The 55699-nt window shown below is 67.6% G+C and carries 56 protein-coding genes, 1 pseudogene and 1 riboswitch (1 of these 58 cut by a window edge); of the genes and pseudogenes, 23 read left to right on the top strand and 34 right to left on the bottom strand.

Features of this window, described 5'->3' with window-relative positions; genetic code table 11:
* Both BW991_RS17925 and BW991_RS17920 read right to left on the bottom strand, forming a co-directional pair.
* On the bottom strand, nucleotides 1–821 hold the 5' portion of the coding sequence (locus tag BW991_RS17925; RefSeq protein WP_076603488.1) for a lysophospholipid acyltransferase family protein. 64 nt of this gene lie to the left of the window's left edge; only the first 821 of its 885 coding nucleotides appear in the window; it begins with the start codon at nucleotides 819–821; the stop codon falls past the left edge of the window.
* Nucleotides 821–1681 carry a lysophospholipid acyltransferase family protein gene (locus BW991_RS17920; protein ID WP_076603577.1) on the bottom strand — a complete coding sequence of 287 codons (861 nt, stop codon included), beginning with the start codon at nucleotides 1679–1681 and terminating at the stop codon, nucleotides 821–823. The genes BW991_RS17925 and BW991_RS17920 overlap by 1 nt, the downstream gene beginning before the upstream one ends.
* 228 nt (nucleotides 1682–1909) lie before the next feature.
* Between BW991_RS17920 and metK the strand changes: the two genes are divergently transcribed.
* A complete protein-coding gene (metK, locus tag BW991_RS17915) occupies nucleotides 1910–3076 on the top strand; it encodes a methionine adenosyltransferase (RefSeq protein ID WP_076603487.1) in 1167 nt (388 codons plus the stop codon).
* Nucleotides 3077–3158: 82 nt separating this feature from the next.
* Here the strand turns inward: metK and BW991_RS17910 are convergent, their stop codons facing one another.
* The 3 genes from BW991_RS17910 to BW991_RS17900 form a co-directional block, all read right to left on the bottom strand.
* Complete coding sequence (locus BW991_RS17910) at nucleotides 3159–3653, bottom strand: cytochrome P460 family protein (protein ID WP_076603486.1); 495 nt, start codon at nucleotides 3651–3653, stop codon at nucleotides 3159–3161.
* A gap of 103 nt (nucleotides 3654–3756) precedes the next feature.
* Nucleotides 3757–4017, bottom strand: coding sequence for a translation initiation factor IF-1 (gene infA, locus BW991_RS17905; RefSeq protein ID WP_026296207.1), 261 nt, complete (start codon nucleotides 4015–4017; stop codon nucleotides 3757–3759).
* Between the two features lie 140 nt (nucleotides 4018–4157).
* Entirely contained in the window at nucleotides 4158–4364 is a 207-nt protein-coding gene (locus BW991_RS17900; RefSeq protein WP_076603485.1) for a cold-shock protein, read from the bottom strand.
* 368 nt (nucleotides 4365–4732) lie between these two features.
* On the opposite strand from BW991_RS17900, the gene BW991_RS17895 reads away from it, so the two are divergent.
* From BW991_RS17895 to metF, 3 genes are all read left to right on the top strand, one after another.
* Entirely contained in the window at nucleotides 4733–5248 is a 516-nt protein-coding gene (locus BW991_RS17895; RefSeq protein ID WP_076603484.1) for a DUF2242 domain-containing protein, read from the top strand.
* 56 nt (nucleotides 5249–5304) lie between these two features.
* Nucleotides 5305–5369: riboswitch (S-adenosyl-L-homocysteine riboswitch) on the top strand.
* 74 nt (nucleotides 5370–5443) lie between these two features.
* On the top strand, nucleotides 5444–6871 hold the full coding sequence (ahcY, locus tag BW991_RS17890; protein ID WP_076603483.1) for an adenosylhomocysteinase: 1428 nt from the start codon (nucleotides 5444–5446) through the stop codon (nucleotides 6869–6871).
* 12 nt (nucleotides 6872–6883) lie between these two features.
* Nucleotides 6884–7717 carry a methylenetetrahydrofolate reductase [NAD(P)H] gene (gene metF, locus BW991_RS17885; protein WP_076603482.1) on the top strand — a complete coding sequence of 278 codons (834 nt, stop codon included), beginning with the start codon at nucleotides 6884–6886 and terminating at the stop codon, nucleotides 7715–7717.
* Nucleotides 7718–7745: 28 nt separating this feature from the next.
* On the opposite strand, the gene BW991_RS24485 is transcribed toward metF, so the two are convergent.
* Both BW991_RS24485 and BW991_RS24480 read right to left on the bottom strand, forming a co-directional pair.
* Entirely contained in the window at nucleotides 7746–8120 is a 375-nt protein-coding gene (locus tag BW991_RS24485; RefSeq protein WP_425290214.1) for a CZB domain-containing protein, read from the bottom strand.
* Nucleotides 8121–8165: 45 nt separating this feature from the next.
* Nucleotides 8166–8447, bottom strand: a pseudogene (locus tag BW991_RS24480) (methyl-accepting chemotaxis protein); the annotation flags it as partial.
* 758 nt (nucleotides 8448–9205) lie between these two features.
* Between BW991_RS24480 and BW991_RS17875 the strand changes: the two are divergent.
* Together BW991_RS17875 and BW991_RS17870 are read left to right on the top strand one after the other, a co-directional pair.
* Nucleotides 9206–9808 carry a DUF1326 domain-containing protein gene (locus BW991_RS17875; RefSeq protein WP_076603480.1) on the top strand — a complete coding sequence of 201 codons (603 nt, stop codon included), beginning with the start codon at nucleotides 9206–9208 and terminating at the stop codon, nucleotides 9806–9808.
* Between the two features lie 30 nt (nucleotides 9809–9838).
* Nucleotides 9839–10645 (top strand): DUF2182 domain-containing protein, encoded by an 807-nt coding sequence (locus BW991_RS17870; RefSeq protein WP_084205139.1) that lies wholly within the window; start codon nucleotides 9839–9841, stop codon nucleotides 10643–10645.
* Here the strand turns inward: BW991_RS17870 and BW991_RS17865 are convergent.
* From BW991_RS17865 to BW991_RS17850, 4 genes are all read right to left on the bottom strand, one after another.
* Nucleotides 10630–10926 (bottom strand): hypothetical protein, encoded by a 297-nt coding sequence (locus BW991_RS17865; RefSeq protein WP_076603479.1) that lies wholly within the window; start codon nucleotides 10924–10926, stop codon nucleotides 10630–10632. The two genes, BW991_RS17870 and BW991_RS17865, sit on opposite strands and share 16 nt — an antisense overlap.
* A 73-nt stretch (nucleotides 10927–10999) precedes the next feature.
* The gene (locus BW991_RS17860) at nucleotides 11000–11890 is read right to left on the bottom strand and encodes a DMT family transporter (protein ID WP_076603478.1); all 891 of its coding nucleotides are present in this window, start codon (nucleotides 11888–11890) and stop codon (nucleotides 11000–11002) included.
* Between the two features lie 18 nt (nucleotides 11891–11908).
* Nucleotides 11909–13444, bottom strand: a complete 1536-nt coding sequence (locus tag BW991_RS17855; protein ID WP_076603477.1) for a helicase HerA-like domain-containing protein — start codon at nucleotides 13442–13444, stop codon at nucleotides 11909–11911.
* 64 nt (nucleotides 13445–13508) lie between these two features.
* Nucleotides 13509–14144: a hypothetical protein gene (locus tag BW991_RS17850; RefSeq protein WP_076603476.1), complete on the bottom strand. Its 636-nt coding sequence runs from the start codon at nucleotides 14142–14144 to the stop codon at nucleotides 13509–13511.
* Nucleotides 14145–14323: 179 nt separating this feature from the next.
* Between BW991_RS17850 and BW991_RS17845 the strand changes: the two genes are divergently transcribed.
* Nucleotides 14324–15052 carry a YebC/PmpR family DNA-binding transcriptional regulator gene (locus BW991_RS17845; protein WP_076603475.1) on the top strand — a complete coding sequence of 243 codons (729 nt, stop codon included), beginning with the start codon at nucleotides 14324–14326 and terminating at the stop codon, nucleotides 15050–15052.
* Nucleotides 15053–15155: 103 nt separating this feature from the next.
* Here BW991_RS17845 and BW991_RS17840 read toward each other — a convergent pair whose 3' ends face one another.
* The 6 genes from BW991_RS17840 to frdA form a co-directional block, all read right to left on the bottom strand.
* Nucleotides 15156–17183 carry a cytochrome C gene (locus BW991_RS17840; protein ID WP_076603474.1) on the bottom strand — a complete coding sequence of 676 codons (2028 nt, stop codon included), beginning with the start codon at nucleotides 17181–17183 and terminating at the stop codon, nucleotides 15156–15158.
* Nucleotides 17184–17288: 105 nt separating this feature from the next.
* Complete coding sequence (locus BW991_RS17835) at nucleotides 17289–18590, bottom strand: ethylbenzene dehydrogenase-related protein (protein WP_076603473.1); 1302 nt, start codon at nucleotides 18588–18590, stop codon at nucleotides 17289–17291.
* Between the two features lie 122 nt (nucleotides 18591–18712).
* Complete coding sequence (frdD, locus tag BW991_RS17830; RefSeq protein WP_076603472.1) at nucleotides 18713–19081, bottom strand: fumarate reductase subunit FrdD; 369 nt, start codon at nucleotides 19079–19081, stop codon at nucleotides 18713–18715.
* Nucleotides 19078–19485: a fumarate reductase subunit C gene (locus tag BW991_RS17825; RefSeq protein WP_076603471.1), complete on the bottom strand. Its 408-nt coding sequence runs from the start codon at nucleotides 19483–19485 to the stop codon at nucleotides 19078–19080. The genes frdD and BW991_RS17825 overlap by 4 nt, the downstream gene beginning before the upstream one ends.
* Nucleotides 19482–20246 carry a succinate dehydrogenase/fumarate reductase iron-sulfur subunit gene (locus tag BW991_RS17820; RefSeq protein ID WP_076603470.1) on the bottom strand — a complete coding sequence of 255 codons (765 nt, stop codon included), beginning with the start codon at nucleotides 20244–20246 and terminating at the stop codon, nucleotides 19482–19484. Before BW991_RS17820 ends, BW991_RS17825 begins: the two co-directional genes overlap by 4 nt.
* On the bottom strand, nucleotides 20239–22050 hold the full coding sequence (frdA, locus tag BW991_RS17815) for a fumarate reductase (quinol) flavoprotein subunit (RefSeq protein WP_076603469.1): 1812 nt from the start codon (nucleotides 22048–22050) through the stop codon (nucleotides 20239–20241). Before frdA ends, BW991_RS17820 begins: the two co-directional genes overlap by 8 nt.
* A gap of 327 nt (nucleotides 22051–22377) precedes the next feature.
* Between frdA and BW991_RS17810 the strand changes: the two genes are divergently transcribed.
* Entirely contained in the window at nucleotides 22378–23259 is an 882-nt protein-coding gene (locus BW991_RS17810) for a DMT family transporter (protein ID WP_076603468.1), read from the top strand.
* A 156-nt stretch (nucleotides 23260–23415) separates the two neighbouring features.
* Entirely contained in the window at nucleotides 23416–24786 is a 1371-nt protein-coding gene (locus BW991_RS17805) for a dicarboxylate/amino acid:cation symporter (protein WP_088179632.1), read from the top strand.
* Nucleotides 24787–24889: 103 nt separating this feature from the next.
* Here the strand turns inward: BW991_RS17805 and BW991_RS17800 are convergent, their stop codons facing one another.
* Both BW991_RS17800 and BW991_RS17795 read right to left on the bottom strand, forming a co-directional pair.
* The gene (locus tag BW991_RS17800; RefSeq protein WP_076603466.1) at nucleotides 24890–25810 is read right to left on the bottom strand and encodes a hypothetical protein; all 921 of its coding nucleotides are present in this window, start codon (nucleotides 25808–25810) and stop codon (nucleotides 24890–24892) included.
* 177 nt (nucleotides 25811–25987) lie between these two features.
* The gene (locus BW991_RS17795) at nucleotides 25988–27805 is read right to left on the bottom strand and encodes an autotransporter domain-containing protein (RefSeq protein ID WP_076603465.1); all 1818 of its coding nucleotides are present in this window, start codon (nucleotides 27803–27805) and stop codon (nucleotides 25988–25990) included.
* A gap of 173 nt (nucleotides 27806–27978) precedes the next feature.
* Between BW991_RS17795 and ruvC the strand changes: the two genes are divergently transcribed.
* The gene (ruvC, locus tag BW991_RS17790) at nucleotides 27979–28542 is read left to right on the top strand and encodes a crossover junction endodeoxyribonuclease RuvC (protein ID WP_076603464.1); all 564 of its coding nucleotides are present in this window, start codon (nucleotides 27979–27981) and stop codon (nucleotides 28540–28542) included.
* A 22-nt stretch (nucleotides 28543–28564) separates the two neighbouring features.
* On the opposite strand, the gene BW991_RS17785 is transcribed toward ruvC, so the two are convergent.
* The 13 genes from BW991_RS17785 to BW991_RS17725 all read right to left on the bottom strand — a co-directional run bounded on the left by BW991_RS17785 (nucleotide 28565) and on the right by BW991_RS17725 (nucleotide 38606).
* Nucleotides 28565–29146, bottom strand: coding sequence for a peroxidase-related enzyme (locus tag BW991_RS17785; RefSeq protein WP_076603463.1), 582 nt, complete (start codon nucleotides 29144–29146; stop codon nucleotides 28565–28567).
* Nucleotides 29147–29200: 54 nt separating this feature from the next.
* Entirely contained in the window at nucleotides 29201–29728 is a 528-nt protein-coding gene (locus BW991_RS17780) for a Gx transporter family protein (protein WP_170879131.1), read from the bottom strand.
* Entirely contained in the window at nucleotides 29709–30098 is a 390-nt protein-coding gene (locus BW991_RS17775) for a NusG domain II-containing protein (protein ID WP_076603462.1), read from the bottom strand. The genes BW991_RS17780 and BW991_RS17775 overlap by 20 nt, the downstream gene beginning before the upstream one ends.
* Nucleotides 30095–30973 (bottom strand): RNase adapter RapZ, encoded by an 879-nt coding sequence (gene rapZ / locus BW991_RS17770; protein WP_076603461.1) that lies wholly within the window; start codon nucleotides 30971–30973, stop codon nucleotides 30095–30097. The genes BW991_RS17775 and rapZ overlap by 4 nt, the downstream gene beginning before the upstream one ends.
* Nucleotides 30974–31062: 89 nt before the next feature.
* Nucleotides 31063–31983 carry an MBL fold metallo-hydrolase gene (locus BW991_RS17765; protein ID WP_076603460.1) on the bottom strand — a complete coding sequence of 307 codons (921 nt, stop codon included), beginning with the start codon at nucleotides 31981–31983 and terminating at the stop codon, nucleotides 31063–31065.
* Nucleotides 31980–32165, bottom strand: a complete 186-nt coding sequence (locus tag BW991_RS17760) for a DUF1289 domain-containing protein (protein WP_076603459.1) — start codon at nucleotides 32163–32165, stop codon at nucleotides 31980–31982. Before BW991_RS17760 ends, BW991_RS17765 begins: the two co-directional genes overlap by 4 nt.
* Nucleotides 32162–32371, bottom strand: a complete 210-nt coding sequence (locus BW991_RS17755; protein WP_076603458.1) for a DUF1289 domain-containing protein — start codon at nucleotides 32369–32371, stop codon at nucleotides 32162–32164. Before BW991_RS17755 ends, BW991_RS17760 begins: the two co-directional genes overlap by 4 nt.
* 93 nt (nucleotides 32372–32464) lie before the next feature.
* Complete coding sequence (locus tag BW991_RS17750) at nucleotides 32465–33388, bottom strand: hydroxymethylglutaryl-CoA lyase (protein WP_076603457.1); 924 nt, start codon at nucleotides 33386–33388, stop codon at nucleotides 32465–32467.
* 20 nt (nucleotides 33389–33408) lie between these two features.
* The gene (locus tag BW991_RS17745) at nucleotides 33409–34197 is read right to left on the bottom strand and encodes an enoyl-CoA hydratase/isomerase family protein (protein ID WP_076603456.1); all 789 of its coding nucleotides are present in this window, start codon (nucleotides 34195–34197) and stop codon (nucleotides 33409–33411) included.
* Nucleotides 34198–34388: 191 nt separating this feature from the next.
* Nucleotides 34389–35522, bottom strand: coding sequence for an acyl-CoA dehydrogenase (locus BW991_RS17740; protein WP_076603455.1), 1134 nt, complete (start codon nucleotides 35520–35522; stop codon nucleotides 34389–34391).
* Nucleotides 35523–36713, bottom strand: coding sequence for an acetyl-CoA C-acetyltransferase (locus BW991_RS17735; protein ID WP_076603454.1), 1191 nt, complete (start codon nucleotides 36711–36713; stop codon nucleotides 35523–35525). It lies immediately after the preceding gene.
* A gap of 37 nt (nucleotides 36714–36750) precedes the next feature.
* A complete protein-coding gene (gene can / locus BW991_RS17730) occupies nucleotides 36751–37890 on the bottom strand; it encodes a carbonate dehydratase (RefSeq protein WP_076603453.1) in 1140 nt (379 codons plus the stop codon).
* 278 nt (nucleotides 37891–38168) lie between these two features.
* Nucleotides 38169–38606 carry a MerR family transcriptional regulator gene (locus tag BW991_RS17725; RefSeq protein ID WP_076603452.1) on the bottom strand — a complete coding sequence of 146 codons (438 nt, stop codon included), beginning with the start codon at nucleotides 38604–38606 and terminating at the stop codon, nucleotides 38169–38171.
* A gap of 137 nt (nucleotides 38607–38743) precedes the next feature.
* On the opposite strand from BW991_RS17725, the gene BW991_RS17720 reads away from it, so the two are divergent.
* From BW991_RS17720 to BW991_RS17710, 3 genes are all read left to right on the top strand, one after another.
* Nucleotides 38744–39772 carry an MBL fold metallo-hydrolase gene (locus BW991_RS17720; RefSeq protein WP_076603451.1) on the top strand — a complete coding sequence of 343 codons (1029 nt, stop codon included), beginning with the start codon at nucleotides 38744–38746 and terminating at the stop codon, nucleotides 39770–39772.
* A gap of 20 nt (nucleotides 39773–39792) precedes the next feature.
* Complete coding sequence (locus tag BW991_RS17715; RefSeq protein WP_076603450.1) at nucleotides 39793–41616, top strand: PHA/PHB synthase family protein; 1824 nt, start codon at nucleotides 39793–39795, stop codon at nucleotides 41614–41616.
* A gap of 118 nt (nucleotides 41617–41734) precedes the next feature.
* Complete coding sequence (locus tag BW991_RS17710) at nucleotides 41735–42223, top strand: putative toxin-antitoxin system toxin component, PIN family (protein WP_076603449.1); 489 nt, start codon at nucleotides 41735–41737, stop codon at nucleotides 42221–42223.
* A gap of 21 nt (nucleotides 42224–42244) precedes the next feature.
* Here BW991_RS17710 and BW991_RS17705 read toward each other — a convergent pair whose 3' ends face one another.
* Nucleotides 42245–43078: a helical backbone metal receptor gene (locus BW991_RS17705; protein WP_076603574.1), complete on the bottom strand. Its 834-nt coding sequence runs from the start codon at nucleotides 43076–43078 to the stop codon at nucleotides 42245–42247.
* Between the two features lie 183 nt (nucleotides 43079–43261).
* Between BW991_RS17705 and BW991_RS17700 the strand changes: the two genes are divergently transcribed.
* The 9 genes from BW991_RS17700 to BW991_RS17660 are packed head-to-tail and all read left to right on the top strand — an operon-like array spanning nucleotide 43262 to nucleotide 51227.
* Nucleotides 43262–45172, top strand: a complete 1911-nt coding sequence (locus BW991_RS17700; RefSeq protein WP_076603448.1) for a potassium transporter Kup — start codon at nucleotides 43262–43264, stop codon at nucleotides 45170–45172.
* Between the two features lie 39 nt (nucleotides 45173–45211).
* The gene (locus tag BW991_RS17695) at nucleotides 45212–45673 is read left to right on the top strand and encodes a hypothetical protein (protein ID WP_076603447.1); all 462 of its coding nucleotides are present in this window, start codon (nucleotides 45212–45214) and stop codon (nucleotides 45671–45673) included.
* Between the two features lie 51 nt (nucleotides 45674–45724).
* A complete protein-coding gene (locus BW991_RS17690; RefSeq protein WP_076603446.1) occupies nucleotides 45725–46060 on the top strand; it encodes an HMA2 domain-containing protein in 336 nt (111 codons plus the stop codon).
* Complete coding sequence (locus BW991_RS17685; protein WP_076603445.1) at nucleotides 46053–46748, top strand: ferritin family protein; 696 nt, start codon at nucleotides 46053–46055, stop codon at nucleotides 46746–46748. Before BW991_RS17690 ends, BW991_RS17685 begins: the two co-directional genes overlap by 8 nt.
* Nucleotides 46749–46758: 10 nt before the next feature.
* Nucleotides 46759–47208 (top strand): hypothetical protein, encoded by a 450-nt coding sequence (locus BW991_RS17680; RefSeq protein ID WP_139335955.1) that lies wholly within the window; start codon nucleotides 46759–46761, stop codon nucleotides 47206–47208.
* Entirely contained in the window at nucleotides 47208–47567 is a 360-nt protein-coding gene (locus BW991_RS17675; protein WP_076603443.1) for a hypothetical protein, read from the top strand. The genes BW991_RS17680 and BW991_RS17675 overlap by 1 nt, the downstream gene beginning before the upstream one ends.
* Entirely contained in the window at nucleotides 47533–47901 is a 369-nt protein-coding gene (locus tag BW991_RS17670; protein WP_076603442.1) for a hypothetical protein, read from the top strand. The genes BW991_RS17675 and BW991_RS17670 overlap by 35 nt, the downstream gene beginning before the upstream one ends.
* Entirely contained in the window at nucleotides 47898–49985 is a 2088-nt protein-coding gene (locus BW991_RS17665; RefSeq protein WP_076603441.1) for a heavy metal translocating P-type ATPase, read from the top strand. The genes BW991_RS17670 and BW991_RS17665 overlap by 4 nt, the downstream gene beginning before the upstream one ends.
* Before the next feature lie 54 nt (nucleotides 49986–50039).
* Nucleotides 50040–51227, top strand: coding sequence for a glycoside hydrolase family 2 TIM barrel-domain containing protein (locus tag BW991_RS17660; protein WP_076603440.1), 1188 nt, complete (start codon nucleotides 50040–50042; stop codon nucleotides 51225–51227).
* 9 nt (nucleotides 51228–51236) lie between these two features.
* Here BW991_RS17660 and BW991_RS17655 read toward each other — a convergent pair whose 3' ends face one another.
* Complete coding sequence (locus BW991_RS17655) at nucleotides 51237–53144, bottom strand: peptidase U32 family protein (RefSeq protein WP_076603439.1); 1908 nt, start codon at nucleotides 53142–53144, stop codon at nucleotides 51237–51239.
* A gap of 405 nt (nucleotides 53145–53549) precedes the next feature.
* Here BW991_RS17655 and BW991_RS17650 point away from each other — a divergent pair.
* The coding region (locus BW991_RS17650) for a retention module-containing protein (RefSeq protein ID WP_139335954.1) at nucleotides 53550–55699 on the top strand (2150 nt) is incomplete at its 3' end.

Below are 55699 nucleotides of genomic sequence, written 5' to 3'. Positions count from 1 at the left end.
TCCGGCATCGTGCGCACGACCGATTCGATCCACTGGTTCATGCGCAAGGTGTCGCCCTCGACGTCGTCGGTCGGGAAGTTCGCCCACGGTTCGCCCAGGCGCGTCACGTAGCCCTTCCCGCCCGGCAGCATTTCCGTCACCACCGGCACAACGGCCGCGCGCGCGAGGCGCGACAGGCGCGACAGGCCGGTGATCGTCGCCGCCGGCACGCCGAAGAAGGGCACGAAGATCGAATCCTCGCGCCCGTAGTCCATGTCCGGCAGGTAATAGAACGGGCGCCCCGCCTTCATCGCCTTGACGGTGCCGCGCACGCCGTCCTGGCGCGACAGCAGCAGCTGGTCGCCGAAGCGGCTGCGGCCGTGGAACAGCCAGTGGTCGAACACCGGATTGTTCTGACGCGCGTACACGCTCACGCTGTCGAACTCCATCGCGAAGCGCGCGCCACCCATGTCGAGGCCGAGGAAGTGCGGCGCCAGCAGCAGCACCGGGCGCCCCGCGGCGATCAGCGCATCGACGTGCTCGCGCCCTTCGAGCCGGATCATGCCCTTCAGGCGCTCCTCGCTCGCCCACCACAACAGCCCGCGCTCGAGCATGCTGCGACCCAGCGCACGGAAATGCGCCCGCGCGATGCGCGCGCGCTCCACCTCGTCCATCGCGGGAAAGCACAGGCGCAGGTTCACGTTGACGATGTGGCGGCGCCGGCCCGCGAAGCGGTACAGCAGCTCCCCCACCGCCGCGCCGATGCGCGCCTGCGCGCCGAGCGGCAACCAGTGCAGCAGCCAGAAGAGCGCGACGGCGATCCAGCTCGCGACGCGCGCCATCATCGTTCGCCCTCCGGCGCCGGCACGCCCGACGGACGCTTGTAGCGGTTGTAGCCCCACAGGTACTGCGCCGGGCCGGCGAGGATCAGGCGCTCGATCTCGCGGTTGATCGCGACGCAGCGCTCCTCCAGCGTGCCGGCGATCGGCTCGACCGGCTCGGAAATGCGCACGACGTAGCCCTCGCCGCGCGGCAGGCGCTCGGTCCAGATCATCAGCGCCTTTACGCCCTTCACCTCGGACAGGCGCGCCGCGAGCGTCATCGTCCACGCCGGCTTGCCGAAGAAGGGCGCCCACACGCCCTCACCCTGCCCTGGCGCCTGGTCGGGCAGCATGCCGACCATCTCGCCGCTCCTGAGCGCCTTCACCAGCCGCCGCACGCCCGACACGTCGGCCGGCGCGACGCGGATCTCGCCGCGCGCGCGCCCCGCCTCCATCAGCGGACCGAGGGACTCCTTGCGCGGCGGGCGGAACAGCACCGTGATCGGGCCGTGCGTCGAACAGTACTGCGCGCACATCTCGAAGCAGCCCAGATGCGGCGTCAGGAACAGCACGCTCGCCCCCTCGGCGCGGGCACGCTCGATCAGCTCGCGACCTTCGACGCGCACGACGCGCGCCAGCACCTCGTCCTGCGGGCGCAGCCACACGAAGGGCAACTCGAGCGCCTGGCGGCCGGCCTCGGCGATGGCCGCCTTCAGCAGCGCCGGATCCGGACGCCCGACGGCGTTCGCGAGATTGGCCTCGAGCCTGCGCGCGTAGGACGGCGAGAAACGCCACGTCAGCCAGCCGGCCCAGCCGCCGAGGCGGTGCAGCCATGCGAGCGGCAGTCGCGCGAGAATCCGGAAGAGTAGATTGACGATCACGGGCAAGGGGCCGGATCGCCGACAGGAAGTCCGCGATTGACCGGCCGGGTCCAAAGACTATAATTATCGCCTAGCCGCCGAGTTAATACGACAACTTGCAGGGCGGCGCCCGAACGTACCTGAGCGGTCGAGGCAAACAAGTACTGCTAAAGCGTCGCCTGCTCGACGAAATCCCCGGAGCCGGCCACGCCGGAAATCTCTGGGGATTTTTGTTTTCAGGAGCAGTGCATGAGCAGGGAATTCCTCTTCACCTCGGAATCGGTCTCGGAAGGTCATCCGGACAAGGTCGCCGACCAGGTCTCCGACGGCGTCCTCGACGCGATCCTCGCCGAAGACCCGAAGGCGCGCGTCGCCTGCGAGACGCTGGTATCGACCGGCCTCGTCGTGATCTCGGGCGAGATCACCACCACCGCCCACCCGAACTACCGCGAGATCGCGCAGGAAGTCATCCGCCGCATCGGCTACGACAACTCGGACATCGGTTTCGACTACAAGAGCTGCGCGGTGCTCGCCGCGATCAACCGCCAGTCGCCGGACATCGCGCAGGGCGTGAATGAAGGCGAAGGCCTCGATCTCGACCAGGGCGCGGGCGACCAGGGCCTGATGTTCGGCTACGCGTGCAACGAGACGCCCAGCCTGATGCCGCTGCCGATCTACTACGCGCACCGCGTCATGCAGCGCCAGGCCGAGCTGCGCAAGGACGGCCGCCTGCCGTGGCTGCGTCCGGACGCGAAGAGCCAGCTGACGGTGAAGTACGTCGACGGCAAGCCGGTCGCGATCGACACCGTCGTCGTGTCGACGCAGCACAGCCCGGAAGTCTCGCACGCGCAGATCGCCGAGGCCGTGATCGAAGAGATCATCAAGCCGGTGCTGCCGAAGGAACTGATGCAGGGCGAAGTGCGCTACCTGATCAACCCGACCGGCCGCTTCGTCATCGGCGGCCCGCACGGCGACTGCGGCCTCACCGGACGCAAGATCATCGTCGACACCTACGGCGGCGCGGCCCATCACGGCGGCGGCGCGTTCTCCGGCAAGGATCCGTCGAAGGTCGACCGCTCGGCCGCCTACGCCGGCCGCTGGGTCGCGAAGAACATCGTCGCGGCCGGCCTCGCCGACCGCTGCGAAGTACAGGTCGCGTACGCGATCGGCGTCGCGAAACCGGTGTCGATGATGGTCGAGACCTTCGGCACGGGCAAGGTCGCCGACGAGAAGATCGTCGAGCTGATCCAGCGCCACTTCGACCTGCGCCCGAAGGCGATCATCCAGGAGCTGAACCTGCTGCGCCCGATCTACGGCAAGACCGCCGCCTACGGCCACTTCGGCCGCGACGAGCCGGAGTTCACCTGGGAAAACACCGACAAGGCCGCCGCGCTGCGCGCCGACGCCGGCCTGTAAGCAGGCACCGGGCGGGATCACACGATTCCGCCCTGCCTCCCGACTCCGTCGTCGGGGCGTCAAGTCACGGCGCGCGCCAGATCTACGGCAGCTCGGCCGGCTTCGTGAACACGAAGTCCCTGTCCTTCACCGGCTGGTGGCAGCCGAAGCACTCCTGCACGAAGTTCGCGTCCGCGCCGTAAGGCTTCTGCGCCTTGCCGAGCCAGCGCGCAAACCCCCAGCCGCCCGTCGCGGGATACTTGGCACTGTCCTTGACCATGAATTCGGCATGGACGAAATCGCCCGGCGCGAGTGCCGTGTCCCAGCGGTCGTGCTTGACCGCCTTCCACACCAGCTTGCCGAGGATCGCGCCATCGGGCCACGGATTGGTGCGCCCCTCGCGCGCCGCCTTCGCGGCCGCCTGGTTGCCGAGGACCGCGCGCAGCGTATTGTTGTCGGAGCGGTGATGGACCGCGAGCACCTGCCACTCGCGGTAGCCCTCCGGCAAGGTGATGCCGTTGGGGGCGGGTTCGACCGCAGATGCGGAGGCGGCGGCGCAAAGCAGGGCGCCGGCCAGCAAGGGGAATCGTCTGCTCATGGGAAATCCTCGTCGTCGGGGAAAGCCGTGGTCGCGAGAGCGGCCCACGTCTCAGTCAAACAACCGACGAGCGCGAATTGTTCCAGGCAGGGGAAAAAAAGAATCAGCGGCGGCGACGCTGCTGCGGATTCACCGGGCCGCGGCCTTCGATGTGGCGGAAGGTGATGCGCCCCTTGCTCAGGTCGTAGGGCGACAGTTCCAGCGAAACCTTGTCTCCGCACAGGATGCGGATGTGATGCTTGCGCATCTTGCCGGCAGAGTACGCAACGAGATTGTGACCATTATCCAGCGTCACACGGAATCGGGCATCAGGCAGCACTTCGACCACCACTCCACCCATTTCGATCAGTTCTTCCTTGGCGATGACGTTTTCTCCTGGGAAAGGCGAAAAAAAGAAAAGGCCGGGCTTGTGCCAGGCCTTTCGGGATGCGTTCCGGAACGGATTCCGGTTACCGGTCCCGCCAGGGGCCGGAGGCGCGGCACTGCTGCCGCGCCGGCGCGGGCTTAGTCAGCCGCGCGGATGTTCGACGCCTGTTGACCCTTGGGGCCGGTCGTCACGTCGAAAGTGACGCGCTGACCTTCGGCCAGGGTCTTGAAGCCCGAACCCTGGATCGCCGAGAAATGGGCGAACAGGTCATCGCCGCCGCTTTCCGGGGTGATGAAACCAAAGCCCTTGGAGTCGTTGAACCACTTCACAGTACCGTTTGCCATGTCTTGTATTTCCTGAAAAATAAGGGACTTGCCCCTGAGGTGAGGGCGAAGGTCAAGACGGCAGGGTGAAGAGGAAAGGAATACCGCAGAAACAGCAGAGACCGGACCAGACAACAACTGTGCTACTTGAAGATCGCTGCTGCGCACTATGGACTGATTTGGCGTGCTCTGCAAACTAAATATCTTTTGTTACATTTCGCCCCGCATATGGACGCGCCCCCGCCGGCGCCGACTGCAGGCCGCGGGCGCGCACTACCGATGGGCTCAGGCGAGGATGCGTGTCGACTCGGCTGACCCGGCCCCCTGAACCGCAACGCGCCGGGATGCACTAATATCCGTTCTCGCACCCCCACACCGGATTTGCCCCCATGTTGCATCTCGCGCGTCGCGCCCATGTGCTGTTGTTGTCCGGGCTGCTGCTCGCCGGCTGCGCGTCCGCGCCGCCTCCCGCCTATCGCAGCGAGACCTTCGCCGCCGAATCGCCCTTCGTCACGTGGAGCACGCGCGATCCCGACGCCGCCTGCGAGGTCGGCAAGCGCGCCCTGCTGAGCCAGGGCTACCAGGTCGACGCATCGAACGCGACGCGCATCCGCGGCGAGAAGTTCTTCCTGCCGAAGACCGACTATGGCATGACGCTCAACATCACGCTGGTATGCCTGCCGAGCAACGTCGGCACCGCGATCTACGCGAACGCGCTGCAGACGCGCTACGAGCTGAAATCCGCCGCAACCAGCGCAGGCGTCGGCGTCGCCGGCATCGGCTCGATCTCGCTGCCGTGGACCGCCGACAAGGAGGCGCTGGTCAAGGTCGGCGAGGAAACGATCGCGGATCCGGATTTCTACAAGCGACTCTTCGGCCTGATCGACTCGCTGCAGGGCAGCTGATCCCCTCCGCTGCCCGCGCCTTGCGGCATCCGGGAACACCTACGCTATAATCCGCTCTTGCCGAGGAGCGCTGCGAGACTTTCGTCCCAGGCTCGGCTATCCGGAACTGCGCTCACCTTAACCCGTGCCGGGCACGGGGTGACGAGGTGAGCTCACCCGCAGCACCCCTTCCCGGCCACACGTTCAGGAGTTCACATGAACACTGTGGCTGAAAATTTCACCGATTACGTCGTCGCCGACCTCAAGCTCGCCGACTGGGGCCGCAAGGAAATCCGCATCGCGGAAACCGAGATGCCCGGCCTGATGGCGATCCGCGAGGAATTCGCCGCCGCGCAGCCGCTCAAGGGCGCGCGCATCACCGGCTCGCTGCACATGACGATCCAGACCGCGGTGCTGATCGAGACGCTGACCGCGCTCGGCGCCGAGGTGCGCTGGGCCTCGTGCAACATCTTCTCGACCCAGGACCACGCCGCCGCGGCGATCGCCGCCGAGGGCATCCCGGTCTTCGCGGTGAAGGGCGAGTCGCTCGCCGACTACTGGGACTACACCCACCGCATCTTCGAATGGCAGGACGGCGGCCGGGGTGAAAAGGTCTATTCCAACATGATCCTCGACGACGGCGGCGACGCGACGCTGCTGCTGCACCTCGGGGCGCGCGCCGAGAAGGACATCTCCGTGCTGGCGAAACCGGGCTCGGAAGAGGAAACCATCCTCTTCGCCGCGATCCGCGCCAAGCTCGCGCAGGACCCGACCTGGTACTCGACCCGCCTCGCGCAGGTGAAGGGCGTCACCGAAGAGACCACGACCGGCGTGCATCGCCTGTACCAGATGCACGAACGCGGCGAACTGAAGTTCCCGGCGATCAACGTCAACGACTCGGTCACCAAGTCCAAATTCGACAACCTGTACGGCTGCCGCGAGTCGCTCGTCGACGGCATCAAGCGCGCGACCGACGTGATGGTCGCGGGCAAGATTGCCGTGGTCGCCGGCTACGGCGACGTCGGCAAGGGCTCGGCGCAGGCGCTGCGCGCGCTCTCCGCGCAGGTGTGGGTCACCGAGATCGACCCGATCTGCGCGCTGCAGGCGGCGATGGAAGGCTACCGCGTCGTGACGTTGGACTACGCCGCCGAACACGCCGACATCTTCGTCACCGCCACCGGCAACTACCACGTGATCACGCATGATCACATGGCGAAGATGAAGGACCAGGCGATCGTGTGCAACATCGGCCACTTCGACAACGAGATCGACGTCGCGTCGATCGAGAAATACGAGTGGGAAGAGATCAAGCCGCAGGTCGACCATGTGATCTTCCCGGACGGCAAGCGCATCATCCTGCTCGCCAAGGGCCGCCTCGTGAACCTCGGCTGCGCGACCGGCCATCCGTCCTACGTGATGTCGTCGTCGTTCGCGAACCAGACGATCGCGCAGATCGAGCTGTACACGCGCACCGCTGACTACCCGGTCGGCGTCTACACGCTGCCCAAGCATCTGGACGAGAAGGTCGCGCGCCTGCAGCTGCGCAAGCTCAACGCGCAGCTCACCGAACTGACTGACGCGCAGGCGGACTACATCGGCGTGCCCAAGCAGGGGCCGTACAAGTCCGCCCATTACCGCTACTGATCGGAGCGAGCGATGGCCAAACCTGAAATTTCGATCGAGTTCTTCCCGCCGCAGACGCCGGACGGCGAGGACAAGCTGCGGGCGACGCGCGACAAGCTCGCGCGCCTCAAGCCCGCGTTCTTCTCGGTGACCTACGGCGCCGGCGGCTCGACGCGCGAGCGCACCTTCGCCGCGGTCAAGGAGATCGCCGCGCTCGGCTTCGAGGCGGCGCCGCACCTGTCGTGCATCGGCTCGACGCGCGACGGCATCCGCGAGATCCTTGCCGATTACTCCGCCGCCGGCATCCGCCGCATCGTCGCGCTGCGCGGCGACCTGCCGTCGGGCGTCGGCGATCCGGGCGAATTCCGCTACGCCAACGAGCTGGTGGAATTCATCCGCACCGAGACGGGCGACCGCTTCCACATAGAAGTCGCAGCCTATCCCGAGTGGCATCCGCAGGCGAGGAGCCCGCAGGACGACCTGCGGGCGTTCAAGCGCAAGGCCGACGCCGGCGCGAATTCGGCTATCACGCAGTACTTCTACAACGCCGACGCCTACCTGCACTTCGTCGACGCGGTTCGTGCGCTGGGGATCGACATCCCCATCGTGCCCGGGATCATGCCGATCGCGAGCTTCTCCAAGCTCGCGCGCTTTTCGGACGCCTGCGGCGCGGAGATCCCGCGCTGGATGCGCCGCAAGTTCGAGTCCTACGGCGACGACGCGGATTCCATCCGCGCCTTCGGTCTCGACGTGGTCACCGCGCTGTGCGAGCGCCTGCTCGCCGCCGGCGCCCCCGGCCTGCACTTCTACAGCATGAACCAGGCCGGCCTCACGACGGCCATCTGCGAGCGCCTCAGGCTCGTCTGACGGAAAGCCCCCCGCCAACGCGGGGGGCTCAGCTTGCGCGGACGCCTGCCCCGTTCGCGAGGTCCTGCAGGCAGTTCAGCACCTCCATGCTCGCGGCCTCCATCGCCGCGATGTCCTGCAGCCCGGACTGGCTGTCGCCCGACAGCAGACGTTCGAGACCGCGCCGGCCGCTCTCATGCACGCGCGCGTGCGGCGCCTCCAGCCTGCGATAGGCGGGCACGGACGCAAAGCGCTGGCCCGGACCCTCGTAGTACCATTTCCCCAGCCTGCACTTGTGGTGGCTGGAAAACTCCTCGGGGCGCCGGGTGGAATTGCCCGACGCGGCCTTGTAGACCTCCATCTTGAAGATCAGGTGGTCGAGCTTGGCCAGTTCGACGAAGCTGCGTACCGCCGCCCCTTCCATCATGTCCCCCATCTCGCGCGACAGGCCGAACAGCTCGTTCATGCTCCCGCGCACGCTGCGCCCGTCTTCGGCCGCTTCCGCGGCCTTGCCGGCGAGCGTCTGGATCATCGCCTGCGCCCGCCCGGTCTCGCCCTGGATCGTGCCGACCAGCTCCGAGATCTCGTTCGTCGCTGCTGCGGTGCGCTCCGCGAGCTTGCGCACCTCATCGGCGACCACCGCGAAGCCGCGCCCCTGCTCTCCGGCACGCGCGGCCTCGATGGCCGCGTTGAGCGCAAGCAGGTTGGTCTGGTCCGCGATCTCGCGGATCAGACGCACGATCCCGTCGATCTGTCCCGCACGCTGATCGAGCTGATGCACCGACGCGACGGTGCCCCGCGTTTCCTCCGCCAGTCCGTCGAGACTTGCCGAGATGCGCTCGATGGCGGTCGTGCTGCCGCTCGCCGACTGCGTCGATCGCAGGGCGACGTCATGCTGCTGTCTGAGCCCCTCGGCCAGCTGGCTGAACGTTCCCTGCACCGAAACCAGCGACTCGCCGTAGGTCTTGAGGTTCCCGAACAGCGCGTCGAGCATTTCGGTGCGCCGCGCCATCGCCTCCATCTCGCTGCGCTGTCGCGCAAGCTGCTCGTCGAGCCCGGCCGAACGCTCGCGCTCGCGTTCCAGCGCCTCCCTGCTCGCAGCAAGCTCCTGCCTCAGGGCTGCGAGCTCCGCCCCGCTTGCAAACCATCCCATGTCTTCATCTCCCTGCGCTTCGTTCATCAGCAGCCCGGCGCCGTGCCGGCACCGGGGGATCCGTTGCAATCAAAATATCGGCGGAAAACCTATGCCATTTAGTCTAATCGGATTTTCTAATACACATTCCGGTATCCGCTCGCAGGATGACTCCGGGCGAAGCACCGAAGCCCCCTTGGCCAAGATACCGAACGTCATTGACGCCGCTCCGGCTACGACTATATATGTAGAGTGAGACGCAATCTCATCACCCCCGACAGGGCGGTATCCGCACCCTCCCGCCGACCCCCTATCCGGTCGATACGGTCGCCTGCTCCCGACCGCCCCTGGCCAACCAGCCAACAAGGAGAACAGCCATGGCCTACCGGATCGAAGGACGACTGCTGGAAGTCTGTACCTGCAAGGCGATCTGCCCGTGCTGGATCGGCGACGATCCCGACGGCGGCACCTGCGACGGCACCCTCGCGTGGCACATCGACAAGGGCGAGATCGGCGGCACCGACGTGTCGGGCCTCACCTTCGGCATGCTGGCGCACATTCCCGGCAACGTGCTGAAGGGCAACTGGCGCGCCCTCGCCTTCGTCGACGAGCGCGCCAGCAAGGCGCAGGAAGAAGCGCTGCTGTCGGTATTCACCGGCAAGCTCGGCGGACCGGTCGCCGAACTGGCGCAACTGGTCGGCGAGGTGGTCGGGGTGGAGCGCGTCGCGATCGAGTTCGACGTCAAGGAAGGCTCGGGGCGGCTGCGCATCGGCGACACCGTCGCAGCCGACCTCGAATGCGCGCGCGGCCCCGAGCAGCGCCCGACCGTGATGAGCGACACGATCTTCTCGACGATTCCCGGCTCGCCCGCCTACATCGGCCGCGCGCCGCTCTACCGTGCACAGTCGGAGCCGCTCGGCATCAACGTCAACCTGAGCGGCTACAACTCGGTGCAGGGCGCGTTCTGCTTCCAGGCCTAGCATCCGGCAACCGCCCGACAGACAGAGTCCATGGCCGCGGCGCAAGCTCCGCAGCGCGCGATCTCCCGGCGCGACACGTTCGTCGTCGCGCTGGGAGCGCTGGTGCTCGCGGCATGGGTCGCCCTGTGGCTGTGGGAGCGCTCGCCCTACGGCCGCTACCTCAACCATGCCGAACTCGGCGGCCTCGCGCACGCCGCGACCGCCGATGCGGTGCTGGCGCAGTCGGCCCTGTACGTCGGCGGCTGGCTGCTGATGACGATCGCGATGATGCTGCCGACGACGCTGCCGCTGCTCGACGCCTTCCGCCGCCTGACCGCGCTGCGCGACGACCGCCACAGCCTGCTCGCACTCGTGATCGCGAGCTACCTCGGCGTGTGGCTGGCGGCCGGCGCCGCGATGCATCTCTTCGATTTTGGCCTGCACGAGGCCTTCGAGCATCTCGCCTGGCTGCAGGCCAACCCGTGGATGTTCGGCGCCGCGCCGCTGCTGCTCGCCGGCGCCTTCCAGTTCTCGGACCTCAAGCACCGCTGCCTCGAGCGTTGTCGTGCGCCGGTCGGTTTCGTCATCCAGCACTGGCGCGGCGGCAGCCCCGCGCTCCAGTCGCTGGCGATCGGCGCACACCACGGCCTGTTCTGTGTCGGCTGCTGCTGGGCGCTGATGCTGCTGATGTTCGCGGTCGGCACCGGCAGCATCGGCTGGATGCTCGCGCTCGGCGCCGTGATGGCGATCGAGAAGAACCTGAGCTGGGGCCGCCGCCTCAGCGCGCCGCTGGGCGTCGCACTGCTGCTGTGGGGCGGCGCGATCGCCGTTCCGCAGCTCCTTCACCCCATGCCGTGACGGCGCATCCAGGTGCGGAAGTCCTGCCTGGCCGCGACGCCGCGCAGGCGCCCCAGATGCAGCACGAGATTTTCGACCATCGTGTGCGCCGCAATCGCGGCCATGACCTCGAGGCGCTCCTCGGCGCCCATGCCGTGTTCGGCGAGCCGGTGGTCGATGTCGCAGAAATGGCGCGCCATGAGGCTGCGCGCCTCCTGCTCGCCGATGGCGAGCTCGCCGAAATCGATGTGATCCTCGGCTTCGATCTCGGCGATCAGGGACTCGACGGATTCTGGCGTCATGGCAGGACCTCGCGCGGATGGTGACATCCGTTTGGACAGCCCGCGTTCGCCGCGAGTTGCCGGGAACGTGTTGTCAGCGCCGCGCCATCACCAGCACGCCGGCGATCACGAGGGCCGCGCCGGCGAGCTGCGCAACGCCAAGGGCTTCGTCGAGCAGCAGCCAGCCGAGGAAGATCGTCACGACCGGGCCCAGCGTACCCATCAGCGACACCGGCCCGGCGCCGAGGCGGCGGATCGCCTCCGACACCAGCCACACCGGCGCGACCGTCGACATCAGCGCCATCGCGGTGCCGAGCGCGTACACCTGCCACGGCTGATCGAGCGCAGACACCGCCCGCAACACGAAGAATTGGCCGATGCACAACACGCACGCGACGCTCGTCGCGAACGCCGTCACGCGCATCGCACCGAGCCGGCCGACGACCTGACCATTGCCCATCAGGTACAGCGCATAGGACAGTGCGCTCGCGAACACCAGTGCGCCGCCCAGCGCGACGTCGCCTGCCTCCCCGGCGAGGTGGAGATCGTGCCCGACCGCAAGGCCGATGCCGCAGTAACACAATGCGAGCGCCGCCAGCGTGCGCCGGCCGATCGGCTTCGCGAGGAAGAGCGCCGACAGCAGGATCACCAGCGTCGGATACAGGAACAGGATCAGGCGCTCGAGCGCGGCGGTGATGTAGCGCAGACCGAGGAAGTCGAGGTAGCTCGACAGGTAGTAGCCGGAAAAACCCAGCGCGATCATCCACAGCCAGTCGCGCCCGTCCATGCGGTGCGCGGCGCGCGCGTCGGCGACCAGCCCCATCACGACGAAGAACGGCAGCGACAGGCCCATGCGCAGTGCGAGCAGAGTCTCCGCGTCCACGCCATAACGGTACGCGAGCTTGACGAAGATCGCCTTGAACGAGAATCCGATCGCACCGAGCGTCGCAAACAGCAGCCCGGTGCGATTCGAGGCGAGGCTCATCCGCTCAGTTTCGGTGCTTCATCGGCGGCGTCCGCCCAGTAGCGAACCGAGCAGTCCGCGCACGATCTCGCGCCCGACCGAACTGCCGATCGTGCGCACGACCGTCTTCGCGGCGATCTCGACCAGCCCCTCGCGCTTGCCGCCGCGCGGCCCGGTCGAACCGAACAGGATGTCGCCCATGCCGCCCAGCGCACCGCCGCCGTCCTGCCCCGCGCCAGGCGCCTGCCCCGCGGGCGCACCGGCTGAAGCACCACCGGCAGCGCCGGCCGCGGCGCCTCCCGCCTGCGCGCGCAACATCTCGTAGGCGGACTCGCGATCGAGCAGTTTCTCGTAATGGCCGTACAGCACCGAGCCCTGGATCGCGGCCTTGCGCTCGTCCGCCGTCATCGCGCCGAGGCGCGACGCGGGCGCGATCACGAAGGCGCGCTCGACGACCTCGGGACGGCCCTTGTCGTCGAGGAAGGACACCAGGGCCTCGCCCACGCCCAGTTCGGTGATCGCGGTCGCCGCGTCGAAGGCCGGATTCGAGCGCATCGTGTCGGCGGCGGTCTTCACCGCCTTCTGGTCGCGCGGCGTGAAGGCGCGCAGCGCGTGCTGCACGCGGTTGCCGAGCTGGCCGAGCACCGTCTCGGGCACGTCGAGCGGGTTCTGCGTCACGAAATACACGCCGACGCCTTTCGAGCGGATCAGGCGCACGACCTGCTCGACCTTCTCGACCAGGGCCTTGGGCGCGTCGTTGAACAGCAGGTGCGCCTCGTCGAAGAAGAACACCAGCTTGGGCTTGTCCAGGTCGCCGACCTCGGGGAGTTGCTCGAACAGCTCCGCCAGCATCCACAGCAGGAAGGTCGAATACAGCTTGGGCGAGTGGTAGAGCTTCTCCGCGGCGAGGATGTTGATCACGCCGCGGCCCTCGCCGTCGGTCTGGATCAGGTCGGCGAGGTCCAGCATCGGCTCGCCGAAGAAGCTGTCGCCGCCTTCCTGCTCGAGCGCCAGCAGGCCGCGCTGGATCGCGCCGATCGAGGCGGCCGAGACGTTGCCGTATTCGGTCGTGAACGACTTCGCGTTGTCGCCCACGTACTGGATCATCGCGCGCAGGTCCTTCAGGTCGAGGAGCAGCAGGCCATTGTCGTCGGCGATCTTGAACACCAACTGCAGCACACCGGCTTGCGTCTCGTTGAGGTTCAGCAGGCGCGCGATGAGCAACGGCCCCATATCGGAGATCGTCGCGCGCACGGGATGCCCGAGTTTGCCGAAGACGTCCCAGAACACCACCGGGTTCGCGCGCGGCGCGTATTCGGAGATGCCCAGCGCGGCGAGACGCTGCATGAGCTTTTCGGACGCGACGCCGGCCGCACCCGCGCCCGACAGGTCGCCTTTCACGTCGGCCATGAACACCGGCACGCCGATCGACGCGAAGGCCTCGGCCATCTTCTGCAGCGTCACGGTCTTGCCGGTGCCGGTCGCCCCGGTGATCAGGCCGTGGCGGTTTGCGAGGCGGGGCAGCAGGGTGATGTCCTTGTGGGCGTTCTTTGCGATCAGCAACGGCTCAGTCATGTCGGGATGCCTCTCTTGTTCGTTTGTGGCGGATTCAGTGTAGCAGCGGCGCGGCGGGCGGCCGTCACGGCGGCGAGCGGAAGTCGCACAGGGTCACGCAGCGCTCGTAAGCGTCGTCGCACGCGACGCTGTGCGGGGCACAGGCCCGCAGCCGTTCCCCGCAGCCGCGCACGCAGGCATTCCATTCGGGCTGCGCCGGCGTCGGCCGCGTGAGCAGGCGCCGGGCCTCGCTTTCTGCCGTGCAGGCACGCAGCGCGAAAGTTCGCGGCGGCCCCGGGATGCGCTCCCACTCGTCGGCGGAAAACTGCAACTCGCGCTCGAGCGCATCGACGCGCGCCGCATCGAGCAGCCCCGAACGCAGCAGCGACGCGAGCCCATGGCAGTCCGCGCGCCGCGCATCGGCCGCCGTGCGAGCGCCATCGACCGGCAAACCGAGGTTGTGGCGGGCGCATTCGTGCGCGAACAGGAACAGGCGCGACTCCGCCGTCAGGCGCGGCAGGATCGCCTCGTTGTAGCGGATCTCGGAGGCGCCCCCCGGACGGCTCGCGACCACGCGATCGAGTGCGGGATCGCTCACCGCGGCCACGGTACGGCCGTCGGCGTCGGTGCAGCCGTGGTAGCTCGTCCGCTCCTGGGCATGCGCCCCGCCCCCCACGCACAGTTGCGCGAGTACCGCGCCCAGCAAGAGCCTGCGCCGCATCGTCTCTCCCATTCGCGTCACGCCGGCCCGCCGGCATGCGCAATCAAAATAATGACAGGAATCTACCAGACCCGACCGGCTTCGGGTCAGCTCGCAGCCGTGAAGATGGGTGCGGCACCCCTGTATAATGCGCGCGGTTCAGTTCTTTCAACGCCACCCGGCAGGATTCGAGGTTTTTTATGGCTGGTCATTCCAAATGGGCCAACATCCAGCACCGCAAGGGCCGTCAGGACGCGAAGCGGGGCAAGGTCTTCACCAAGCTGATCAAGGAAATCACCGTCGCCGCGCGCATGGGCGGGGGCGACCCGAACTTCAACCCACGCCTGCGTCTCGCCGTCGATAACGCGAAGACGCAGAACATGCCGGGCGAGAACATCGACCGTGCGATCAAGCGCGGCACCGGCGAACTCGAAGGGGTGAGCTACGAGGAATCGCGTTACGAAGGCTACGGCATCGCCGGCGCCGCGGTGATGGTCGACTGCCTTACCGACAACAAGACCCGCACCGTCGCCGACGTGCGCCACGCCTTCTCCAAGTACGGCGGCAACATGGGCACCGACGGCTGCGTCGCGTTCCAGTTCAAGCACTGCGGCCAGCTGATGTTCGCGCCGGGCACGAACGAGGACGCGCTGATGGAAGCCGCGCTCGAGGCCGGCGCCGAGGACGTCATCCCCAACGACGACGGCTCGATCGAAGTCGTCACGGCCCCGTACGAATTCTCCGCCGTGAAGGATGCGCTCGAGAAAGCCGGCTTCAAGGCCGAGTTCGGCGAAGTCACCATGAAGCCGCTGAACGAGACCGAACTTGAAGGCGACGACGCGGTGCGCATGCAGAAGCTGCTCGACGCACTCGACTCGCTCGACGACGTGCAGAACGTCTATACCTCGGCGGTGCTCGACGAGGAATAAGCCCCGCGGCTTTTCACATCGCTCCGCACGCCGCTTCTGCGGTGCTGCGGAACAAAACAGGGCCGGACATCCGGCCCTGTTGCTTTGCGGCCTCCGGCTGCCGTCAGTGCGAGCCGAAGAAACCGATTGCGACCAGCGTCAGCAGCGTCAGGCCGGCGGCGATCAGCGTGAAGCCGAGGATCTTCGACCCCAGCGCCATCGGGCGCGAGGGCGCATCCACGATGTACTTCTCCAGCTCCCCGCTCTGCAGCAGGCGCTCGTATTCCAGCGCGTGCTCGCGGCGGTACTCCTCGACCGGCATCGAGCCCGTGAACATCACGACTTCCAGCGGAAACTTGTCGGGACGGAAGTGGTTGTTGAAGAAATGCACGGTGAACAGGAACACCACCGCCAGGAAGGCTTCCTCGCTGTGGAAGATCGCCGCGACGTTGAACACCCATCCCGGCAGGAAGGTGGCCGTAATGGTCGAGGCCCACATCATCAGCCCGCTCACGCCGATGATGGTCACCCCCCAGAACGGCGCCCAGTAGTCGAACTTCTCCCAGTAGGTCCAGCGGTCGAACACGGGGCGCTCGCCCTTGCCGAAGAACCACTTCAGCATCGCGAGGAAGTCCTTGCCGTCCTGCAGGCCCGGCACCAGCGAGGTGGGGCCGAAGATGCGGAATTCCTTCCAGTTGCGCGCGAGCCGCACGGCGACGTAGGCGAGGTGCCAGAAGAACACCGCAGCGAAGATCACCGCATTGATGCGATGGATCGTCCCCGCGATCTGCGGTCCGCCCAGCGCCTTCATCAGCGGTGCGGCCCAGGGGGCGTTCGGATAGAAGAGCGGGATGCCGGTGAGCGTCAGGATCATCAGGCTTAACGCGAAGGCGAGGTGCGCGGCGCGCCAAGTCGCGGAGAAGCGGCGGAAGTGCTTGCCGGCATGCCTGGCGCCGGCCAGGCCCGGCGCGTCGGCACGCACGTGCGGGCGCACCTTGCCCTGCTGGCGGTCACGCAGTTCGCGCCAGAACCATAGCAGCGTGTGCAGCCAGAAGAAGCCGAAGGTGCCGACCAGCAGTTGCACCATCAGCTGGTTCGCGAGCCACATCTGCGGGTAGCGCTCGAAGTCGCCGGCGTGGCCGTGCGGCTGGTAGCTGGCGAAGCCCGGTGGGGCCTCGGGCAGGTCCTTCTTGCCGTTGTGGCATTCCTTGCAGGTCTTCATCCGGTTGTCCGGATGCACCTTGGAGTCCGGGTTCTTGACCGCCAGCACGTCGTGGCTGCCGTGGCAATCGAAGCACTTGGCGGTGTAGGCGTAGCCCAGCGTGTTGATCTGGCCGTGGTAGGTCGCCTTGTAGGACTTGAAGTTTTCCTCATGGCAGTTGCCGCACTCGGCCGTCACGGCAAGCTTGAACGGCGCGAGCGAGGTGTTGCCGACGGCGTGGGCGCTGTGACAGTCGCTGCACACGGCAGCCTTGGCATCCTTCTTCTGGAAGATCGCCTCGCCGTGGATCGATTCGGTGAAGGTTTCGAGCGATTCCTCGTGGCAGCTCTTGCCGCAGGTCTCGGGCACACCCAGGCGCCACTCGGCGTACTGCGGCGAGTCCTTGGGCGGGACATTGAAACTATGGCTGCTGTGACATTCGTCACAGCTTGCATTCGGTCGCGTGGGGTCGTCGGCGTTCTTGCGCGCGTGGAAAGATTCCTTGTACGCGGCGATGTTGTCGGCAACCACGCCGAGGCGCGGCTTGTCCTGTGCCACGCCCTGCTGCCTGGCGCGCTCCCACAGCTCTTCGTGACAGGATGCGCAGTCCTTCGCCTTCTGCGCCGGATCCCTGCGGTGGGTGTTGTCCGTCTCGGCGTTGTCGGTGATCTCGGTATGACACGCGACACAGTCCATCTTCGCGTGCACGCCCTTCGCGAATGCGTCGGGCGGCACGGCATGCAGCGCGCGCGATTCGCCGTCGGCGCCGGGTACCTCGATCGCGTCCTTGCGGCCATCGTGGCAGCTCAGACATTTTGCGTTCTCCAGACCGGGAGCGGCCGCCGGGGATGGCCCGGCGACGCCGACGAGCAGGAAAGTCAGGACGGCGGCCGTCGCCGCACGGAGATCGACACGGAGATCGACACGGCAATCGAATCGTTTCAGGCGCATGGTCGGGCTTCGGCAAGGGTCCATGAAAACGCCGCGACGAGCGCGGCGTTGTGTATCACAAGCGAGCGGACCCCGAACTTGCCGGATCCCGCTCCCGGCGCCGCCTTACGGCAGCTTCACAGCCTTGATGTCGGCCTTCGCCCCGAACCCGATCGTCTTGACGAAGGACACCTGATGGCCGCGCGTAGTGATATTGTCATCATGCACGGCAAAGCCGATATTGTATACACCTCCGGCCTTAAGGGCCTTGTCATCGTCATTGGCGAGACCGAGCGGACGGACCATGACGACCGTCCACACGCCGTCCTTCCAAGTCGCGATCGCGTTGTTGTCGGCGGCCGATCCCTTGGCGTCGGCACGGCTGACGACGTAGTCGGGGATCATGTCGCCTTCCTTCCAGCCGGCGTTGGGATCGAAGGGCACCGCGTTCTGCTCGCGGATCAGGAAGTGATCGCCCTTGCGCAGCTGGTCGACGGTGATCGACTTGTAGCCGACCTTGCTGGCGTCCCACATGAACTTCGGCTGATGCGTCTTCGCATCCGCGTTGCCGCCGAACATGTCCTTGCCGGAATCGCTGAGGCGGAATTCCAGCACGTAGCCGTCGTCGGTCATGCCGACCGGGTTGCTGCGGTGCGCGCGCCACTGGATCAGGTCCACGAAGCCGCCCGCCGCCTTGATCTTGGCGATGTCCTCGACGCTCTTGCCGGTCTTCCAGTCGGACGGGTCGGTGCGCGTGTCGGGCAGGTACTTGCGCACGTCGCGCTTCTTGATCGCCTGCAGCAGCGCGTTGTTGGCGGCCTCGTCCTTGGTAAATTGCTTGGGCATGTCGCGCTGGCCATCGTGACAGGTGAGCCAGCAGCCTTGGTTCGCGAAGCCCGGCACCTTGCCGTCGTCGATCATGATCGACATGCGGTCTTCATAGATGCCCATCTCTTCTCCGTCCTGCACCGGCTTGTCGAGCTTCGGATAGCCGAACACCTTCCACTCCTTGCCGTCGAAGCGCAGATACTGGTGCTCGACGCCGGGATAGGCGTTGTCGGTCTGCCACTGGAATCGCAGGTAGGCGTTCTTCGCGTCGTACGCGGCCTGCACCTTCAGGGCCTTGTAGCCGGACTTGCCCTTGACCGGGCGCGGCTCGAGCCGACCGCCCTTGACCAGCTTCTCGCCGATGTCCTTCTCGGCATCCTCCTCGTCGTGGCAGGAGGTACAGGAGTCGCCGCGCTTGACCTCCTTCACCGCCCCCTTGTGCTCCTCGCTGCGCAGCCATTCGTACGACGACTGCCCCGGGAAGAACAGCGGCACGGTCACCGCAGGAACCTTGCCCCAGTTGATCTTTGCCGGATCGGCGGCCTGCGCCGCACTGATACCCAGAAGCGCCAGACTCACGAGCAATGCCGTTTTTTTCATTTTGCGTTCCCCTGTATTTCGATATGACAAGAAGGCCCGACGGATCGGGCCCATCGCGCTTGCAGGTCGAGACCCACGCGGAGCGAAGACATGCACCATCCCTCTCTTCCTGGAGGTTCCGTTCAGAATCCTAACGCCATCAATGCCCATGTCGCCAGTATGGTTACAAGCAGCGCCACCCCATAACATGCGAATTGCATCGCAGTGCCCGCCCGCACGCCGAGGTCGTGCAGGCTGTGGAGGATGCGGTGCATGGCGTGCCACATGAACAGCGCGACGACAAGGAACAGCAGACCCTTGCCCGCCCAATGCTGCGCGAAGGCCTGCATGCGCGGCCAGCTCATCGCGTCCGCGGGAAGGATGATCCCCAGCGGCACCGCGATCCCGGTGATGAACACGAGCACCGGCCCGAAAAGTGCCGCAAGCATGCCGCCGGCACCGAACAGCCCCCAGAAGACGGGCGCATTGGAGCGTCTGGTGATCGATTTCATCGCGTCGCCCCCCACGCGAGGATGAGCACCACGAGGCTGCAGGCCGTCGTCGCTGCCACGCCACAGGCCGTGATTACCCCGGGGGCGACACGCTTGCCGCCGAAAATGAGTGGCGGCATGGTCCTGGGCATGATGCGGAACCAGGTCCAGCAGTGGTACGCGAAGGCGGCCAGCAGTACGCCGTGGAATACCAGCGACACGGGGCTGCGCAGCGCCTCCAGCCACCCGTTCCACGCCGCTTCGCCCTGCGCGAGGCGCCGCAGTCCGACCAGCAGCACGAGGGCGTAGGCCGCGACGAAGAGTGCGGTCGCCTCATGCACCATGTATTCGACGAAGAAGGGATTGCGGCGCCACCAGCCGGCCATCGGGCGCACGTAGGGACGGCGCGGATCGGACGTGTTCATCTGGCGCCTCCCTTCGGGGTGATGAATCTCAGGAAGTAGTCTCCGGCCGCACGGGTCTTGTTCTGGTTGACCGCGTTGGCCGGATCGACGTGCTTCGGACACACCTCGGAGCAGTAACCGACCGCGGTGCAGTTGAAGACGCCCGCCTCCGAGCCGGCGATCTCCATGCGCTCGGCGGCGGCGCCGTCGCGCGAATCGGCGTTGTAGCGATGCAGCAGGGCCATGATGCCCGGCCCGACGAACTCGGGATTCAGCCCGTACTGCGGGCAGGCCGCGTAGCACAGCAGGCAGTTGATGCAGGAGCTGAACTGCTCGTACACGTCGAGCTCGGCGGGCGTCTGCAGGTACTCGCCCTGCGCGAGAGTTCGCGCTTCCTTCGGGATGATGTAGGGCTTGATGCGTTCGAGCTTGGCGAGGAAATCGTCCATGCGGATCACGAGGTCGCGCTCGATGGGGAAATGCGCCAATGCTTCGACACGCACGGTGCCGGCAGGAAAATCGCGCAGGAAGGTCTTGCACGCGAGGCGCGGCTCGCCATCTATCATCATCCCGCAGCTGCCGCAGATCGCCATGCGGCACGACCAGCGGAAGCTCAGCGTGCCGTCGAGCCAGTCCTTGATGTACTGCAGGCCCTGCAGCACCGACATGTCGTCGGTGAAGGGCACGTCGTAGCCCTGCAGGAAGGGCTCCTCGTCCTGCTCCGGGCGATAGCGCAGGACTTCGATCCGTACGACCTTCCCGTTTCCGGTCGTCTCAGCCACGGTTCGCCTCCCCTGTCCGTCCGGGCAGCGCGGCCCGCTCCTGTTCGGCCCGCTCGCCTGCGGCGCCATAGGCGCGGGTGCCCGGCGGCGAACCGGTGATCTTCACGTCGCCGTAACCGATGCGCGGCGCGTCGGCGCCCGCGTGATACGCCAGCGAATGCCTGAGGAAGTTGGCGTCGTCGCGCTCGCCGAAACCGTCCAGCCGCTGGTGCGCGCCGCGCGACTCGCGCCGCTCGAGCGCGGACCACGCCATCGCCTGCGCGACTTCGAGCTGGTAGCCAAGCTCGATCGCGAGCAGCCAGTCGGTGTTCCACACGCTCGACGTGTCCTCGACCCTGACCCTGCGATAGCGCTCGCGCAGTTCGGCGAGCTTGTCGCAGGTCGCCTGCATGCTGCGTGCTTCGCGGTAGATGCCGCAGCCGTCCTCCATGCTCTGCGCCATCTCCTTGCGCAGGGTGGCGATGCGCTCCGTGCCGGAAGCGTTCGTCACGAGCTCGAGCGCGCGCTGCTGCGACGCCGCGGCCTGCTTCAGCAGCACGTCTGCCGGACCGTGCGCCACCGATTTTGCGAAGGCGGCGGCCTCGGCGCCGGCCGTCTTGCCGAACACGCACAGTTCGGCGAGGGAATTGGAGCCGAGGCGGTTGGCGCCGTGGATGCCGACGCTGGAACACTCGCCGGCCGCGTACAGGCCGGGCAGCGGCGCGGCACAGCGTCCATCGACGAGGATGCCGCCCATCGTGTAATGCACCGCGGGCCGCACCGGAATCGGGGTCTTCGCCGGATCGACGCCGAGGAATTCCTCGGCGAGCTCGTAGATCTGCGGCAAGCGCTCGCGCAGCTTGGCTTCGCCGAGGTGGCGCAGATCCAGATGCACGACCGGCCCGTGCGGGCCGTCTATCGTGCGCCCCTTCTGCTGCTCGTACCAGAAGGCCTGGCTGAGGCGGTCGCGCGGCCCCAGCTCCATCGCCTTGTTGCGCGGCGTCGGCTCGGCCGGCCCGAGGCCGTAGTCCTGCAGGTAGCGGTAGCCGTCCCGGTTCAGCAGGAAGCCGCCCTCGCCGCGACAGGCCTCGGTGAACAGCAGGCCGGTGCCCGGCATGCAGGTGGGGTGGTACTGGACGAATTCCATGTCGCGCAGCGGCACGCCGTGGCGGTAGGCGAGCGCCATGCCGTCGCCGGTGACGATGCCGCCGTTGGTGTTCTCGCGGAACACGCGCCCGGCGCCGCCGGTGGCGAGGATCACCGCGTTGGCCTGGATCAGCGTGAAGCGGCGCGAGGCGATGTCGACGACCACGACGCCCTGCACGCGGCCGTCCTCGACGATCAGGTCGAGGCAGAAATGCTCGTCGAAGCGCCGGATCGACGGGTACTTGATCGAAGTCTGGAACAGGGTGTGCAGCATGTGGAAGCCGGTCTTGTCGGCGGCGAACCACGTGCGCTCGATCTTCATGCCGCCAAAGGCGCGCACGTTGATGTGGCCGTCCTCCTTGCGGCTCCACGGACAGCCCCAGTGCTCGAGCTGCACCATCTCCTCGGTGCAACGCGCGACGAAGTCCTCGACCACGTCCTGCTCGCACAGCCAGTCGCCACCGGCGACGGTGTCGTGGAAGTGGTGCTCGAGGCTGTCGTGGGCCTGCACGACGCCGGCCGATCCGCCCTCCGCGGCCACGGTATGGCTGCGCATCGGGTAGACCTTGGAGACCAGCGCGATCTTCAGCGACGGGTCCGACTCGGCGGCCGCGATCGCGGCGCGCAGGCCGGCTCCGCCCGCACCAACGATGGCGACGTCTGCCTTCCAGGCATCCATGACGCTTTCCTCCTTTCGGCGGGCCCGGCAATGCCCCGGGCCACGGAAGACCGGCTCCTGCGACCGAAAGGAAATCGACCCTCATTTCGGGCGCGGAAACGACACTATTCTTCTTATATACCAACGTCACCGACAGAACTATGACGTTGTGCAATCCAGTGTAACTCCCGCTGCGCGCCCCCACAACGCCGCGATGCGAGCCGGGCCTGACGGCATGCGAGAAAATTCATCAAGCGCCGACCTAGTGACGACGCGCACGCATCAACGTGCATGTAAGATGGAATCCTTCCGCCCTGCCGGGCCCGCACCGCACGTTCCCGACACGCCATGGCCGCTCTCCATCCCCGCCTGACCGCCGTAGCCCCGCTCCTCTTCGTCCTGCTGTGGAGCACCGGCTTCATCGGCGCGAAATTCGGCCTGCCCTTTGCGGCACCGCTGACCTTCCTGAGCACCCGCTACGTGCTGGTCATCACGCTGATGGGCGCACTGGCATTCGCCATGCGCGCGCCCTGGCCGCGCGACTGGCGCCAGGTCATGCACATCGGGGTGGCCGGCCTGCTGGTGCAGGCAACCTACCTCGGCGGGGTGTTCATGTCGATCGACCGCGGCCTGCCCGCCGGAGTCTCCGCCCTGGTGGTCGGCATGCAGCCGCTGCTGACGGCGCTCGGCGCCGGCTGGCTGCTGGGCGAGCGGGTCACGCCGCGCCAATGGACGGGGCTGGTGCTGGGCTTCGTGGGCGTCACGCTGGTGGTGAGCAACAAGGTTGCGGTCGGCGTGTCGGCGGCGGAGCTGGGCTGGAAGCTTGCACCGGCGCTCGCGGCGCTGGCGGGGATCACCGCCGGCACGCTGTACCAGAAGCGCTTCTGCCCGAGCTTCGACCTGCGCACCGGTTCGGTCGTGCAGTTCATCCCCAGCCTGCTCGTCACCGCCTTCATCGCCAGCCGCACCGAGCCCCTGCACGTCGACTGGAGCGGGCAATTCGTCTTCGCGCTGCTGTGGCTCGTGCTGGTGCTCTCGCTCGGCGCGATCAGCCTGCTCAATCTGCTGATCCGCAGCGGCAGCGCGGTGAACGTGGCCAGCCTGTTCTACCTGACGCCGCCGACGACGGCGCTGATGGCCTGGCTGCTGTTCGGCGAGACCCTCTCCGGCCTCGCGCTCGCCGGCATGGTCGTCGCCGTGCTGGGGGTATGGCTCGCACGCAAGGCCTGAGGCCTCCGATCCGCGCCGCGTTTCTCGCGCATTCGCCATCTGCCGCATTCCCCTCATCCGCATAGGTGATATCCACAATGCGGAAGTTCACACTGCCCATGATCGCCCTCGGTCGAAATAATCGCGGCCACGCAGTCAATAACCGAGGAGAGGGATTTGGCAAAGAAACCGTTTTACACGTCGCTGTACTTTCAGGTCATCGTCGCGATCGTGATCGGCGTGCTGCTGGGGCACTTCTACCCCCAGACCGGCGCCGCGATGAAGCCGCTGGGTGACGGCTTCATCAAGCTGATCAAGATGATCATCGCCCCGATCATCTTCTGTACCGTCGTCGTCGGCATCGCCGGCATGGAGGACATGAAGAAGGTCGGCAAGACCGGCGGCTTCGCGCTGATGTACTTCGAGGTCGTCAGCACGATCGCGCTGATCGTCGGCCTCGTGATCGTCAACGTCGTCAAGCCGGGGGCCGGCATGAACATCGACGTGTCGACGCTGGATACGAAGGCGATCGCCGCCTACACCGATCCGTCGAAGATGCAGAGCACGACGGAATTCCTCCTGCACGTGATCCCGACGACCGTCGTCGACGCCTTCGCGAAGGGCGAGATCCTGCAGGTGCTGCTGTTCTCGGTGCTGTTCGGCTTCGCGCTGCACAAGTTCGGCGGCCGCGGCACGCTGGTGTTCGACTTCATCGAGAAGTTCTCGCACGTGCTGTTCGGCATCGTCGGCTACATCATGAAGGTCGCCCCGATCGGCGCCTTCGGCGCGATGGCCTTCACGATCGGCAAGCACGGCGTCGGCGCGCTGGCGCAGCTGGGCATGCTGATGGCGACCTTCTACCTGACCTGCCTCGTCTTCATCTTCGGCGTGCTGGGCACGATCGCACGCGTGCACGGCTTCTCGGTGGTCAAGCTGATCCGCTACATCAAGGAAGAGCTGCTGATCGTGCTGGGCACCTCGTCGTCGGAATCGGCCCTGCCGCGTCTGATGGCGAAGATGGAGAACCTCGGCTGCAAGAAGTCGACGGTCGGCCTGGTGGTCCCGACGGGCTACTCGTTCAACCTCGACGGTACCTCGATCTACCTGACGATGGCGGCCGTGTTCATCGCCCAGGCGACCAACACCCCGCTGGACATCACGCAGCAGCTCACCCTGCTCGCGGTGCTGCTGCTGACCTCGAAGGGCGCCGCCGGCATCACCGGCAGCGGCTTCATCGTGCTCGCCGCGACGCTGTCGGCGGTGGGCGGCGTGCCGGTGGCGGGCCTGGCGCTGATCCTCGGCATCGACCGCTTCATGTCGGAAGCGCGTGCGCTGACCAACCTGATCGGCAACAGCGTGGCGACCGTGGTCGTCGCGAAGTGGTGCAAGGACGTCGACATGAAGGTGCTCAACAGCCACCTCAACAACGAGACCGTCGAAGAGGCCAACGATCCCGAGGACGTGCTCGACCTGCAGGACGCGCACATGGACGTGCGCCCGGCGGTCGCCCGGATGGAGCCGCAGCTGGCAGTGCCCGCCCGCGCGTAAGCACGCCGCCTTCGGCTGCAGGAAGCAAATCGGCCCGCCAGCATCTGCTGGCGGGCCGATTTTTTTGCCGCGTGGGGCCGGCAACCGCCGCCCCCGGTGTGCGTCAGCCGGGCAACAACACGCCGGCGTTGCGGATCGCCTTCTGGTACTCGGCCGTCGATTCGTCGATCGTCTTCAGCGCACTGTCGAGTTCGTTGCGTTTCGCCTGGGCGTCGGCATCCGCGCGCAACTTGGCGGCGCGGTCGAGCGTGCCCTTGAGCTGCGCCTCGCGGGCGCTGCCGTTCGGCACCAGCATCGGGATCAGCAAGCGGTAGGTCTCGTTGCGGTCCTGCTCGTAACGGTATTCGTCGCCCTTGCTGTCGAACTGCAGCGTACGCACGAGCGTCTCTCCACCGCGCAGGCGCTCGATCTGGACCTTGGTGCGCAGATAGGCGTGATCGAGGATCGCACGGCCGCGGCGCGCATTTTCGGCTACCGCTGCATCGGCATCCGCCATCAGTTTGTCGACCACCTTCACCTCGCTCCGCCCCTTGTCGTCGCTCTTTTCCTCGGCGATGCGCGCCAGCGCGTCGCGCAGGGCCTTGGTGGACTCCTTGCGCGCCGTGTACTCCTTGAGCTCGCGCGGGTCCGCGGCCGCCGCGGGCGCGGCAGGCTTGGCCGCCGCAGCCGCCGGCTTCACCAGTTCGGCGATGGACAGTTTGGCGCCGAGGTAGGCGTCTTCGAGCAGCAGGCGCGCATCGAGGAGCTTGCCGTCGGCCGCAGCGGCTTCGGCCTGCTTGATCTTCGCTTCGTTGTCCTGCACGACGCGCGAATTGTCCACCTTGCGCTGCTCGCCGACGCGCTTGAGCGCCTTATTGAGCTCCCTGGTGCTTTCGAGCTTGCTCGCGAAGTCGCTTTTCATCCGCGCTTCCTCGGCAGCCACCACGCGGGCCGACTGTACGTCCGCGAACACGTCGGCCGTTCCGAGAAAGCCCGCGCCCGCGATCAACGCGGCACCGAGGGCGAATTTCGATCCGTTCTTCATGCATTTCCCCTTGTTTTGCGTATTCCGGTGCATTGCCTTCCCCGCTTCCAGCCTCCCGTGGCTTCAATCCGGAAACGGGACGGGACGGCCTCGCCGCCCATGACGAAAGTCTAGCGTATTGGCCACACCGCGATCATGGATTTGGTCAAATCGGCGACAGATTCCGCCCCCCGCGCGTCAGAAGCCGAGACTGAGCCCGGCCTGCAACGCGTAGGCGCGCACGTCGTCCTGCGCAACGCGGGTCGACAGGGCGAGGTTGCCGCTCAGGGCTGGCGAGAACTTCGCGCCAATGCCGACGACGGCCGTGCCCCATGTGCGCTCGGGCGCGAAGGCCGGCAGCGCGAAGCCGTTGGCCGGCAGGCTGGCGAGGTTCGCGCGCACTTTGCGGTCGTCGTCCTCGAAATCGCGGTTGAGGGCGACGCGCGCGTACGGCAGGTAGCGACCGAGGCCCCAGCTCGCCTGATAGCCGATGCTGCCGAGCAGGGAATTGCGGTCCTGGCTGCGGAAGGACATCGTGGTCGAGGACTGCCCCTTCTCGGTGAAGCCGTCGACTTCGACCTGCTGCAGGTGCACGCCGAACGTCGGACCGTGACGCAGCGCCCCCGCGCCGAAGTCGTAACCGGCGAGCACGCCCAGGGAATAGTTGGTGCCCGTGGTCGAGCCCTTCATCGTGCGCTGCGCCGCGCCGAGGGTGACGTCGCGCCGGGTGTCGTAGTCGATGTTGCCGAAGGCGCCGACGGCCGTCGCATGCAACGGGCCGCTGCGATAGCCGGCATACAGGGCGACGGTCTGTTCGCGCTGTTCGTAGTCGCCGGTGTCGGCGGAGAAGTCGGCGTCGAGCATGGCCAGGCTTACCGCCGCGCCGACGCTGAGCGAAGGCGTGAGCCAGGTATCTACGCCCACCGCAAAGTCGTAGGGATTGCCGCTGGCGCCGGGAACAGCCTCGCTCGACGAGTACTTCAGGCGCCCGCCGCCGAGGCTGGCCCACAGGTTGCGCCCGCTCTGCCCGCGCGCCCAGGCGCCGAGCGCGAGCTGGTCGTGCACCGTGGAGAACAGGGCTTCACGGGTGTACAGAGGCGACTCGGCCAGCAGCGATACCGCCCCCGGCGCGCGCAGCACGCCCAGCGCGTAGTCGGCGATCACGCGGTGGCCGGCGGTCGTCGGATGCACGCCGTCGGCGAACAGGAAGCTCTGGTCGGCACCGGGAGCGATGAGGTCCGCGGCCGTACATACCAGCGAGGGCGTCAGCCCGCAGGCCGGGAGCGTCACGTTCGCGAAGCCGTAGCGGGCCGGATCCGCGGCGACCTCGTGCAGCAGCGTGAAGGTGTCGAGCGGGATGACCTGGATCCGGGCGGCGGCGAGTCCGCCGTACAACACCTGGTTGTAGGCGCTCGACAGCGCCGTTATGGCTGCGGCATTGACGGGGCCGACGGAAGCGCCGAAAGGCGTTGAGCCGACGTCGGGGAGCGTCGACACGAGGATGTAGCGCGCGCCTGCGGCCTTCAGCGTGCCGACCGCGGCGGCCTGATCGGACGCGGCCGTGACGATGTCGCCGAGCGGGTCGGTGGAGGTATCGAGCGCCTGGAACAGGTCGTTGGCGCCGCCCCACACCGAGTACAACGCGCCCGGATCGGCCCGGCCGCCGGTGGACGCGAGGTAGGCGTCGATCTGGCTGCGGATCGGCGTGGCGAAGCGGGTCGGATCGGCGTCGGGATATCCCGGCAGGGAGGTCACGCGCGCGCCGCCCATCGCGTAGTTGGTGCCGCCGGCCACGGCCGGGGTGGCTTCCGTCCCGAGCGCCGCGGCGAGATTCTCGCTCCACACCGGGCCCGGGTTGGTCGTGAAGCGGCCGGTGCCGGGCGGCACGAAAGCCGAAAAGCTGCCGGCATCGCTCAGGCTGTCGCCGAAGAAATACGTGTTGCTGAAATCGGCGGCAGTCGCGCTCGCGCTGAATGCCGCCGCGACGGCGATGCCGAGCAGGGACGGTCTGATCATCGTGAATCTCCTGTGGGTTCCTGCCGCGAGCCGACTCGCGGCGGGGCGAAGGGGACGAAAGGGGGGGCGAGTATCGTACCGGCATTATCCAGCGTCAATCCGGCCGTCATGCAAGGCACGGCATGTAACAGCGGGTGCGGTGAGGATAGGCGGCCTTCCTTTAGAATGCGCGGATGAAGGTCACATCCGCATCGCGCATCGTCGCGACCCGCATCCTGGGCCTGGACCCCGGACTGCGCATCACGGGCTTCGGCGTCATCGACAAGCTCGGCAGCCAGTTGCGCTACGTCGCGAGCGGCTGCATCAGGACGCGCGACGGGGAGCTGCCGGGGCGACTCAAGACGCTGCTCGACGGCGTGCGCGAGGTCGTCGCGACCTATTCCCCGGATCAGGCCGCCGTCGAGAAGGTGTTCGTGAACGTGAACCCGCAATCCACGCTGCTGCTCGGACAGGCGCGCGGTGCGGTGATCTGCGGCGCCGTGGCGTGCGACCTGCCGGTGCATGAGTACACGGCATTGCAGGTGAAGCAGGCGGTGGTCGGCTACGGCAAGGCGAACAAGGAGCAGGTGCAGCACATGGTGCAGCGCCTGCTCGCGCTCGACGGCAGCCCCAGCCCGGATGCCGCGGACGCGCTCGCGTGCGCGATCTGCCACGCGCATGGCGGCGAGGGGATGACCGGCGGGATCGGCGGACGCCGCCGCGCGGGGCGCATCCTCGTCATGCCGGAGCGGCGCTGACGAGGATCGTGCCCGGGCAAGCTCAGACCTTGGGCAGGCGCCCCATCAGGTAGAACTCGTCGTTCGGCCGCATGCTGGAGAGGTTCGCGAGGCGATTGCTCATCGCGAAGAAGGCGGCGATCGCGCCGATGTCCCAGATGTCGCCCTCGCTGAAGCCGTGTTCGCGCAGGACGGCGAAGTCGGCCTCGTCGACGGTCGCGGCCGCGAGGGCGACCTTCATCGCGAAATCCAGCATCGCACGCTGGCGCGGCGTGATCTCGGCCTTGCGGTAGTTGGTCGCGACCTGGTCGGCGACGCGCGGGTTCTTAGCGCGGATGCGCAGGATCGCGCCGTGCGCGACGACGCAATAGAGGCACTCGTTCGCGCCCGAGGTCGCAACGACGATCATCTCGCGCTCGGCCTTGGTGAGCCCCTCGTTCTTCTCCATCAGCGCGTCGTGGTAGGCGAAGAAGGCGCGGAACTCGTCCGGACGGTGGGCAAGCGTGAGGAACACGTTGGGCACGAAGCCCGCCTTGTCCTGCACCGCGAGGATCTTCTCGCGGATGTCGTCGGGCAGGTCCTTGAGTTCGGGGACCGGAAAACGGCTGATCGCTTGTTCGCTCACGTCATCTCTCCTTTCTCGATAAGTATCAGCATATTATTATTTTTTATACGACGATCAAATCTTCCCCGAAGCCCGGCCCTGCATCAGCTTCGCGGCCACCAGTCCGTTGACCAGCCCGAACACCGTCGCGGCGAGAGCGAACACCGGCACGAGATAGAACACGCCGTCGTGCGGCACCAACCACAGCCGCGCGAGCACGAGCTGGCCGCCGATATGCGCGAAGGCGGCAAACACGCTGAGGCTGACGGGGCCGAACCAGCGGCGCGGCAGATGCATCGCGAACCCCAGCGTGGCGAGGCTCGCGAGCGAGCCCGCGAGGCTGAGGAAGAAGCCGGGCGCGAAAAGCTGACCGAGCAGCAGGCTGCCGGCGAACACGCGCAGCAGCGCGACCCACACGGCGTCGCGCCAGCCCCAGCGCGCGAGCACGATGAGCGTGACGATGTTCGCCAGGCCCGGTTTCACGCCGGGCAGCGGCAAGGGAATCGCGGCCTCGGCGACGGTCAGCACGATCGCGGCGGCGGCCAGCCGCGCGATGCGCTGGTCGTCCGGGGTCGGCACGATCTCAATAGTTGAGGGAGTCATAGTCCGCGGCACCGCCGGCGAGGCTCAGTGACACCTGGTTGGGCGCGCAGATCGCCACCGCACCCGAGCGCGTGAGCCAGCCCTGGCGCACACAGTACTGGCGCGGGCCCGGGTCGGATGCGACGCGCGCACGGCCGGGCTCGATCTCGATGCGCGTGACGCCCAGCGGGCCGGGGACTTCGACGACCTGCGCACGCGCGAGCCCCACTTCGGCGAACACTTTACCGCCGGCACGCACGACCGCCTTGTCCGGCGCCCCGCCGCGCCACAGCGCCAGCGCCGACAGCACGCAGACCAGCAACGCGCCGGCGAGCACGAGCCAGTCGCCCGGCCGCAGCAGGACGATCCATTCGGCCAGACGCGCTTTCACTGGTCCGCCGGCCGCGCCCCGTGATCCAGCTGGCGGCGTGCGGCCGAACGGTGGCGCACCAGTACGCGGACCGAACCGGCAAAATGCTGTCCCAGCTTCTCGGCGAGATACACCGAGCGGTGCTGGCCGCCGGTGCAGCCGATCGCGACGGTGAGGTAGCTGCGGTTGTCGCGCGCATAGCTCGGCAGCCAGGTCGCGACGAAGCGGCGGATGTCCTCGTACATCTGGTCGACCTCCGGCTGGTTCTCGAGGAACTCGATCACGGGCCGGTCCTTGCCGGTGAAGGGGCGCAGCAGCGGGTCGTAGTGCGGGTTCGGCAGGCAGCGCACGTCGAACACGTTGTCGGCGTCGAGCGGAATGCCGTGCTTGAAGCCGAAGGACTGGAACATCAGCGTCAGCCCCGCCGTCGCCTCGATCTGCATGAAATCCTTGATCCAGGCGCGCAGCGTGTTGGCCTGCAGGTCGCTGGTGTCGATGCGGTGGCCGAGTGCGGCGATCGATTCGAGCGCGTCGCGCTCCTTCTGGATCGCCTCTTCGAGCGAGACCTCGTCGCTCGCCAGCGGATGACGCCGGCGCGTCTCGGAGAAGCGCGCGATCAACGTGTCGTCGCGCGCCTCGAGGAAGATCACGCGCAGGTCGCCGACCGTCTTGCGCAGATGCTCGACCTTCTGCGGCAGGGCCTCGATGTTCACCCCGGAACGCACATCGACGGCGACGGCGACGCGTTCGTAGCCCAATCGCCGCAGTTCGGCCGCGAGCTTGGCCAGCAGGCTCGCCGGCAGGTTGTCGACGGCGTAATAGCCGGCGTCTTCGAGCACCTTGAGCGCGACGCTCTTCCCCGAACCCGACAAGCCGCTAATCAGAACGATCTGCATGACCCGAAACTCCGCGTGGAGCGTCGATTATCGCCAAAGCGAGGCTCCACGGCCAGCGCGGGACGATGACAACTATGACTAAAGTCGGATCAGGCGGCGACCAGCAGCTCGCCTTCGCGCCGGGCGACCCCGGCCCGCGTGAGTTCGCCGACCAACCAGTCCGCCAGCGCCTCGGGCGTCAGGCCGAGGAAACGCGCGTTGGCCTCGCGGTACAGCGGCACGCTGGCGAGATGCGCCGGCAGGGCGTCGATCTCCATGCTGCGCGCGTCGAGCAGCGAAAAGGTCATGCAGGCGCGGATCGCGTTGCGCGCCATGCGCGAGCCGTCCTCCTCGAAGGCGCGCAGGCGGGCGAAGGCGCGCGCGAGGGCGTCGTCGAACTCGACGAAGGGCGCGCCGTGCCCGGGGATCACGACGTCGACGGGCAGGCGCGCGATCGCCTCCAGCGTGCGTCGCGCGGCGCCGATGCCGTCGCCCAGCCCGAGCACCTCGGCGAACAGGATGCCGAAGCCGTCGCGCCACAACGCGTCGCCCGAGATCAGGATGCGCCGATCCCGGTTGTGGAACACCAGCGCATCCATGTCGTGACCGGGTGCGGCGATCGCCTGCCACACGAGCTCGCCCATCTCCAGCGTGTCGCCGGGGTGCAGCGCGCGGTCGGCATGGAAGCGCTCGCCCGACTGCGCGGCAGTCGTCAGCAGCAGCGCGTCCTCGTCCCAGGCCGCGACCGTCGGCAGCATGCCCGCGGGCACCGAAATCGCGCAGCCGAAGGTACGCTGCACCAGGGCATTGCCGCCGATGTGGTCGGAATGCGAATGCGTGTTGACGAGATCGGTGAGCCGCCGCCCCGCCAGCACCTCGCGCAGCAGCGCGACCGTCTGCGCGCCGTGGCTGACGTAACCGCTGTCCACCACGGTCGCCCGGCCGCCATCGAACAATACGACGTTGTTGGCCGACAGCCAGCCGCGTTCGAGCACGCGGATCGTGTCGGGCAAGGTCACTGCCGTGCTCATTCGGAGCCTTCGCCGACCTGCGCGGCGACGTTGTCGGGCAGCGGCGCCGTGGCAGGCGGCGGCTCGGCCGCGGCCGGGGGCACCGGCACGCCGTCGATCTCCTCGGGCGTGCGACCGCAGCCGAGACACACGCCGGAGTCCCAGTCGATCATGCACACGCCGACGCACAGCGCCTCGCTCATGCGCCCTCCGGCGACGCGAGCGTCGGCGCCGCGGCGGCGCCCAAGGCCGCGCGACGCTGGGCGACGAGTTCGAGGACGCGCAACTTGTCGGTGTCCTCGCTGCGGCTCCAGCGCGCGATCTCGTCGAGGCTGCGGAAACAGCCTTCGCACAGTCCGGTCGTCGCGCTCATGCGGCAGATGTTGATGCAGGGGGATGCAATGCTCATATCGGGGTCGGGGGGTGTTGTAAGTAGCGGGTGCGGCTTGTTGTGGTGTTTGGTCCGCCGCAGCCCGCGCGAGTTCATTCGTCCGACGCGTACTCAGCCGGCACACGCCGCCTTCGCCCGCTTCGCGAGCACGGCGCGGGCGACGCGCGAGGCCGGTTCGCGCCCGAGCACGCCGCTGATCCACGCGGCGATGTCGACGAGGCGCTCGACATCGATGCCGGTTTCGATCCCCAGACCGTTCAGCAGCCACACGACGTCCTCGGTCGCGACGTTGCCCGACGCGCCGGCCGCATACGGACAGCCGCCCAGGCCGCCGACGGAGGCGTCGTACACCGCCACGCCCATCTGCAACGACGCGTAGATGTTCGCCGCGGCCATGCCGTAGGTGTCGTGATAGTGGCCGGCGAGGCGCTCGACCGGCACGCGCTTGATCACCGCTTCGAGCATGCGCGAGATGTTCGCGGGATTGCCGCTGCCGATCGTGTCGCCCAGCGAGACTTCGTAGCAGCCCATATCCATCAGCGTCGCGGCGACGTCGGCGACCTTCTCCGGCGCGACCGGACCCTCGTAGGGGCAGCCCGCGACGCAGGAGACGTAGCCGCGCACCTTCACGCCCGCGGCGTGCGCCGCCTCGGCGACCGGACGGAAGCGTTCCAGCGATTCGGCGATCGAGCAGTTGATGTTCTTCTGGCTGAAGGACTCGGACGCCGCACCGAACACCGCGACTTCCGCCGCGCCGGCCGCGAGCGCCGCTTCGAAACCTTTGAGGTTCGGCGTCAGCACCGGGTAGGCGACGCCCGGGCGGCGCGCGATGCGCGCCATCACCTCGGCGTTGTCGCCCATCTGCGGCACCCATTTCGGCGACACGAAGGAGGTTGCCTCGATCGCGGTCAGGCCGGCGTCGGCGAGACGCGCGATGAGTTCGACCTTGGTTTCGGTCGACACGATCTGCTTCTCGTTCTGCAGCCCGTCGCGCGGACCGACGTCGACGATGCGCACCTTTTGCGGCAGTTGCATGATCTTCTCCCGCCCTGAACTCATTGCGCCGGAACCCACGCCGCCGGGCGCTTCGACAGGAAGGCGTCGAGCCCCTCCTTCGCCTCGGGCGTCGCGCGCAGGCCGGCGATGCGCTGCGCGGTGTCCTCGACGATCTCGTCCGAAACGGGGCGGTTCGCGACCGCGCGGATCAGGTCCTTCGCCGCCGCCTGCGATTTCGGGCCGCCCTGCAGCAGGGCAGCCACGATTTCACTCACCTTGGCGTCCAGTTCCTCGGCCGCGACGACCTCGTGTGCGAGACCGATCTCGCCGGCACGCTGCGCGGAGATGCGCTCGGCCGACTGGAAGTAGCGGTAAGACTGGCGCTCGCCGATCGCGCGGATCACATAGGGGCTGATCGCCGACGGAATGATGCCGAACTTGACCTCGGAGGTCGCGAACACCGCCTTGTCGGACGCGACACAGATATCGCACGCGGACGCGAGTCCCATGCCACCGCCCAGCGCCGCGCCCTGCACGCGGGCAATCGTCGGTTTGCGCATTTCGGACAGCGTGCGCAGCATGCCGGCGAGCTTGCGCGCATCGGCGAGATTCGCCTCGACGCTCGCCTCGCCCGCGGCCTTCATCCAGTTGAGGTCGGCACCGGCGGAGAAGCTCTTGCCGCGACCGGCGAGCACGACCACGCGCACGGCGTCGTCGGCATCGAGCTGGCGGCACGCCGCCGTGATGTCCGCGATCAGCTGCGCGTTGAACGCATTGTGCACGTCGGGACGGTTCATCCAGATCGTCGCGACGCCCTGTGCGACGACGATTTCGAGGGTTTCGTACATGTTCTATCGTCTCCTGCCTTGTTCTGGCGGACGGGTGCCGCCTGCACGCGGCACCGTCGCCGCCGGGGCTCTGCACGGCCCCGGTCGGACTGCGAATAAAAGGATCCCGCGGGACACCAGGGGCATCTAGAGGGAGGCTGCAGGGAGAACGCCCCCGGCGCCTGCACCCGCAGGATCGGGAAACTGCTCCGTCAGACCGCCAGCGAGCGTCCGATCACTAGACGCTGGATGTCGCTCGCGCCTTCGTAGATCTGGCACACGCGCACGTCGCGGTAGATGCGCTCGACCGGGAAGTCGCTGACGTAGCCGTAGCCGCCGTGGATCTGGATCGCGTCCGAGCACACCTTCTCGGCCATCTCCGAGGCGAAGAGCTTCGCCATCGAGGCTTCCTTCAGGCACGGCCGGCCGGCGTCCTTCAGCGTCGCGGCGTGCCACACGAGCTGGCGCGCGGCTTCGAGCTGCGTCGCCATGTCGGCGAGACGGAAGTTCACCGCCTGGTGCTCGAAGATCGGCTTGCCGAAGGTCTCGCGCTCGTGGGCGTACTTCACCGCCGCTTCCAGCGCCGCGCGCGCCATGCCGAGGCACTGCGCGGCGATGCCGATACGGCCGGCCTCGAGGTTCGACAGCGCGATCTTGTAGCCCTCGCCCTCCGCGCCGAGCAGCGCACCGGCCGGCACGCGGCAGTTCTCGAACAGGATCTGCGCGGTGTCGGAGGCCTTCTGGCCCATCTTCTCCTCGATGCGCGCGACGATGTAGCCTGGGGTGTTCGTCGGCACGAGGAAGCACGAGATGCCCTTCTTGCCGGCCGTCTTGTCGGTGACCGCGAACACGATCGCGACGTCGGCCTCGCGGCCGGTCGTGATGAACTGCTTCACGCCATTGATGACCCAGGAGTCGCCATCACGAACAGCGGTGGTCTTCAGTGCCGACGCGTCGGAACCCACGTGCGGCTCGGTCAGGCAGAAGCAGCCGAGCTTCTCACCGCGCGCCAGCGGCTTCAGCCACTCTTCCTTCTGCGCATCGTTGCCGTAACGATTCGGGATGCCGCAGGCGAGCGAGTTCTGCACGCTGACGATGGTCGACGTCGCGCCGTCGCCGGCGGCGATCTCTTCCAGCGCGAGCACGAGGCTCACGTAATCCATGCCTGCGCCGCCCCACTGCTCCGGCACGACCATGCCCAGCGCGCCGAGCTCGGCCAGCTCCTTGAGCGCCTCGCGCGGGAAGGTGTGGTTGCGGTCCCATTCGGCGGCGAAGGGGGCCAGGCGCTCCTGCGCGAACGCGCGCAGGGAGTCGCGGATCATTTCCTGTTCTTGCGTGAGGATCATTTATGCGAGCTCCACCGCAACCGCCGTCGCTTCGCCGCCGCCGATGCACAGGCTGGCGACGCCGCGCTTCTTGCCGTACTTCCTGAGCGCGCCGAGCAGCGTGACGATGATGCGCGCGCCCGAAGCGCCGATCGGATGGCCCAGCGCGCACGCGCCGCCATGCACGTTCACCTTGTCGTGCGGCAGCTCGAGCTCCTTCATCGCCGCCATCGTGACGACCGCGAAGGCTTCATTGATCTCCCACAGGTCGACCTGGTCCTTCGTCCAGCCGGCCTTCGCCAGCACCTTCTGCATCGCGCCGACCGGGGCGGTCGTGAACCAGGCCGGTTCCTGCGCGTGCGTCGCGTGGCCGACGATGGTCGCGAGCGGCTTCAGGCCCAGCTTGTCGGCGGTCGAGCGGCGCATCATCACCAGCGCCGCGGCGCCGTCCGAGATCGAGCTGGAGTTCGCGGCGGTCACCGTGCCGTCCTTGCTGAATGCCGGCTTGAGGCCGGCGATCTTGTCGATCTGCGCCTTCGGCGGCTGCTCGTCCTTGTCGATGACGACTTCGCCCTTGCGCCCCGACACCGTCACCGGCGCGACTTCCCACGCGAAGCTGCCGTCCTTGATCGCGGCCTGCGCACGCGTCGTCGAGGCGATCGCGAACTCGTCCTGAGCGGCGCGCGTGAAGCTGAAGTGGCTCGCGCAGTCCTCGGCGAAGGTGCCCATCAGACGGCCCTTGGTCTCCTTCTTGTAGCTGTCCTCGAGGCCGTCGTAGAACATGTGGTCGACGAGCTGGCCGTGGCCGAGGCGGTAGCCGCTGCGTGCCTTCGGCAGCATGTAAGGGGCGTTCGACATCGACTCCATGCCGCCCGCGACCATCACGTCGTTGGTGCCGGCCACCAGCAGGTCGTGCGCGAGCATCGTCGCCTTCATGCCGGAGCCGCACACCTTGCTCACCGTCGTGCAGCCCGCGGAAAGCGGCAGACCCGCGCCCAGCGCGGCCTGACGGGCCGGCGCCTGGCCGACACCGGCCGGCAGCACGCAGCCCATCAGCACTTCCTGCACTTGTTCGGCAGAGATCCCGGCGCGCTCGACGGCGGCCTTGATGGCGACGGCGCCCAGCTGCGGTCCGGTCAGGCCGGACAGCTCGCCCTGGAAGCCGCCCATCGGGGTGCGGGCGGCGGAAACGATAACGACGGGATCACTCATGCTTCTCTCCTGTAAAACGTCTTTGGTTGTCCGGCTCTCAGGCCAGTGATTCAAGTGCCGCGACATAGCGCGGCATCAGGTCTTCCGGACGGCGCACGTTGAGGCCCAGGTCGCGCACCAGTCCGTCCTTCAATCCATAGATCCATGCATGCACCGTCAGCGGCTGGCCGCGGCGCCATGCGTCCTGCACCACCACCGTCTGGCACACGTTCACGACCTGCTCCAGCGCGTTGAGCTCGCACAGGCGGTCGTGGGCGAGTTCGGGCGCAAGCGCGTCGACGGCCTTCTGGTGCTTCACATGCACGTCCTGCACGTGGCGCAGCCACAGGTCGACCAGGCCGATGCGCTCGCGCAGCAGGGCGGACTTCACGCCGCCGCAGCCGTAGTGGCCGACGACCATGATGTGCTTGACCTTGAGCACGTCGACGGCGAACTGGATCACCGACAGGCAGTTGAGGTCGGTATGCACGACGACGTTCGCGACGTTGCGATGCACGAAGACCTCGCCCGGCAGCAGGCCGATGATCTGGTTCGCCGGCACGCGCGAGTCCGAGCAGCCGATCCACAGGTACTCGGGCGACTGCAGCTTGGACAGCTTCTCGAAGAACTCCGCATCCACCTGGCGCATCTGCTGCGACCAGGCGCGGTTGTAGTCGAACAGGTGGAACAGGTTCTCGTTCGCGACCTCTTCCTCGGACCAGTTCTCGAGGTCCAGCGACAGCAGGATCGCGCCCTCGACGGGCGTCGGGTAGTAGGCCGGCGCTTCCTTGAAGCCCATCTCGCGGTACAGCTTGAGGGCGATGCGCATCGCCGGCATGGTGTCGAGCATGATGCGGCGGTAGCCGAGATCCTTCGCGCTGCGGATCGCCGCGAGCACCAGATCACGGCCGATGCCCAGCCCGCGGTGCGCGGGCTCGACGTACAGGCGCTTCATCTCGCACATGCCGCCGGTCGTCGGGCGCAGGCCCACGCAGCCGGCCGGCTGACCGTCGATCTCGGCATAGAACAGGCGACCGTCGGGTGCCGCATAGGCGCCGGGCAGAGAAGCCATCTCGTCGCCGAAGCCCTGGAAGCACAGGTCCACGCCCAGCCACGCGGCGTAATTGCGGAAAAACTGGCGCACCTGATCCAGCTCGACCTGATCGTCAGCACTCAATACGCGAAGCTTCGCTGCCATCGTCACTCCCAGGAACAGTCACAGGCGAAATCCGTTGCCGGCTTCCGCGGGTTATTGTTACGGCGCAGAACCGCGTTCCCGCGACAGGTCTGCACCAACGCCGCGAGCGGACGCGCTCGACCCGCAATCCTGCCACAGTCCGGGCGCACTCCCGCACATCGCAACATTCCCGCGGCCACGACCAGCCACCCCGGAGCATCCGTGCCTCGCGGTCACGCCCGCCCTGCCGTTCCTGTTGTAATTACGTTTACGTCAACGTAAACTAACCGTCAAAAAAATCAAGCCCCGGCGCGCATCCGGCGAACGACTTCCGCCCGCTCCTCGGCGGCGCTGGACGCATCGTGGCCGAGCAGTTCCGAGCATTGCTGCTCCAGCGAATCGATCTCGCCCAGCACCGCCTCGATGTCTTCGCGCTGCTGTTCGAGCGCGGCACGCCGGTCCGCGAGCACGACGAGGAAGCGCAGCAACTGGGGCGCCGCGTTGCGCACGCCGCCGTGCATCTCGATCAGCTCCTTGATCTCGGCGAGCGACAGGCCCAGGCGCTTGCCGCGCAGCGTCAGCTTGAGGCGGGTGCGGTCGGCCTTGGAGTACACGCGCGTGCGGCCGGCGCGCGAAGGCTTGAGCAGACCCTGATCCTCGTAGAAGCGGATCGCGCGCGGAGTCACGTCGAATTCCCGCGCAAGTTCCGTGATGGTGTAGGTTTGTTCGCTTGCCATTGGCCGTTCGCTCGCAGTAAAACGGTGCAGGGTCGATTGCATTTTTGCTCGAACCGCCCCGACGGGGCCGAAAAGTTAATCAGAATTAAGGGGTTTGAGCAATGCCAGATTGCTCCCCCTCCAACGGAGACAGCCGGATGACGACAACCGGAGAACTGCAGTACCCCTTCACCGATACGCCCGCCGCCGGCCAGGTGCAACAGGTGGCCCCCGGCGTCCGCTGGGTGCGCATGCCGCTACCCTTCGTGCTCAACCACATCAACCTGTGGCTGCTGGACGACGGCGACGCGCAGGTGGTCGTGGACACCGGCTTCGGCGTCGACGCGGTGCGCGACAACTGGAATACGATCCTCGACCGCGACCCGCGCCCGCTGTCGCGCATCCTCGTCACCCACAGCCATCCCGACCACCTGGGCCTCGCCAGCTGGCTCGCCGAGCGCAACGGCGCCCCGGTGCTGATGACGCAGGGCGAGTTCTTCAACGGCCACGCGATCTGGAACCAGGTCGGCGGCAACGCCGTGGACGAGATGGTCGCGCACTTCGCCGCGCATGGCCTCGACCCCGCGAGCCAGCAGGCGCTGCGCGACCGCGGCAACGCCTACCGTCGCGGCGTGCCGTCGCTGCCCAAGGCCTACCGGCGCCTGTTCGACGGCGACGTCGTGAACGTGGGCGGCAGGGACTGGCGCGTGATCGTCGGCTACGGCCACTCCCCCGAGCACGCGAGCCTGTATTGCGAGTCGCTGGGAGTGCTCATTTCGGGCGATATGCTGCTACCGCGCATCTCGACAAACATCAGCGTTTACGCCCTCTCGCCGGACGATGACCTGCTCGGCTGGTTTCTCGAATCATTAAAGCGCTTCAAGGACTTGCCGGACGATACGCTCGTGCTACCATCACACGGGCATCCGTTCCGCGGCATCCGTGCGCGCGTCGATCAGCTCGAGGCGCACCACCGTGAACGCTGCGATGCACTATTGAACGAAATCCAGGCCCCCCGCAGCGCGGGAGAACTGCTATCGACGCTGTTCCCCCGCGAACTGGATACGCATCAGGTCATGTTCGCCATGGGAGAGGCGATTGCACACCTCAACTACCTCGGCGCGCGCGGCGAGGTCCGCAGGGTGGGCGACCCGACAGGCATCATCCGATTCGAAAAAACAGCGTGACAACAGGAGCAAGACTAGAAATGGCCGCACCAACACCCGAGACAGTGTTCGCCGACCTGCCTGACCCCAAGGAAGTCGCCAAGACCTATTCCGAGGTTGCCCAGCGGGCCTCGCATCTCATCAGCGAACACGTCCAGCGTCAGCTGAAGAAGGGCGTAACGACCCCCAGCGACGAGCTGGGCATCGCACAGGCCTTCATGGACATGATGGCCAAGCTGCTCGCGAATCCGTACAAGCTCGCCCAGTCGCAGATGAACCTGGTGTGGGACTACTTCTCGTTGTGGCAGCACTCGATGCTGCGCGTGATGGGCATGCACGGCGCGCCGATCGCCGAACCGGAAAAGACCGACAAGCGCTTCAAGGACGAACAATGGGAAGAGCACTTCCTGTTCGACTTCATCAAGCAGTCCTACCTGATCGCCGCGCGCCACGTGCATGACACCGTGTGCTGTGTCGACGGCCTCGACGAGCAGACGCAGAAGAAGGTCAATTTCTACACGCGCCAGTACATCGACGCGCTGTCGCCGTCGAACTTCGCGCTGACCAACCCGGAAGTGTTCCGCGAAACGGTCAAGAACAACGGCCAGAACCTGATCAAGGGCCTCAACAATCTGCTGCGCGACATGGAAGACGGTGGCGGCCAGCTGCGCGTGCGCATGACCGACACCAGCGCCTTCGAGCTGGGCAAGAACGTCGGCACGACGCCGGGCAAGGTCGTGTTCCAGACCGACATGATGCAGCTGATCCAATACACGCCGACCACGCAGAAGGCGTACAAGCGGCCGCTGCTGATCGTGCCGCCGTGGATCAACAAGTTCTACATCCTCGACCTGCGCGAGAAGAACTCGTACGTGAAGTGGTGCGTGGATCAGGGCCACACGGTGTTCGTGATCTCGTGGGTGAATCCGGACGAGCGCCTCGCCGACAAGACCTTCGAGTCCTACGTGCTCGAAGGCATCATCGCAGCCCTCGATGCGATCGAGAAGCAGACCGGCGAGAAGGAAGTGAATGCCTGCGGCTACTGCCTGGGCGGCACGCTGCTGGCGACCACGCTCGCCTACCTCGCGGCCAAGAAGCAGAAGCGCATCGCCGCGGCGACCTTCTTCACGACCATGACCGACTTCACCGAGCCGGGCGAACTGGGCGTGTTCATCGACGAGCAACAGGTCTCCAGCCTCGAGAAGAAGATGTTCGAGCGCGGCTACCTCGAAGGCTCGGAGATGGCGGGCACCTTCAACATGATGCGTGCCAACGACCTGATCTGGTCCTTCGTCGTCAATAACTACCTGATGGGCAAGGATCCCTTCCCGTTCGACCTGCTGTACTGGAACTCCGATTCCACGCGCATGCCGGCAAAGATGCACAGCTTCTACCTGCGCGCGATGTACATGGAAAACCGCCTGGTCCAGCCCGGCGGCATCGAGATCGACGGCGTGCCGATCGACCTCGGCAAGATCAAGGTTCCGTGCTACTTCATCTCGACGCTGGAAGACCACATCGCCCCGTGGAAGAGCACCTACGCCGGCGCGACGAATTTCGGCGGCCCCGTGCGCTTCGTGCTGGGCGGCTCCGGCCACATCGCCGGCATCGTCAATCCTCCGGTCGCGAACAAGTACGGCTACTGGCTGAACCCGGCCGCGAAGCTCGTCGACACCGCCGACAAGTGGTTCGAAGGCGCCGAGCACCAGCAGGGCTCGTGGTGGACCGACTGGCAGTCCTGGGTCACCGCGCACGATTCGGAGCAGGTCGACGTCCGCGATCCGGCCAAGGGCAAGCTGAAGGCGCTGGAAGACGCCCCCGGCTCCTACGTCAAGATCCGTCTCGACGCCCAGGAAGCTGCCTGATTCCGGCCTGATCCGGTTGCGGCGACCATGAACGCGAGGGGGCCCGGCCCCCTCGCTGTCGTTTACCGCCGCCCCTTTACGCCACCCACCCCGCCCACCCGCCTTTTCGGCCACTGCGATGCCAACCGCCCTCCATCCCCCCCCGCCCGCCCCGTCCGCCCTGCGTCTCGTGCTCGACACGAACACCGTGATGGCGCTGTGGGCGTTCGAGGATCCCCGGCTGCAGCACCTGCGCCAGTGGATCGAGCACGACCGCGCGGTGCTGTTGGCCAGTGCGGCAACGCTGGAGGAGCTGCGGCGTGTGCTCGCCTACCGCCAGTTCGCGATTGCGCCGGAGCGCCAGGCGGCCATCCTCGCGACCTACGCCGGCCGCACGTGCGCGGTACCGGCGCCCGACGCTGCCGCGGAACCGCCTCCCCTGCCCGCCTGCGGCGACCGCGACGACCAGAAATTCCTCGAAACCGCGCGCGACGGCCGCGCGAGCCATCTCGTCAGCCGCGACAAGCTACTGCTGAAGCTCAACCGCCACCGCCTGGTGCGGTCGCTGTTCGCAATCCTGACGCCCGAGGCGCTCGACGCCACGCTGCGCGACGAACCCGGCGCCTGAGGTTCGTCACGGCGGCGAGCCTCAGGTCGCTTCGGCCAGGGCGCTGCGCAACCCTGCCAGGTAGCGCAGGCCCGCAGCCGCGCGGCTGCCGTACCAGGATGCCATCTCGCCATCGATCATCGCCGCCGACCGTCCCGACAGCGCGGCGACTTCGGCGAGATGCCGCTCGCGAAAACGGTAAGGCTCGCTCGACAGGAACACGCGCGACACACCGGCCATCCACGCCGCCTGCCAGTCGATCTCGGGATAGCGCGCACCGGCGTCGGCGGGCAGCGTGTCCCACCCCACGGCAGCCAGGGTCGCGGAGATGTAGGTGTCGCGCGCGACGCTCATCCACGGCTCGCGCCAGATCAGGTACAGGACGTCTTCGCGCGGCAGCGCCCGTGCGACCGCCTGCGCCTCGGCGAGCGCCGCCCCGAGGTCGGCCGCGAGCCGTGCGGCGCGGTCGGCGCAATGAAATACGCCGCCGAAGAGGCGGTACAGCGCGAGATTGTCCGCCGGCGCGCAGGGATGGGTGACGATCACGTTGGGCACGAAGGTGGCCAGTTCCTCGACCGTCTCGCGCCGGTTCTCGTCGATATTGACGATCAAATGGGTCGGCGCAAGCCCGCGCAGGACGTCCATCTTCACGTCCTTCGTACCGCCGACCTTGGGAACGGTCTTCAGGACGTCGCGCGGATGTACGCAGAAGCCCGTGCGCCCCACCAGACGATCGGCCAGCCCGAGCTCGCACACGAGTTCGGTCAGCGAGGGCACGAGCGACACGATGCGCACTTCGCCGACGGCCGGCCGGTGTTCGGCGCCTAGCGCGTCACGAAGGGGCGAGGCGGCGTCGGCCGCAGGGGATATCTTCATCGTCATGGGCGTTGAACGGGAATCGCTTGCAATTGTAGGATAGGCGCGGAAAGCGTGCGCACCCGTACCGATGCCCCCGTCCTAGGGGGCTTTTCCGGCGGCGGAAGGCGTCGATTTTCCGCTGTTTCGCGATGTTGCGTTGCAGTATGCTTAGCCCCCCAAACAGAACATCCAGGGGTTGTCGTGCACATTGCCGACCGTGTGGAACACCCGACCGATGCGCCTGACGCCCACCAGCGTGCCGGACTCGCCGGACTCGCTGTTTCGGCGATCGGCGTCGTCTATGGCGACATCGGCACCAGCCCGCTCTACACGCTGAAGGAAGTGTTCAACGGCCCGCACGCCGTACCGGTGACCGTGGAGAACGTGTACGGAATCCTGTCGCTGGTGTTCTGGGCGCTGATGCTGGTGGTATCGGCCAAGTACGTGGTCTTCATCACGCGCGCCGACAACCGCGGCGAAGGCGGCATCATGGCGCTGACCTCGCTGGCGCTGCGCGTGGTCCCCGACGGGCGCAAGGCCTGGGTGCTGTCGTCGCTGGGCGTGTTCGGCGCGGCGCTGTTCTACGGCGACGGCATGATCACGCCGGCGATCTCGGTGCTCTCGGCGGTCGAAGGCCTCGAAGTCGCGACGCCGGCCTTCGCGCCGTACGTGCTGCCGATCGCGCTCGTGGTCCTGGTCGGCCTGTTCATGATGCAGCGCCACGGCACCAACCGCGTCGGCGCGGTCTTCGGGCCGGTGATGGTGTGCTGGTTCCTTCTGCTGGCGGCCCTGGGCATCTCCGGCATCCGGCTGCATCCTGAAATCCTCGGCGCGCTCAACCCCGTGTGGGCCCTGGACTTCCTCGCCGACAACCCGCTGCTGGGCTGGCTCGGCCTGGGCGCCGTGGTGCTCGCGATCACCGGCGGCGAGGCGCTGTACGCCGACATGGGCCACTTCGGCCGCAAGCCGATCAAGCTCGCGTGGTTCACGGTCGTGTTCCCGTCGCTGTACCTGAACTACCTCGGCCAGGGCGCGCTGATCCTCGACCACCCGGACAACGTCCGCAACCCGTTCTACCTGCTGGTGCCGGACGAACTGGTCTATCCGATGGTCGGCATGGCGACGCTCGCGACCATCATCGCGAGCCAGGCGGTGATCTCGGGCGCCTACTCGCTGACGCGCCAGGCGATGCAGCTCGGCTACGCGCCGCGGATGCGCACGATCTTCACGTCGGCGCGCGAGATGGGCCAGATCTATGTGCCGAGCATCAACTGGATGCTGCTCGGCGCGGTGATCGCGCTGGTCGTCGGCTTCCGCTCGTCGAGCGCGCTGGCCTCGGCCTACGGCATCGCCGTGACGATGACGATGATGATCGACACGGTGCTCGCCTTCGTCGTCGTGCGCGCGCTGTGGGGCTGGGGCAAGCTGCAGGCAGGCATATTCCTCGCCGTGTTCCTCACCGTCGATATCGCTTTCTTCTCCGCGACCACGGTGAAGATCCTCGCCGGCGGCTGGTTCCCGCTGCTGATCGGGGCGGTGATCTTCAGCTTCCTGACGACCTGGAAGCGCGGCCGCGCGATGCTGAACAGCCGCATCCGCACCGACACCATCCCGCTCGACCTTTTCATCCATTCGATGTTCACCAGTCCGCCGCCGCGCGTCGCGGGCACCGCCGTGTTCCTGACGACGTGGCTCGACGGCGTGCCGCGTGCGCTGCTGCACAATCTGCTGCACAACAAGGTGCTGCACGAGCGCGTGGTGCTGCTGAAGGTGCACACTGCGGACGTCTCGCACGTCGAGGAGAAAGACCGCATCGAAGTGGAGGAGGTCGACTACGGCTTCTACCGCCTGCACCTGACCTTCGGCTTCATGGACGATCCGGACATCCCGGCCGAACTGGCGCGTTGCGCCGAGCACGGACTGGTCTTCGAGACCATGGAGACCTCGTTCTTCCTCGGCCGCGAAACCATCGTCCGGCGCATGGGCTCGGGCATGGCACGCTGGCGCGAGCGCCTCTTCATCGTCATGTTCCGCAATGCCGGCAGCGCGGCCGACTACTTCCACCTGCCGCCGAACCGGGTGGTGGAACTGGGTACCCAGGTCGAGCTATGATCTGAAACAGTTGGCTTTCCAGCAAGGGGGTACGCCTGCATGAAGTACATCGTCTCGGCGGTACCCGGGCGCATCCGCATCCGTGACGGCCAGCTGCGCGACGCGGCGCGGCAGGAACGACTGGGCGCCGTGCTTGCGGAAATCGACGGCGTCGTCGAAGTCGAGGGCAATCCGCGCACCGGAAGCATGCTGTTGCGCTACGTCGCGGAACACACGGCGCGCGTCGAGATGGAAGCCCGCGTATCGGCCGCCGTCGCCGCCGAGCTCGGCCCGCAACCGCCTGGCGCACAGAACGAGGCAGGCAGCCGACGCACGCTGCGACGCTGGCAGCGCGACCGACGTCTCAACACCTGGGCGAAATACGGCATGCTGGGCAGCCTCGGCGCCTCGCTCGCGCTGGCCGCGGCCGGCAGCAAGAAGGCGCATGCGGCGACCGGAGGCCTGTTCCTCGCCCTGCTCGGCGTACATATGGCGGTACACCGACGTCATCTGTTCAAATAACCGAACCGGCGCAAACCCGCTGCCGATTCCAGACGATTCACCGTGCACCTCATGGACGCATTCGAGCAACTGCAGCGCTTCTCGCGCAATTTGCGCATCGCCCACCACATCCCGGGGCGCATCCGCCTCAAGCTCGAGAGCGAACTCGACCAGGGCCAGATGGACGCCATCGGCGAGGCGAAACGCTTCGGCCAGGCGCTCGACGACATCCCCGGCATCCACTCGGTGAAGCTGAACCTGCTGGCCCGCTCGTGCACCGTCGAGTACGACACCGGCGCGATCCCCGCTGCCGCATGGCCGGACCTGCTCGGCGGGGTGCGCTCGCCCGCCGCCGAGGTCCTGCTCGACATCCTCGTCGCCAAGCACCGCGAGGTGACGGGTGCGTAACTACGACGAGGCGATCCTGCGCAGCCGGCGCATCGAGCGCAAGGCGCCGTTCCCGCCGGCGCACCAGGCGCTGCGCATCGCCCTGTACGACGAGTTCGCCGCCCGCGCCTTCCTGCGCAAGGTGGTCGAGGCCTACGGGTCGCGGGAACCCTTCGCCGCAAGCCTGAAAGCGGCCGAGGCGCGCATCGCGACGCTCGCGCGGCTGTGCCGGCGCCACGGCGTCGCCAGCCCGCTCGATCCCTTCCCGCTGGAGACCAGCCTCGCCCCGGGCTGGCGCGCGAACTGCGAACGCGCGCTCGCCGGCACGCTTGGCCGCCTGCGGCTGTACGAATCGCTGATCGCGCGCACCGACGCCGGCCTGCGCAAGAGCCTGCGCCGCCTGCAGGCCGAGGATGCCCGGCAGTTGCAGGTGTGGCACGAGGCGGCGGCGGAAGCGCTGCGCCTCGAGCAGGTGCACGCGCAGGGCGGCGTGGCGCCCGAGGAGGCCCACATGGAACACGGGCTGGTCGCCGATTTCCTCGAGAAGACCTTCTCGGTGCTCAGCGGCCAGCACCACGCCATCGGTGTCGTCGGCCCGTTGCTGGGCAAACTCAATCCCACCCTGCTGGCCGGCATCGCTACCGGCAGCGCGGGCGTCCTGCTTGCCCGCGGCAAGCTCAATTTCACTCAAGACGGAAAGGAGGGATGAGATGTATCCCGTGCTTCCATTCGCAATCGGCGCCATGGTCGGCGCCGCCGCCGTACGGCTGCTGAAGACGGTCAACCTGCGCGGCAGCCTGGACAAGGCGCAGGAACGACTGCGCGACGCGACGATCTCCAGCCTCGACGCGATCGAACACTCGTCGGCGGGCCTGAAGGCCAAACTGGCCGCCCCGGACGCCGCGCCCCCGGCTGCGGCAGCACCCGCCGAAGCCAAGGCCGAGGCCGCGCCCACACGCAAGGCCCCGGCACGCCGCCGCAGCAGTCCTGCAAGCGGCGCGGCCAAGCCGGCCGCTGCAGCCAAAACGGCCACCGCACCCAAGCCGGCCGCGGCACCCAAGCCGGCCGCGGCACCCAAGACGGCCAAGCCAGCCGAGGCTGCCGCTGCGCGCCCGCGCACGCGCAAGAAGGCCACGGTTCCGCCTGCCGACACCGGAGACTCGGCCTGATGCGAGCGCTGCAGAAGTTTCCGGTCAAGGTGAAGGCCGGCGAGATGCCGGCGAACTTCGTCCGCGGTTTCGTCGCCACGGGCCTGCTCGCCGCCCTGCAGGAACCGGCCGGGCGCGCCCCCGCGGCGAGCCGGGCCGTGCTGAAGCAGGCGCTGCAGGGCGGCACGGCCCTCGCAGCCGGCTGCGCGGCAGCCGATGCCTGGCAGCGGCAGGACCTCCGCGGCGTGCTGGTGGCCGTCGCCGGCGGCGCGGCGGGTCTGGCCGCGATCGATTACCTGGCGCGCAAGTCCGCGCGCCGCAGCAACGGAAAAAGGGAGAAGCACCTTGGGCAAGAAGAAACACAAGAAAGCGCGGCATGACGACTCCGCCGCCGGCTACGCGCCGGGCGGCTGGGGCAGCGGTTACGGCATGCCCGGCAATGGCCAGGTCGGCCCCGCGGGCCACGGCTTCGACGCGGGCCTGCTGCACGCGATGCCCGGCCTGCTGAAATCGCGCCAGTACGACCAGTTCCTGCTCGGCGCCGCGATCGGCGCGGCCGCCGCCTACGTGCTGAGCGACGAGGAGCTGCGCGGCAAGCTGCTGAAGATGGGCATGAAGCTGTATGCGGGCGTGCTCGGCGGGGTCGAGGAGTTCAAGGAACAGATGGCCGACCTGAAGGCCGAAGTCGAGGCGGAGCAGCACGGCGGCGCATGAGCGGCGGGTCGTGGTTCCGCTCGCTGGCGGTCGCACACCGCACGCGCGGACGGGTGCGCTTCCGCTTCGCCTGCGCGCCCGGCACGCCTGCGGCGCCGCTCGCGATCGAACGCGCAGCGGAGAACATCCCCGGCGTGCATGAGGCGCGGGTCAATCCGCGCGCGCATTCGCTGGTGTTGACCTTCGATCCGGCGGCAACCGGGGTCGAGGCCCTGCAGCACGCCGTCGCGGCACTGCCGCCGCCGGGGGCGCGTGCGGCGCGTGCGAAGGCCGTCGACGCCGAGGGCGGCGCGGGGCCGCTGGTGGCGAGCCTCGCGACCCTGCTGGGCACGCCTTACCTGCCCGCATCGGTGCAGTTGCCGATGACGCTCGGCGCCGCGGCACCGCTGATCAAGCACGCCCTCGACGACTACCGCGACAACGGCATTTCCTCGCACGTGCTCGAGGCGCTGGCGGTGTCGATCTCGCTCGCGCGCGGCGACTTCAGCGCCGCCAACACCACGACCTTCATGCTCGCGCTCGGGGAGTACCTCGAGGACTCGATCGCGCGGCGCTCGGACGACCTGCTCAAGCACCTGCTGCGCCCGTCGAGCGACGAGATCTGGATCGTGCGCGACGGACAGGAAGTGCTCGTCCCCGCGGGCGAGGTGGGCGTCGGCGATACGGTCGTCGTCGGCACCGGTGCCGTGATCCCGGTCGACGGCACCGTGCTCGGCGGCGAGGGCACCGTGAACGAGGCGGCGATGACCGGCGAGAGCGTCGCGGTCGTGAAGGGGCGCGGCGATGCGGTGCTCTCGGGCACGCTGATCGAGGAAGGCCGGCTGCAGATCTATGCCGAGCAGGTCGGCACGCGCACCGCCGCGGCACGCATCGCCGACTACGTCGAGCAGTCGCTCACGGCGAAGAGCGAGGCGCAGCTCGGCGCGGCGCGTCTCGCCGACCGCCTGGTGCCCATCGTGCTCGGACTGGCCGGCTCGACCTACCTGCTGTCGCGGGACTGGCGCCGCGCCGCCGCGGTACTGCAGGCCGACTACTCGTGCGCGCTGAAGCTCGCGACGCCGGTCGCGTTCAAGTCGGCGATGTACCGCGCCGGGCGCACGGGCATCCTCGTGAAGGGCGCGAGCGCGCTGGAGCGGCTGGCCGAAGCCGACACCTTCATCTTCGACAAGACCGGCACGCTCACGGCCGGCCGGCTCGCGGTCACCGACTCGGTGACCTTCGACCGCACCTTTACCGCCGACGACCTGATCTGCCTCGCCGCGTCGGTCGAGGAGCATTACTTCCACCCCCTCGCGCTGGCGGTCGTCGCGGCGGCGAAGGAGATCTCCGGCAAGCACTTCGACCACCAGGAAGTGCAGTTCATCGTCGCGCACGGCGTCGCCAGCGTGATCGACGGCCGGCGCATCGTCGTCGGCTCGCGCCACTTCATCGAGGACGACGAGCAGATCGACGTCTCCGCCCACGTCGAGACGATCGACCGCCTGTACCGCGAGGGCAAGACGCTGCTGTACATCGGCTTCGGCGGCAAGCTGCTGGGCGTGCTGGCGCTGAAGGACGAGCTGCGGGCCAACACCGCCGCGACCATCGCGCGGCTGCGCGGGCTGGGTGCACGCCGCATCCTGATGCTGACCGGCGACCACCACGAACGCGCCGCCGAGCTCGCCGCGGAGCTGGGCCTCGACGGCTTCCACGCCGAACTGCTGCCCGAGCAGAAGGCGCACATCGTCGAGGAGCTGGGCCGGCAGGGCGCGCGCATCGCCTTCGTCGGCGACGGCATCAACGACGCCCCGGCGCTCGCCGGCGCCCACGTCGGCGTGGCGATGCAGAAGGGTGCCGACATCGCGCGCCTGACCGCCGACGTTGCGCTGCTGGAGGACGACATCGGCTGCGTCGCCGACGCCAAGGCGCTCGCGCAGGCGACGATGACGCGCATCCGCAACAACTACCGCCTGACGGTCGGGCTCAACACCGCGATCCTCGGCGCGGCGGCGATCGGCGTGCTGTCGCCGGTGACGACGGCGATGCTGCACAACGGCAGCACCATCGCGATCCTGCTCAATGCGCTGCGCGGCCGGTCGGGCTGAGGCCCGGAAGCCCGCGTGACCATCCCCACCCAACGGACGTCGCCGCCCCTTTCGATGCTTCACCGCCTGCTCGCCTTCGCGCTCGCGCTGTCGTGTTTCGCCGCACTGCCGGTCCGCGCAGGCGCGGCGCCGGAGCAATGGCAGGGCGCGGCGTTCGCCGGCGACCGGGCGGCGCTGGAGAAACTCGCCGCGGCCGGCGCCAAGGTCGTCCGGGTGTATGGCGAATCCGACGCGTGGGTGCTCGACGAGGCGCAAGGCCTCGGCCTGCGGGTGGTGATGGGCCTGTCGATCGCGTACCCGCGCGCCCCTGAAGCGCTGCGCGGGCAGGAGCAGGCCATCCGCCGCTTCGTCGAGCGCCACCGCAAGCATCCTGCGCTGCTCGCCTGGGGAGTCGGCAACGAGGTCGAAGCCGGCGCGGCCGACCCCTTGCCGGTGTGGCGCGAGATCGACCGCCTCGCGGGCATCATCAAGACCATCGACCCGGCTCACCCGACCCTGATGGTCGTCGTCGATGGCGGCATCGAACGCCTGAAGCTGCTCGCCGCCTGCTGCGCCCACATCGACCTGCTGGGCATCAACGCCTATGCGGGGGCGGCTTATACCCTGCCGCAACGCGTGCGCGACGCCGGCATCACGCAACCGGTCGTCATCGGCGAACTCGGGCCGCTGGGCCAGTGGCAGGCCGGGACGAAGCCGTGGGGCGCGCCGGTGGAGCCCACCAGCAGCGAGAAGGCCGCGTTCTTTCGCGACGTGCTCGCCTTCCTGCGCACGCAGCCGCAGATCGCAGGCGCCTTTCCCTTCCTGTGGGGGGCGAAGCAGGAGCAGACCGAGACCTGGCACGGCCTGCTGCTCGCGGACGGCAGCCTCACGTCGATGAGCGACGCGCTGACGCTGGCGTGGGGCAAGCCCGTCGCGGAGCCTGCGCCGGCGATCCGCGGCATCGGCATCGCGGCGGACGCATTCGCGCCGGGGCAGGAAGTCTCGGCCGGCGTGGACGCTGCTTCTTTCGATGGATCGCCCCTGCGCACCGAGTGGAAAGTGCTGGCCGAAGCAACCGACCTGCGCGGGGGCAGCGGTAGCGAGACGCCCCCGGCGCGCATCGCGGTACGCGTGCTGCACATGGACGCGGCCAGCGTGCGCTTCCTCGCCCCGCAGCAGCCGGGCGCCTATCGCCTCTTCATCACCCTCCGCGACCGCAAGGGCAAGGCGGCGACCGCGAACCTGCCCTTCCTCGTGCGCTGACGCCCGCCCTCAGTCGCCGACCTGAGGCCGCGCCGCCTTGCCGCCGACGCGCCGGCCGACGACGTGCATCTCGCACTTCTTGCAGTCGAAGCGCAGCGTCAGCGGCTCGCGCACGACGCGCTCGCCGTCCGCGCGCTCCTGCCATAGGGTCATCGGCTCGGGGCGGATGCCCTTCACCTGCTTCGGACACAGGTTGAAGCTGTAGCGCAGGCAGTGCTTGGTGATCATCAGCGACACGAGCCCGTCCTCGTGGTTCGCCTCGAAGGCGTCGGCAATCAGCTCGACGCCGTGCCTGCGGTAGAACTCGCGCGCGCGGGCGTTGAAGACGTTGCCGAGGTAGTTGAGCGAAGTGTCCGGGTAGCGCGCGGGCGGATCGGCGGGAAGCGCACGCGGCGGGCGCTGCCATGCCGCTGCACGCGCGTCGATGAGCGCCTCGACCGCGGCACGGCGTAGCGCGTTGAGCTGCCCGACCGGCACGAACCAGGGCTGCGCCGTGTCGATCGCAACATCGTCGGCAGCGGCGACGAACATCGTGCCGCCAAGCTTCGCGAGGCTGTCGCGCAGCGTCGTCTGTGCGCGCACCGGATCGCGCGCCTCGGCCTTGTCGCACGCGAGCGTGGCCGTCGCGGAGATACCGGTTTCGTCGGTCACCGTCAGCGCCAGCCCGTCGGCCGCATCGGCAAGGCACAGGCGCACCGGTACGCGGCGCTCGGCCGACTTGCCCGCGAGCAGCTTTTCGAACGCGTGATCGACGTTGCGGTACAACGTCGCGCCGCTCACGAGCCCCTGCGGCAGGTCGACCAGCTGGATGCGGTCGCCGTCTACGCGATTGACGCGCGCGCCCTGCAGCTCGCCCACGGCGTTGAACCACGCCAGCCCGTCGCCGTTGGCGAGCGGCTCCGCGGCATCGACGGTGACGAAGCGCCCGCTCACGCCCAGCACGCGGCCGACCGGCGCACCGACGAACTTCGGCGACTCGAAGGACTCGATGTCGCCGTGGCGGCCATTCACGAAGTAGTCCGTGCTGCCGCGATTGAAAGTCTTGTCCGGGCGCGGCGTGAAGGAGAAGCTCGAACGGCCCGCCGAGCTGCGCGCAAGTTCGGGCCGGACGTCGAGGATACGGTCGAGCGCCTGGCGGTAATGCGCAGTCACGTTCTTCACGTAGGCCAGGTCCTTCAGCCGGCCTTCGATCTTGAACGAGCGGACGCCGGCGTCGACCAGCGCCTCCAGGTTCGCCGTCTGGTCGTTGTCCTTCAGCGACAGCAGGTGCCTCCGCTCGGCCACCGGCGTGCCGTCGGCGTCCTTCAGCGACCACGGCAGGCGGCACATTTGCGCGCATTCGCCGCGGTTCGCGCTGCGCCCGGTGAAGGCGTGACTGATCGTGCACTGGCCCGAGTAGCTGACGCACAGCGCGCCGTGGATGAAGAATTCCAGCGCACAGCGCTCGCGGTCGGTGGCGTCGGCGATCCCGCGGATCTGCTGCAGGTCGAGCTCGCGCGCCAGCACGATCTGCGAGAAGCCCACGTCCTGCAGGAAGCGCGCCTTCGCCGGCGTGCGGATATCGCACTGCGTGCTCGCGTGCAGCTGGATCGGCGGCAGGTCCAGCTCCAGCAGGCCCATGTCCTGCACGATCAGCGCATCGACGCCGGCCTCGTACGCCTGGACGACCACTCTGCGCGCGTCGTCCAGCTCGTCGTCGCGCAGGATGGTGTTGAGGGCGAGCAGCACGCGCGCGGAATAGCGATGCGCGTGCGCGGCGAGCGCGGCGATGTCCGACATGCTGTTCCCGGCCGACGCGCGCGCGCCGAACGACGGCCCGCCGATATACACGGCGTCGGCCCCGTGCTCGATGGCGGCGACGCCGGATTCGAGGTTGCGGGCAGGAGCGAGAAGTTCGAGGGCGAAGGCGTGCGACATCGGGAAAACCGGGCAAATCGAAGGGGGTGCCCGGTCCATCGAGGCGGCGATCGATACCTTCGTTCGAGCTGAGCCCTTCGGCTTCGCTCAGGAAGGACCGGCTCGTCGACAGGCCCGACAGGGTTTCGACAGGTCAGCCCGAACGGGTTTTCGTTACCGGATCGATAGAGCGGACGGCCCGGAATGATAGGCCTTTTCGCGCCACGCCGTCGCGCGTCGCACCGGCACCGGAGGCGTCCGAAACAAATTGTCACATCCGTGAAATGCTTCACATGAAGCGCCGCACCCCTGTACCTCCGGCCAATACCTTCCGAACGGCCTCGGCCCTATTCTGTTACCGAGTGTAAAAGGATTCCCGCGGAGTTGCCCCGGTGGCTTCGCCAGACGATCAGAGGAGCAGGAAAAATGGCACAAGCGATTGCGGTAGTCGTGGCGGTCACGGGCAGGGCGTTTGCGCGCGACGTGAAAGGCAATCTGCGTCCGCTCAAGGCGGGTGACACGCTGCAGGAAGGCGAAGTGGTCATCACCATGTCCGGTGGCCATGTCGAACTGGCAATGGCGGACGGTGCGCCGATGGCGATCGCGTCGGACCAGACGGTGACGCTGACCGCCGAAGTGTCCGCAACGACCCGTCCCGGCCGCGAGGACGCCCAAGTCTCGCAGGATACCGTCGACCAGGTGATCCAGGCCCTTGAACAGGGCGGCAACCTCGACGACATCGAAGCCCCTGCGGCCGGCCTGGCCGGCGGCGGCGGTGGCGAAGGCAGCAACTTCGTGCGCCTGCTGCGGATCTCGGAGGGGGTCAATCCGCTCGATTTCGAGTACAGGCAGGAAACGACGAACCGCGTGCAGGCGGAAGAAGCGACCCTGGCTGCAGAAGAACCTGCTATCCCGCGCGTGGCAATCGACATCGTCGACAGCCAGCTGAACGATACCGACGCGAGTTCGCTCGTGACCTTCACGTTCACGACTGCTCCCACGGGCTTTGCGATCGAGGATGTGGCTGCCGTCGGCGGCACGGTCAGCAACCTGCAGCCAACCGACGATCCACACGTCTTTACAGCCACCTTCACCGCGACCGACGGCTTTGCGGGCACGGCCAGCGTGAGCGTGTCGAACGGCGCATATACGGACGCAGCGGGCACTCCCGGCACCGGGGGTAGCGACAGCGTTCCCGTCGATCGCAGCAACCCCGAGCTGACGCTCGACATCGTGATTGGGCAACTCAATGACACGACGAACACGTCACCCGTAACCTTCACATTCACCGAGCCACCCGTAGGCTTCACGATCGATGACGTGATCGTCGTCGGAGGCGTCGTAACGAACCTCCAGCCGACGGACGACCCACGGGTCTACACCGGCACCTTCACGGCCAATGACGGCTTCACCGGCACTGGCACTGTGAGTGTCGCCGACGGGACCTACACCGACGTCGCAGGCAACCCGGGCACCGGGGACATCGACACCGTTCCCGTCGATACCGCGAACCCGTCCCTCACGCTCGACATCGAGATCGCCGAACTGAACGACGGCGAAATCAGTTCGCCCGTCACCTTCACCTTCAGCGAGGCCCCGGTCGGATTCACCATCGAGGACGTCATTGTCGATGGCGGCACGGTCACCAACCTGCAGCCCACTGACGACCCGCGCGTCTACACCGGGACCTTTACGGCAACTGACGGCTATACAGGCACCGGAACGGTCAGCGTGGCCGACGGCGCTTATACCGACGATCAGGGTAATCTCGGCACAGGCGACGTGGACACGGTGCCGATCGACAGGTCCAACCCCACGCTTCCCGTCAATATCGTCGATACCCAACTCAACGACGCCGACAACAGCTCGGTGGTGACCTTCACCTTCAGCGAGGCCCCCGTCGGCTTCACGATCGACGACATCGACGCCGTCGGCGGCACCGTCACCAACCTGCAGCCCACCGCCGACCCGCTGGTGTTCACCGCCACCTTCACCGCAACTGAGGGCTTCACAGGTACGGCCAGCGTCAGCGTCGCCGACGGCACGTATACAGACATTCACGGCAATGTCGGCACGGGCGGCAGCGATACCGTGCCGGTCGACACGCTCAATCCGACCCTCGCTGTCGATATCGTCGATGCCGCGCTCAACGACGGCGACCCGAGCTCGGTGGTGACCTTCACGTTCAGCGAGGCGCCGGCCGGCTTCTCGATCGACGACATCGTCGCCGTCGGCGGCGCCGTCACCGACCTGCAACCCACCGCCGATCCGCTGGTGTTCACCGCCACCTTCACCGCGACCGACGGCTTCTCCGGCACCGCCGGCGTGAGCGTCACGGATGGCGCCTATACCGACGCCCAAGGCAACGTCGGCACCGGCGGCAGCGACACCGTCCCGGTCGATCGCTCCAACCCGACCCTCGCCGTCGATATCGTCGATGCCGCGCTCAATGACGGCGACAGCAGCTCGCTCGTGACCTTCACCTTCAGCGAAGCGCCCGTCGGATTCACGGCCGACGACATCATCGCCATTGGCGGCGCCGTCACCGACCTGCAGCCCACCGCCGATCCGAAGGT

Origin of the sequence: Aromatoleum tolulyticum, assembly GCF_900156155.1 — a bacterium.
GTDB lineage: Bacteria > Pseudomonadota > Gammaproteobacteria > Burkholderiales > Rhodocyclaceae > Aromatoleum > Aromatoleum tolulyticum.
This window is presented reverse-complemented; position numbering and strand designations above follow the sequence as displayed.

What these genes read in the sequence shown, in the direction of transcription:
- metK (WP_076603487.1), top strand. Translation starts at nt 1,910, where the DNA reads ATGAGCAGGGAATTCCTCTTCACCTCGGAATCGGTCTCGGAAGGTCAT.
- BW991_RS17910 (WP_076603486.1), bottom strand. Translation starts at nt 3,653, where the DNA reads ATGAGCAGACGATTCCCCTTGCTGGCCGGCGCCCTGCTTTGCGCCGCC.
- BW991_RS17900 (WP_076603485.1), bottom strand. Translation starts at nt 4,364, where the DNA reads ATGGCAAACGGTACTGTGAAGTGGTTCAACGACTCCAAGGGCTTTGGT.
- BW991_RS17895 (WP_076603484.1), top strand. Translation starts at nt 4,733, where the DNA reads ATGTTGCATCTCGCGCGTCGCGCCCATGTGCTGTTGTTGTCCGGGCTG.
- ahcY (WP_076603483.1), top strand. Translation starts at nt 5,444, where the DNA reads ATGAACACTGTGGCTGAAAATTTCACCGATTACGTCGTCGCCGACCTC.
- metF (WP_076603482.1), top strand. Translation starts at nt 6,884, where the DNA reads ATGGCCAAACCTGAAATTTCGATCGAGTTCTTCCCGCCGCAGACGCCG.
- BW991_RS24485 (WP_425290214.1), bottom strand. Translation starts at nt 8,120, where the DNA reads ATGGAAGGGGCGGCGGTACGCAGCTTCGTCGAACTGGCCAAGCTCGAC.
- BW991_RS17875 (WP_076603480.1), top strand. Translation starts at nt 9,206, where the DNA reads ATGGCCTACCGGATCGAAGGACGACTGCTGGAAGTCTGTACCTGCAAG.
- BW991_RS17870 (WP_084205139.1), top strand. Translation starts at nt 9,839, where the DNA reads ATGGCCGCGGCGCAAGCTCCGCAGCGCGCGATCTCCCGGCGCGACACG.
- BW991_RS17865 (WP_076603479.1), bottom strand. Translation starts at nt 10,926, where the DNA reads ATGACGCCAGAATCCGTCGAGTCCCTGATCGCCGAGATCGAAGCCGAG.
- BW991_RS17860 (WP_076603478.1), bottom strand. Translation starts at nt 11,890, where the DNA reads ATGAGCCTCGCCTCGAATCGCACCGGGCTGCTGTTTGCGACGCTCGGT.
- BW991_RS17855 (WP_076603477.1), bottom strand. Translation starts at nt 13,444, where the DNA reads ATGACTGAGCCGTTGCTGATCGCAAAGAACGCCCACAAGGACATCACC.
- BW991_RS17850 (WP_076603476.1), bottom strand. Translation starts at nt 14,144, where the DNA reads ATGCGGCGCAGGCTCTTGCTGGGCGCGGTACTCGCGCAACTGTGCGTG.
- BW991_RS17845 (WP_076603475.1), top strand. Translation starts at nt 14,324, where the DNA reads ATGGCTGGTCATTCCAAATGGGCCAACATCCAGCACCGCAAGGGCCGT.
- BW991_RS17840 (WP_076603474.1), bottom strand. Translation starts at nt 17,183, where the DNA reads ATGCGCCTGAAACGATTCGATTGCCGTGTCGATCTCCGTGTCGATCTC.
- BW991_RS17835 (WP_076603473.1), bottom strand. Translation starts at nt 18,590, where the DNA reads ATGAAAAAAACGGCATTGCTCGTGAGTCTGGCGCTTCTGGGTATCAGT.
- frdD (WP_076603472.1), bottom strand. Translation starts at nt 19,081, where the DNA reads ATGAAATCGATCACCAGACGCTCCAATGCGCCCGTCTTCTGGGGGCTG.
- BW991_RS17825 (WP_076603471.1), bottom strand. Translation starts at nt 19,485, where the DNA reads ATGAACACGTCCGATCCGCGCCGTCCCTACGTGCGCCCGATGGCCGGC.
- frdA (WP_076603469.1), bottom strand. Translation starts at nt 22,050, where the DNA reads ATGGATGCCTGGAAGGCAGACGTCGCCATCGTTGGTGCGGGCGGAGCC.
- BW991_RS17810 (WP_076603468.1), top strand. Translation starts at nt 22,378, where the DNA reads ATGGCCGCTCTCCATCCCCGCCTGACCGCCGTAGCCCCGCTCCTCTTC.
- BW991_RS17800 (WP_076603466.1), bottom strand. Translation starts at nt 25,810, where the DNA reads ATGAAGAACGGATCGAAATTCGCCCTCGGTGCCGCGTTGATCGCGGGC.
- BW991_RS17795 (WP_076603465.1), bottom strand. Translation starts at nt 27,805, where the DNA reads ATGATCAGACCGTCCCTGCTCGGCATCGCCGTCGCGGCGGCATTCAGC.
- ruvC (WP_076603464.1), top strand. Translation starts at nt 27,979, where the DNA reads ATGAAGGTCACATCCGCATCGCGCATCGTCGCGACCCGCATCCTGGGC.
- BW991_RS17780 (WP_170879131.1), bottom strand. Translation starts at nt 29,728, where the DNA reads ATGACTCCCTCAACTATTGAGATCGTGCCGACCCCGGACGACCAGCGC.
- rapZ (WP_076603461.1), bottom strand. Translation starts at nt 30,973, where the DNA reads ATGCAGATCGTTCTGATTAGCGGCTTGTCGGGTTCGGGGAAGAGCGTC.
- BW991_RS17765 (WP_076603460.1), bottom strand. Translation starts at nt 31,983, where the DNA reads ATGAGCACGGCAGTGACCTTGCCCGACACGATCCGCGTGCTCGAACGC.
- BW991_RS17760 (WP_076603459.1), bottom strand. Translation starts at nt 32,165, where the DNA reads ATGAGCGAGGCGCTGTGCGTCGGCGTGTGCATGATCGACTGGGACTCC.
- BW991_RS17755 (WP_076603458.1), bottom strand. Translation starts at nt 32,371, where the DNA reads ATGAGCATTGCATCCCCCTGCATCAACATCTGCCGCATGAGCGCGACG.
- BW991_RS17750 (WP_076603457.1), bottom strand. Translation starts at nt 33,388, where the DNA reads ATGCAACTGCCGCAAAAGGTGCGCATCGTCGACGTCGGTCCGCGCGAC.
- BW991_RS17745 (WP_076603456.1), bottom strand. Translation starts at nt 34,197, where the DNA reads ATGTACGAAACCCTCGAAATCGTCGTCGCACAGGGCGTCGCGACGATC.
- BW991_RS17740 (WP_076603455.1), bottom strand. Translation starts at nt 35,522, where the DNA reads ATGATCCTCACGCAAGAACAGGAAATGATCCGCGACTCCCTGCGCGCG.
- BW991_RS17735 (WP_076603454.1), bottom strand. Translation starts at nt 36,713, where the DNA reads ATGAGTGATCCCGTCGTTATCGTTTCCGCCGCCCGCACCCCGATGGGC.
- can (WP_076603453.1), bottom strand. Translation starts at nt 37,890, where the DNA reads ATGGCAGCGAAGCTTCGCGTATTGAGTGCTGACGATCAGGTCGAGCTG.
- BW991_RS17725 (WP_076603452.1), bottom strand. Translation starts at nt 38,606, where the DNA reads ATGGCAAGCGAACAAACCTACACCATCACGGAACTTGCGCGGGAATTC.
- BW991_RS17720 (WP_076603451.1), top strand. Translation starts at nt 38,744, where the DNA reads ATGACGACAACCGGAGAACTGCAGTACCCCTTCACCGATACGCCCGCC.
- BW991_RS17715 (WP_076603450.1), top strand. Translation starts at nt 39,793, where the DNA reads ATGGCCGCACCAACACCCGAGACAGTGTTCGCCGACCTGCCTGACCCC.
- BW991_RS17710 (WP_076603449.1), top strand. Translation starts at nt 41,735, where the DNA reads ATGCCAACCGCCCTCCATCCCCCCCCGCCCGCCCCGTCCGCCCTGCGT.
- BW991_RS17705 (WP_076603574.1), bottom strand. Translation starts at nt 43,078, where the DNA reads ATGAAGATATCCCCTGCGGCCGACGCCGCCTCGCCCCTTCGTGACGCG.
- BW991_RS17695 (WP_076603447.1), top strand. Translation starts at nt 45,212, where the DNA reads ATGAAGTACATCGTCTCGGCGGTACCCGGGCGCATCCGCATCCGTGAC.
- BW991_RS17690 (WP_076603446.1), top strand. Translation starts at nt 45,725, where the DNA reads ATGGACGCATTCGAGCAACTGCAGCGCTTCTCGCGCAATTTGCGCATC.
- BW991_RS17675 (WP_076603443.1), top strand. Translation starts at nt 47,208, where the DNA reads ATGCGAGCGCTGCAGAAGTTTCCGGTCAAGGTGAAGGCCGGCGAGATG.
- BW991_RS17665 (WP_076603441.1), top strand. Translation starts at nt 47,898, where the DNA reads ATGAGCGGCGGGTCGTGGTTCCGCTCGCTGGCGGTCGCACACCGCACG.
- BW991_RS17660 (WP_076603440.1), top strand. Translation starts at nt 50,040, where the DNA reads ATGCTTCACCGCCTGCTCGCCTTCGCGCTCGCGCTGTCGTGTTTCGCC.
- BW991_RS17655 (WP_076603439.1), bottom strand. Translation starts at nt 53,144, where the DNA reads ATGTCGCACGCCTTCGCCCTCGAACTTCTCGCTCCTGCCCGCAACCTC.